Source organism: Streptomyces sp. NPDC001270 (assembly GCF_042896695.1).
Lineage (GTDB): Bacteria > Actinomycetota > Actinomycetes > Streptomycetales > Streptomycetaceae > Streptomyces.
Map to the genome: position 1 here is coordinate 57,350 of NZ_JBIAXM010000026.1, position 56,909 is coordinate 114,258.

The following is a 56,909-nucleotide window of genomic DNA, read 5'->3' on the forward strand; positions in this document are numbered from 1 at the left end:
GCTTGATGATCGGGTAGCCGTGGTCGGAGGTCTCACTGACAGCGGTGTACGCCTCGGCGCTCAGCGCCAGCGCGTAGGGGCCGCCGACGCCGGCGAGCCGCAGCACGGTGACCGCCTTGCTGACGACGTCGGGGTACGCGCGCACGTCGGCCGGCAGCGTCAGGGCGGAGTGGGAGGAACTCTCGCGCAGGCCGGCGATGTCCGCCGCGGCGTAGCCCTCGAACACCGCGCGGTCCTCGGCGAAGGCGAGTTGCCTGGCCGCGTCCTTGACCGGCTGCCAGTCCGCGTCCTTGGCACCGCGTGCGACGTCGTCCACCTGCTGCCGGTCGACGGTGAAGGGCACCCGCAGCTCCACCAGGGGCTGGAACCGGCGGATGCGGGCCGTCACCCCTTCGGCCGGCGCCGCGGCGTCCCGCAGATGGCCGCTGCCCACACCCGCCAGTTCCGTACCGCCCGGCTCGGGCACGTCGACGATCCGACGGGCCGCGACGTGCCGTTTGAAGGTACGGCGTGCCTCTTCCTCCAGGTCGGCCCACGCGGCGGCGGAGATGGGCGCCAGTTCACGGTGCAGATTGTCCATCGTGGGTGCTCGCCTCCTGTCACGGACTCAGATCGCCGATGCCGAGGGAACCGTCCGCGCCCGCCGAGGAGGATGCCACCGGTACGGCCGGGGACGCCTCGGCCTCGGTGCCGGTCCCCGTCCCGGTCCCGGTCTCGTCGGCGCCGTCGGACTGCTCGCTCTCCCCCGCGGCCGGCGGATCGGGGAGGTTGTCGAGGAAGTCGCTGGTGGGAACGTGGAACAGCGATCCGGTCACCGCGGTGGAGAAGTCCAGGATCCGGTCGTGGGTGGCGGGCGGTGCGCCCAGGAACATGCGCTCCAGCATCCGCTCCGTCACGGCCGGGGTGCGGGCGTAGCCGATGAAGTAGGTGCCGAACTCGCCCTCCCCCACAGTCCCGAAGGGCATGTTGTCGCGCACGATCTCGTGCTTCGTCCCGTCCGGGTCCTCGATGGTGGTCAACGCCACGTGGGAGTCGGCCGGTTTGACGGCGTCGTCCAGTTCGACGTCGGACAGCTTCCTGCGTCCGATCGCCAGTTCCTGGGCCTCGACCGGCAGGGCGTTCCACGCCCGCAGATCGTGCAGGTACTTCTGCACGATCACATAGCTGCCGCCGCGGAACCGCGGGTCCTCGTCCTCGATCAGGACAGCCGCCTCGGCCGCGGGGCCCGTCGGGTTCTCCGTGCCGTCCACGAACCCGAGCAGGTCACGCACGTCGAAGTACTTGAACCCGTGCACCTCGTCCCGTGTGGTGACGACACCGCGCAGCCGGTCCATGATCTCGGAGGCCAGCGCGAAGCACAGATCGAGCCGGGTCGCGCGGATGTGGAACAACAGGTCGCCCGGTGTCGACACCGCTCGGTGCCGGGGACCGGCCAGCTCACGGAAGGCGTGGAGTTCGGCCGGCCGCGGACCGGCGAACAGCCGGTCCCACGCGTCCGAGCCGATGCCCACGACCACGCTCAGCCTGCCCTGCTGCGCCGCCCGGAAGCCGACCGCCCGCTGCAGCCCGTTCACGTCCGACAACGTCTCCCGTACGACCGGCTCGCCGCCCTCGTCGACGGTCACGACCAGGAAGATCGCCGCGCTTGTCAGCGGGGAGAGCACCGACTGGGGCACCGGGTCCCGGGAGAGTGCGCACATGGACGCCCCTTTTCCTGACGGTCACGGACGGACGGGTGAGGAGACGGTGATCGCAAGCGGGGACACGGCTCGTGCGTCGGCGGGGGTGACCGTTCCGGGTGACCCACGTCCTGCGGCTTGCCCCGCGGCGGCCCGCGTTCGCACGCCGTCACCCGCCCAACGGGGGGTCTGTGGGTCACTTCCTCCTTCACCGTATGGCGCAACCTCGGCACTCGCCACCGCGCCCCGGGGACACCGCCGTCCCGGCCCGGCCGCCGCGGGGGTCGTCGCGGAGGACGCCGACCGGACAGCGGCACCGGGCCGGCCGGTGCACGGCCCGGGTACGGCACTTCGACCCAGCCGGAGATCAGGTGTCGCGGCGGACCCCGGAGGATTCGGACGTCACCTCGTCCCAGCTCCCGGCACCGCTCACCACGGGCGACCGGGTCAGGCCGACGATGCCTGCCGCCATCAGTCCGATGCCCACGGCTTCGGGCAGCAGGCGCCAGCCCAGCGCGATGGTCTCCCCGAACAGCAGGCCGCCGAGGGTGACACTGATCAGGGCGTCCCCCAGGGTCATGGCCGGCTGCGAGACGGCCAGCGTGCCGGCCCGCAACGTCCACTGGAGCAGCAGGACGCTCAACAGTCCGGTGGCGGCGCCCGCATAGGTGTGCCAGGTGGTGAGGACCGCGCCGGGCCCGTACGGGAAGCGCCCGGTCACCTCTTTGATGAGCGCGGCGGTGACGGCGAAGCAGGCAGCGGTCGCGATGCCGAGCGTGGCGGCCTGCAACGGGCCGCGCACCCGCACGGCGGCCGTCAGCAGGGCGGCGACACAGCAGGCCAGTCCGCCGCCGACCACCAGCCAACGCCAGTCGCCCGCCTGGTCCCCGCCGCGTGAAGGGGACGCGCTGAGCAGGAAGAGTGCCAGCCCGCCGGCGAGCATCACGAAGGGCCGCCAGGTCCTGGCACCGGGCCAGTGCCGGAACACCACCGCGCCAATGAGCAGGGTGAAGAGAAGTTCGCTGGTCAGAAGGGGCTGCACCAGCGCCAGTTGTCCCGCGTCCAGGGCGATGACCTGGAAGACCGCGGAGAGCACCATGGCGCTCGCCCCCGCCCACCAGTACGGCTGGCTCAGGAGTCCCCCGAGCCGGGCCAGCGCCGCTCTGGGTCCGCGGCCTGGGACCGCGGACGGCTGGACCGCGGCCCTGCGCTGCAGGACGGACGTCGCCGCGTTGAACAGCGCGGAGAGCAGGGCCGTGACGACCGTGAGCACGTTCATGCGGAAAGCCTGTCGTTCGCGGGACGGCCCGGCGAGCGGCCACCGCACAGCCGGTGGGCGGGCAGGGGCCGCCGAACGAGAAAAGTGGTAACCGCCGTACACATGGCTAAACCTTCCCGATCCGGCTACGCACGACGGGTGGATACCGGCCGACGCCCGTTTGGCGGCCGGTGCTGCGGATACCTGTTGCTCACCGTGCGATACGAGGTGACCATGCCGCTTACGCGTCCGTGCCCGCGTCCGTGTCTCTCCGATCTCCGCCGGATCCCGCACGCCGCCGGGCGAGGGCGGCGTCGGCCGTGAGCCGCCTGCTGGTGGTCAGCGCGAGCATGGGGGCGGGGCACGACGCGGTGGCCGTCGAGCTGGCCCGGCGGCTGCGCGCGGCCGGGCACGAGACCTTCCACGCGGACGTGCTGGGTCTGCTGCCCGCCGGTGTCGGAGCCGGACTGCGCGGCTTCTACCGCTCCGCGATCCGGCACGCCCCCATGGTGTACGCGGGTATCTACGCCGCCTTCTTCCGCGCCGACAGCGGCCCGCGGCCGGGCAGCGCGCCCCTCGCGGCGCTCGCCGAGGAGCGGCTGAACGCGGAGGTGGCGGGCGGGCGGGCCGACGCGGTCGTCGGGGTCTTCCATCTCGCCGCCCAGCTGACGGGCCGGATGCGGGCCCGTGGGCGGCTCGCGGTGCCCGGCGCGGTGCTGATCACCGACTTCGCCGTCCACCGGCAGTGGCTGCACCGGGGCAACGACCTGCATCTCTGTCTCACCGAGGAGATCGCTCAGGACGTGCGGCGGCGCCTGGGACGGCCCGCCGTCGCGTGCGGTCCGCTGCTGCCGGACGGCTTTCGTCCGCACCCGGCGGGCGAACCGTCGTGGCGGCGTCGGCTGACGGACGGCGACCGGCGGCGGCCCGTGCTGCTGTCCGCGGGTGCGTGGGGGGTGGGAAGCCGGCTCGACGCGACGGCCCGGCTGTTGTCCGGCGCGGGCTATCGGCCCGTCGTCCTGTGCGGGCGGAACGAGCGTCTGCGCCGTGCGCTGTCGAAGGTGCCGGGCACGGCCGCCATGGGCTGGGTGGACGACATGCCGGGCCTGATCGCGGCCTGTTGCGCCGTGGTCGACAACGCCGCGGGGCAGACGGCGCTCGAAGCGCTCGCGGTCGGCGTCCCGGTCATCGGGTACCGGCCGATCCCGGGCCATGGCGTGGAGGGCGTACGGCGGATGGCCGCGCTCGGGCTGACCGAGTACGCGGGCGACTCATGGCAGTTGGTGGCGTCGCTGGACCGCGTCGCGTCGGGGGGCGCGGCAGCCGACCGCCTGCGCCGTGCGGGCCGCGGCCTCTTCCGGGGTGATGTCGTCGAGCCGCTGGAGCGACTGGCCGCCGGACGGGGGACGGAACCGTCCGCGGGCGGCACCCGGCGGTAGGAGCGTGGCCGCCCCCGGTCCCCCCGGGCCCGTACCGGATCACCGGCCCGTCGGGGCGGGGCGGCTGCCGGTGGCGCCCGCCGGCCCGGCGTGGGGGGTGCGTCGCCGGTCCGTCAGGCCGTGCTCGGCCAGCGGTCCGACGGTCAGGCCGGCGGCCCGGCACGCGGCCACCAGGCCGGGCAACGCGGCCAGCGCCGCCCGCCAGCACCCCGGTACCGCGTGCCGGTCGGTGTCGTGCAGCAGCACCGTGCCACCGCCCCTCAGGTCGGTCAGCACGGTCGCGGCCACGGACTCCGCGGTGGCGCGCGCCGTCCAGTCCCGGCCCCAGGCCGTCCACAGGACCGGGCGCAGTCCGGCACGGCGCGCGGCCAGCAGCCGGTCGCCGGTCAGGATGCCGTACGGGGGCCGATACCACGTGGGTGCGGTTCCGGACACCTCCGCCACCGCGTGCGCGGCCCGTGCCACCCGCCGGGCCTCGCGCCGCGGAGCGGGCCGCCAGGGACGGTCGTGCGTCCAGCCGTGGACCCCGAGTTCGTGGCCGCGCCGGACGATGTCGTGGCCCAGCCTCCGGTGGGCGAGCAGGTGTTCGCCCACCACGAAGAACGTGGCGCGGACCGCCAGTTCGTCAAGTACGGCCAAGAAGGCGGGGGTGGAGCGGGGGTCGGGTCCGTCGTCGAAGGTGAGCGCCACGTGGTGCGGGGTGCCGATGCCCGCCAGGGCCGGCAGCAGGGCGCGCCGCGGACCGGCGAGCCAGGTTCCGGCGGGCCCGATGTGGGCGGCCGCGACGAGCGCGGGGACGGCGGCGACCGCCGCGGTGCGCAGCCGGTCTCCGACGGCACGGTGCCGCGGCACGTCGTCTCCTTCCCGTCCGGGTGGCGCTCGCTCCGTTCAGCCGAACCGGGCCGCCAGCCGCCGGTACGTGGTGGGCGCCAGGGCGCGCACCACGGCGGGGACGCGGAGCCAGCCGGGCACGAACACCTCGTGCTGGTCGTGGCGTACGGCCTCGACGACCGCGGCGGCCACCCGTTCGGGCGGGACGGGACGCGGCCGGGTACGTGCGTAGGGCACCCCTCTGCGGGCGAAGAAGGGGGTGTCCACCACGCCCGGAACGACGTAGGTGGATCGCACGCCGGTGCCGTGCAACTCGTACCGCAACGCCTCGGCGAAGGCGCCCAGGCCCGCTTTGGCCGCGGAGTACACCGCTTCCTCCCGTACCCCGACGCACCCCGCGACGGAGCCGATCAGCACCAGCCGGCCCTGCCGGCGCGCCACCATGTGGGGCAGGATCTGCCGGACCAGGTGCACCACCGACGCCAGGTCCACCGTGAGCACCCGGTCCACCTCGTCGGCGGGCATGGAGGTGAACGGACCGGCCCAGCCCACTCCCGCGGCCGCGACGAGCAGATCGATGCCCGGTGCCTGTCCGAGGGCCCGGTGAGCCAGGTGCCGGACGCCGTCGGCGGCGGCCAGATCGCAGGGAATGGCGATGGCGGACGTCTCACGCGCCACCGTGTCCAGCCGGTCACGGTCCCGTCCGGAGACCAGCAGTTCCCACCCCTCCGCGGCCAGTGCGCGTGCGACGGCCGCGCCGATCCCGGATGAGGCGCCCGTCACGAGCGCTACGCCCGTCGTGGGTAAGGTGCCCGGCGCGAGGGTGGTCGGGGCCGGGTACGGATCCGCCGTCGCGCGTCCCAAGCTGACCTCCTTCTGAGTGGTGGGCCTCGGCGTGGCAGCGGAGTCCGCAGCCTCCCGCGAGCGCGCCTTCCGTGCCCCGCCGAGCCTCGCGCATCCGTGTCGTCGATGAAGGCAGCGACGTTCGAGGGGTAGCCGAAGCTCGCGATTTTCAAACCCGCCGGGTGCTCTGCCGGGCCGAGCACGACCGTCTCGCTGCCGGGCCGCCCCGTCTCTGTCCCTGCTCAGCGGCGGCCTGGCCCACGGCACGGGCCGAGCGCTGAGATCACCCGGGGACGGACGGTACGCACGGTACGCGGCCGGTCGCCCGCCGCCAGGGCGACGCGGTCCCCGCGCGCCCGACGGCTCCGGCCCGGCAGCTCGCCCTCGCGCAATGGGTGAGCAGGACCACGAGCTTGCGCTGACGGACCCGGCGGTACACGCCTGCGGCTCGCTCCACCGGGCATCGGCGCGTCACCCCGTCGGCCGTCCCGCGGGCCCGGCACCGACGCGAGCTCCTAGATCTCCGGGCTCAGTTCCTGCTCGGCCCAGACGATCTTGCCGCCGGTCGTGTAGCGGGTGCCTCGTCGGTGGGACAGCTGTGAGACGAGGAACAGGCCCCGGCCGCCCTCGTCGGTGGCCCGGGCGTGCCGCAGCCGTGGGACGGAGTCGTTGGCGTCGGAGACCTCGCAGACCAGCACGTGGTGCCGGATCAGGCGCAGGGTGATGGGGCCCGTACCGTACCGGATCGCGTTGGTCACCAGTTCGCTGACGATCAGTTCGGTGGTGGGCGCCAGGTGGTCCAGCCCCCACTCGGTCAACCGGCCGACGGCCAGTGCCCGGGCGTGGCCGACCACGGCCGGGTCGCGCGACAGCTCCCAGGAGGCGACCTGGTCGGTGCTGAGCGCACGGGTCCGGGCGAGGAGCAGCGTCGCGTCGTCGGACGGCGCCCGGGACGACAGGGTGCCGACCACGGCCGTGGAGAGCTCCTCCAGTGGGAGGCCCGGCTGCGCCAGGACGGCACCGAGGCGGTGCATCCCGACGTCGATGTCCGCATCGCGGCGCTCGATCAGCCCGTCGGTGTAGAAGGCGAGCACACAGCCCTCGGGCAGTTCCAGTTCCACGGCCTCGAAGGAGGCCCGGTCGACGCCGAGCGGCAGGCCGGACGGGAGGTCGGGGAAGGTGACCTCGCCCTGCGGCGAGATGATCGCGGGCGGTGGGTGCCCGGCCCGCGCCATCGTGCAGCGCCGGGTGACCGGGTCGTAGACGGCGTACAGGCAGGTGGCGCCCTCGACCGCGACGGGCCGGCCCAGGGCGTCCAGGTCCTCCTCGGTGAGGCGGGTGATCGTGTCGTCGAGCTGGGCCAGCAGCTCGTCCGGAGGCAGGTCCATGTTCGCGAGGGTGTGCACCGCCGTGCGGAGCCTGCCCATGGTGGCCGCGGCGTTGATGCCGTGCCCGACGACGTCGCCCACGACCAGTGCCACCCGGGCGCCGGACAGCGGGATGACGTCGAACCAGTCGCCTCCGACGCCGTCCTCGGTGTCCGCGGGCAGATAGCGGGACGCCACTTCGACCGCGGGTCCGCCGTTCAGGCGGCGCGGCAGCAGATTGCGTTGCAGCGCGAAGGCAGCGGCGCGCTCACGGACGTACCGGCGGGCGTTGTCCAGCGAGAGCGCGGCGCGGTTGACGAGCTCCTCGGCGAACAGCAGATCGTCCGCTTCGAACGGCGCCGGATCGTCGGTGCGGACGAAGACGGCCACGCCCAGCACCGCCCCGCGCGCGTGGATCGGCACGATCATCAGCGAGTGCATGCCGTGCAGGCGGATCTTCGCCGCCCGCTCCGGGTCCTGGTCGAGCCAGGTGCCGGGAGACGTGTCCAGCACCGGCTCCAGGTGGGACCTGCCGGAGGTCAGGACATCGGTGAAGGGCGAGAAGGCGGGGACGAGGACCGGCTCCCCGCGTGGCCACAGCGACTCCGGGATCCCTTGGTGAATCGACGCCAGGCCCGCCCGGCGGAAGGCCGGTATTCGCCCGCCCATCGCGCCGAGCCGGGCGAGCAGTTCCTCGCCCAGCGGCACCGACTCCACCAGGTCGACGGTGACGTAGTCCGCGAAGCGCGACACGGCGAAGTCGGCGAGTTCCTGGCCGGTGCGCATCACGTCCAGGGTGGTGCCGATCCGCGTGCTGGCCTCACTGAGGGTGACCAGCCGTTCTCGCGCCCGGTAGCGGTCCGTCACGTCCACGATCATGGCGCACAGGCCCACGGTGTCGCCGTCCGCGTCGTCGAGGCGGAAGAACGAGGTCGAGAACTCGTGCTCGCGGCGCGAGTCGTTCGCCACGACGAGCCGGTAGGCGTGGTCGACCCTCGGCATACCGCTCTTCAGGACCTGCCGCATCACCGTCTCGACCGCCTCGGACTCGCCTCCCGGCAGCACCTCCGTGAGGCGCCGGCCCAGCCGCTGCTCGCGGGTGATGCCGTCCTGGACGGCCAGGGCGTCGTTCACCCAGGTGCAGCGCAGTTCGAGGTCACGGACGGCGATGCCGACCGGCGCACGGGACAGGAGCGAATCCAGCCCCAGCCGGTTCACCGGTGACGAGCCGACGGCGGTGATCCGGGTCGCGGAGAGCAGCCAGCGGGTCCTGCCGTCCCGCCCTGCCAGCGGGGCGGCATGCAGGTTCACGTCCAGTCGGTCGCCGTCCCGGTCGCGCAGCCCGACCAGGCCGTACCAGCCTCCCTCGACCCGGCAGCGCTCCGCGAGGGCCCACGCCTTCGCGCTGTCCTCGGTCGCCGCCAGCAGGTCCGCGGCGGTGCGGCCGACCACCTCGGCGGCGGAGAAGCCGGTGAGCCGCTCGGCGGCCTGCGTCCAGCCGACCAGGGTTCCCTTCTCGTCGACCACCGCCACGGCAGCGCCCGTCGTCTGCCCGGCTGGCTGCCCCGCTCCCTGCTCCGCTGCCCGAGTGGCGATCGGCATCATCTCGTCACCGGGCACCGCAGCCGTCCCTTCTGCCGGACGCCGGGACGGCCGGGGCCGAGTGGCCCGTGTCGGCGATGCGATCGAGCCAGTCGGCCAGCAGCGCGCCCTCGGACCGTGTCATGGCGATGGTGCCGTTGTCCCGCAGGGCCTCGCGCAGGGCCACGGCGCGGCTCGCGACGTCCTTCGGCGTCCGGGGGCCGCGGTCTCCCAGGCCCGTGATCGTTCCCAGCAGGCATTCACGAGCGACTGTCGGCAGTTCGAGGTCCCGCTGGGGCGGAGGGGTCGAGATGAGGGACAGCACGACTCCGAGGCCGTTGGTGTGCATGAGCTGGGTCGCGCGTTCCACGCTCACGCGGAGCCAGCCGGCGGCCGCCACCCGGGCGAGGTTGCGCCGCAGGATGGCGATGGTCTCCAGGCCCGCCGGGATGTCCCCCCGGTAGCGTCCCTCGCCGTACATCAGCACGTAGAAGCCCGGCCGGGAGAGGCCGAAGTCCACGTGCTGGTCCCAGCAGCGGCGCAGGTCGGCGATGGTGTCGTCGGTCTCCTCCAGAGTCTGCTTCTCGGCGAGGTACTGCTGGAACCCGTAGGCGGCGAGTGCGTCGAGCAGTCCTTCCTTGTCGCCGAACAGGCGGTAGAGCGTCGGTGGCTGCACCCCGGCGGCAGCACTCACCGCCCGCGTCGAGACCGCCGTACGGCCCTCACGGGTCAGCAGGTCCGCCGCGGCGCGGAGAATCCGCTCCCTCGTTCGCACAGCCCGATTCTGCATCCCGCCATATTACTGCCGTTATCAATCTTTATATCCCATTGATACGATTTAATTACGGAGTGTGCTCGCCGAACGGCGGGCGACGAGCCGTGACGGTCCTCCAGACGGCGCGGAAACCCTCGGGAGACCGGCACGCGGTGACTCCGCGTGACCGGCTTCAGAGGGTGTGCCGCCGCAGCACGTCACACCGTCGCGGCAGCTCGCGCCGCGGGGTGTGCGCCCGCGGCGGGAGCGGTCCCGCGACCGCGGTGAGGGCGGCGGCGACCGGCGCCCCGTCCGCGGCTCACCGCGACACGCCGGACAGCCGGGCACGGGCCCTCAGGGGCGGACGGGGTTTCCGCGCCGCCTGTTGGCGCGTCGGCTCCCGGGGATTCACCGGCCAGCCATTCGAACGCCGTTTCGGCGGTTGACGATCCAACCTCCATCACGGGGGTGCTGGTGTCGATGAACACGAACCGAGCCGATGAACCCGGCTTAGCGGAACCCAAGTTGACGGTCCGAAGACCGAAGCGATCCTGGCCGGCGCCGCTGCGCCGGCCGCTGCCGTTCCGGCGGATCGTGACGATCGAGGCGAAGATGGCCTCCAAATCCGAGTTCTTCGAGGATCCCGGGGTCGAACGGCTGCTGCTCCGGCACGGCTTCCGTATGCACATCACCCGCATGGGATCGCGCGGGATCGCCACCCAGAGCTACGCGGGCTACGACGTCGTCTTCCCCTCCGGGCAGCCCGCCGCGGACCTGATCACCCGGGAACGGGCCCAGGCCGGCCACCCGGCCACCGCCTACGGGCCGTTCTCCAGCCCCATCGTGCTCGCCACCTACCGGGAGTACGCCGAGACCCTGGTGTCCGCCGGTGTCGCCGAGCCGCAGCCGGGCGGCCCGGCGGACGAAGGGCCGCTCTACTACCGGCTCGACATGGACCGGTTCGTCGGCCTCGCGCAGGCCGACGGCGGCAGGGGCAAGCGATGGGACGACATCGGGCTGAACCGGCACGGGCTGAGCAACGGGAACAAGGTGCTGGCCCAGACCTCGGACATCTGCGAGTCCAACTCCGCGGGCCTATCTGGGTCTCGTCGCGTTCGTGGAGAAGGGCAACGAGATACCGAAGACCGAGGCGGAGGCCGACGAACTGGCCCGGCGGATCAAACCCGTGCTCATCGCCCAGGGAATGCCGTCGTTCGAGAAGAACCAGACGTACCTCTCACCCGAGGGCAAGAGCATCGCTCCGATCGCCGTCATCTACGAGCACCAGTTCCTGGCGCATCAGATCCAGCACCAGGCCAAGGAGGGCGCCGTGGACGGCGAGCGCGTGCTGCTCTACCCGTCCACACGCTTCATCACCGAGCCCAAGCTCATCGCGCTGAGCGACGACGGGGACCGGCTCGGCAAGCTCGTGTCCGACGATCCGGAACTCCAGAAGCGGGCCATGGAACTGGGCTTCCGGCTGCGCGACACGGACAGCGGGTTCACGAGCGTCCAGTTGACGCAGTTCCTGGAGAGCCGGGACATTCCGGCTCCGGTCACCTCGGACGACGACACCCGAGCCGTGCTGCCGGAACTCGGCCTGCTGGAGCGCATGATCGAGATCGTCGGCGAGTGCGACACCGGCGATCCGGCGGCCGACGGGTCCGGCGAACCCGACGGTTCCGCGCTGACGGCCGAGGGCCCTCCGTGACATGACCGCCGACCGAGGACCTCGTATGAAAAGACGGCCGCGGGCCGGCATCCTCGCCCTGTGCCTGGCCCTGGTCGCCCTGTGGAGCGCGCTCACGGCCTGCTCGGGCGGCAGGCAGCAGACGACCACGCTGAAGGTGCTGGCCAGTCCGGAACTCGCCGACATGCGGCCGATCCTCGGCGAACTCGAACACGACACCGGCGTACGGCTCGACCTCGACTACCGGGCCGCGAACGACGCCGACGAACTGCTCCTCGGCGGACGCCACGGCTACGACCTGGCCTGGCTCTCCTCCGACCGCTATCTGCGGCTGAAGCTCAAGCAGGCGGGCGGGGCCGGCACCGCCGCACCGTTGAGCACGCCCGTCATGAGCTCGCCCGTGGTCGTCGGCCTGACGCCCGACGTCGCCCGGCGGCTGCGGCAGCAGGTGCCGGGCGGCCGGCTGTCCTGGGCGGACATCGCCGACGCCGCCGCCACCGGCAGGGTGCACTTCGGGATGGTCGACCCACGGGACGCGGGCAGCGGGCTCGTCGCTCTCGTCGGGGTGGCCACCGCCGCCGCGGGCACCGGAGGCGCCCTGCGTTCCGAGGACGTCTCCTGCGACCGGCTGGGCGGCTTCCGTTCCGGGCAGACCCTCACCACCGACACCCCACAGGAGCTGATCGACGCCTTCGTGGCGGACGGGCAGCGGACCGACGCGCTGATCACCTACGAGTCCGAACTCCTCGCCCTGAACAGGTCCGGCCGGCTCGACCGGCCCCTTGAGATCGTCTACCCGGCCGACGGCACCGTCCTGTCGGACCATCCGCTCCTCCTGCTGGACGACGGCCGGCGGGCCGCCTACGACCAGGTGGTGGGCTGGCTGACCGGCGAAAGCCACCAGCAGGAGATCATGCGCCGGACGCTCCGGCGTCCGGTCAGTCCCTCGGTACGCCGCGAGGACGAGCTGAGCACCCCGCTGGGCAACGCCCTGTACTTCCCGGACGACCTCGCCGTCATCGAGAAACTCCTCACCGACTACGGCGACCCGGGGCGGCCGGGCGGCGACCAGGTCGTCTTCCTGCTGGACTTCTCCGGTTCGATGCGGGGCGCCCGGGCGGCGTCGCTGCGTGCCGCGTTCGCCGGTCTCAGCGGGGCGGACGCCACGCCGACGGGCAAGTTCGCCCGCTTCCACGAGGGCGAACGCCTGACCGTGGTGCGTTTCGGGGGCGGCGTCCTGGACGAGCGGACGGTCACCGTGCGGGGACCCACGGACCTCCGTGCCCTCGACGCCTTCCTCGCCCGCGACGACTACGCCGAGGCCACCGCCGTGTGGTCCGCGCTCGACCACGGCTACCGAACGGCCGCGGACGCCCTGTTAGCGGGGATCGTGACCGACGGCGCGGCGGCGAGCACGGCCCGACAAGGCGGCCGTTCCCCGGGCGTGCAGCATGGAGAGGCCCGTGAGCGGCCGGCCCCCGGGGCCGGCCCCGGCCTACGCTCCTTCGCCTCCGCTCCCGGCCTGCGGCTCCCCGGCCTCCGCCAGCGGGGCGGAGTAGCGTGGGAACGTATCCGTCCGCGCCGTACGGCCGGGCCCCGGGCCACGGCCCGACGCCGAAGTCGAAGGGATACCCCGCCATGGATGAGGATCGCGCGAACCGAGTGGTGGCGGCGTTGCGGGCGAGGAACGTGATGGCCCATCTCGTGGAGGCGGGTGTCTACGAGTTCGGAATCAGGGTCGTCCTGGACCAGGACATCGAGGCGCTCTGGGACGTGGACGGTGCGTCGGGGCTGGACGCGGAGATCGTCAGCGACGGTGTGCTCATCGGGTTCGTCCCCCATGTGCCCGGTTCGGAGAACTTCACCGAGCAGCAGATCGTGGACAGCATCGCCACCACGCGGTACTCGACGGAAGGGCTGCACCCGCCCCAGGACGGCCCGCCCCCGCCCGCTCCCCCGGGCCCTGCCCCCGCGGATCCCGGATCGGCCGGTCCGTCGGCCGAAGCGCCCGCCCCCGAAGAACCCCTGCCCGTCACCCCACCGCCCGTCGCCCGGTACCAGCGCCGGGCGCACTGGATCCACCGCGGCAGGCGCTGAACCCGGGCCGTGCGCCCTGCGCCGACGGCCTCAGGCGCCGCGGCGGTGTGGGACGGGTATGGGGTGGCGGGCACGGTACCGCCCTCGGCAGCTTCTGCGGATGCGGCGATTCGCGGACCCTGACCACCTGTCGGAGCGCGTCCGCGACGTGCTGGGGACGGAATGCCGCGTGGTCGCGGTGGACCGGTTGCGCGGGGGGACCACGAAGGGTGTGTATCGCGTCCGCCTCGACGGGACCCGCCCACGTGCTGCGAGCGTCTGCACGAACTGGCCGCCCGGGTCGGCCCTCGCACGGAGTACGGGCTGATCCACGGAGAGCTGGGGCCCGGCCACGTCCTGGTCGACGCCGCCGGGCGCCCCGTCCTGATCGACATCGAGGGCCTGATGTACTTCGACATCGAGTGGGAGCACGTCTTCCTTCAGCTGCGGTTCGGTGAACGCTACGGCGCCCTGGCCCGGCCCGGTCTCGACCGGCACCGGCCCGACCTCTACATGCTGGCGATGCGGCTGTCGCTCGTCGCCGGTCCGCTGCGCCTGCTCGACGGCGACTTCCCCGACCGGGCGTTCCTGCGGGGGATCGTCGAGCACAACAGGGACGAGGCCCTGGCGCTCGTGTCGCCGGACCGCTGAGGATCAGGGACGGCGCGCCAGGAAGACGAATTCCTTTCCCGGCCGGTCGGGCGCGTCGCGCACTTCCTCCACCAGGTAGCCGTGTCCGACCAGGTCCCGCTCGATCTCTTCCCGTTCCCGGAAGCGCAGCGTCGACTCCGACGTCAGCACCTCCCCGTCCTCGGCGAAACCGTACGCCGAACGGAAGGTCACCAACGGAGGGCTCACCTCGGTCACCTGGATCCAGCTCTCGACGGTGCCCACGCCCGGGATCCGCGTCACGTGTCGGGTCGTCTCGCGGGTCCACTCCTGCCAGGCGCGCCGGGCCGGATCGCGGGTCTCGAAGACCAGATGCCCGCCGGGCCACAGCGCCTCGTGGGCTCCCCGCAGCGTCTCGTGCCAGGTCCGCGGATCCACGATGGCCTGGGCGACGTTCGCCGTCATCGTCGCGAGATCGACCCGCAGCGGCGGGAGGTCCGTCGCGTCGCCGTGGATCCAGCGCACCCGCTCGCCGCCCGGCTTGGCCCGGGCCACGTCGAGGGAGGCCAGGGCGGGGTCGACGCCGACGACCTCGATGCCGCGAGCGGCCAGGAGAAGGGCGAACACACCTGTTCCGCAGCCGATGTCCAGCACGCTGCGTGCCCGGAACTCCTCCACCAGCCGGACGTACGCCTGAAGATCGCCGCGGTCGGGGTCGAGCGGGTCGTAGAGCGCGGCGAGCCGTGGGTGTCCGAAGCAGTCGTCGACCATGCGCACGACCGTAGAGGGGCAGGGGCAGGGGCGACCACCCGATTTCGCCGATGTTCCGGTGGCTGCCCCGACTCCCTCATTCCCTTCATTTCATTTCGTACTAATTGGCGATATCTTGGTTTTGTAGTGGCCACACCGTTCCCGGCGACGGTCACACGGCGGTGGGGCTCGCCGTACCCGAACCGCGGCACACAGAGCCGCCGACAGTCCCTGCTCGTGAACTGATCCTGGCCCGTCGTCGGCCCGCGCGAGTAGGAGGCCACGGAATGAAAGGTCCACCGTTTTCCCGTCTCGCCTCGGTGGTGCCACAGCTGGTCGGGCGCCGTGGTGAGGTGCGCGATGACCAGGAGGACACCATGATGCCCATGGGACGTGCCCTGCAGTTGACGATCTTCATCGAGGAATGCGACACCTGGCACCACAAGCCGCTGTCCGCCGAGATCGTGGACCGTGCCCATGAGGCGGGGCTGGCCGGCGCGACGGTCCTCCGCGGGATCGAGGGGTTCGGCGCCTCATCGGTGATGCACGGCTTCCGGCTGCTGTCGATCAAGCAGGACGTTCCGCTGGTGATCGTGATCGTCGACGACGAGAAACGTGTGCGCGAGTTCCTGCCGGTCCTGCGCCGGCTGATCGAGGGTGGCCTGGTGATCGTCGAGAACGTGGACGTGCCGCACCGGGCGTCCCGCAATCCGGTTCAGGCGCATGCCTGACGCCGGCTGTGCCATGGCGGCGGCAGACGGTCACCGCCGTGTCGCGGGAGAACGGGCGCGAGATCACGTGGCCGCGGTCTCCCGGCTCTGGTAGTGGACCACCTCGACCTCCTGCACGGTGATCAGACCGCTGATGGGCAGGTCCTCCAGCTCGGCCATGAACGCTCGGACGCGGTCCGCCTCGTCGATGATGACGATGGCCGTGGGCAGGTCGTCGGCCATGGACAGCAGGCGGGTCGTGTGCACGACCGATGTCGCCCCGAAACCCTCGGCGCCGCGGAAGACCGTCGCCCCCGCCATCCCGAACGCGTGGGCACGGTGCACGATCTCCGTGAACAGGGGCTTGTGGTGCCAGGTGTCGGTGTCGTCGACGACGATGGTCAGGCGCAGTGCCTTTCCTCGGAGTGTCATGATCGCGGTCCTCTCGTCACCCGGATGTGGCGCGAACCGCCCGGCCGCTCCGCGACACCCGATGCGACCGGTGTGGCGGCCGCCGCACGGGCGGGGAGGTCGTGCGGCTGCCAAGAACACCGGTCCCGGGGGCCGGGCGACGTTCCGGATCAGGCCGTTTCGGACATATCCCAACCCTAATCCCTGACCCTAATCCCTGACCCGGCCGGTGCCGGCCGGTGCGCGGACGACGGGACAGCGGACGCCGGTCATCCCCGCGGTCGCGGCTCGGCCGGCCCCGCTGCCCTCCTCCCCCGGGCCGGCCCGGCTCATCACTCCGGCGGGTGCCGACCCCCGCGGAGTGGTGGGCCGGGCCGGGAATGCTGTCCTGTCACCCGAACTGCCCTGGCTGGTAGTCGCCCCCGACCTGTCGGGTGATGACATTCAGCCGGTTGAAGGCGTTGATGACGGCGATCTGCGCGACCAGGGCCGCGAGTTGCTCGTCGTCGTAGTGCTCGGCCGCGTTCGACCATGCCTCGTCGGTGACCTCGCCGCCGTCGGCGAGGCGCGTGCCCTGCTCGGTGAGTTCCAGGGCGGCCCGCTCCGCGTCGGTGAAGACCGCCGCCTCCCGCCAGGTCGCGACCAGGTTGAGCCGTACCGCCGTCTCCCCCGCGAGCGCGGCCTCCTTGGTGTGCATGTCGAGGCAGCCCGCGCAGCCGTTGATCTGGCTGGCACGGATCTTCACCAGCTCCCGGGTCGCCGCCGGTACTCCCGACTCGTCCAGGACCCGGTCCGCGGAGACGAGGTGTCTGCCGAGCTTCGGTGCCAGTGCGGTCCCCTGGAGGTCGATCCGAGATTGCATGACACTCTCCTTCGCCGTCGGTGTGCTTCCACCTCCTTGACGAGGGGGCCGTCCGGTACGTAACACCGGGCCCGGCCGGCGACTGTCGCGGAGGGAGTGCCGACGTGCCCGGCCGGTCAGCGGCGCGGGTGGCACGCGGTCCGGTCGGCCTGTGCGGGAAGGCCCATGGCCGCGAGGCGTTTCGGGTCGCTCACGGACAGGATCTCGACGATCCGGCCTTCGGCGACGGTGCACGCCATCACGCCCAGCAGCTTGCCGTTGCGGCCCCACACCACGATGCCGGGCTCGCCGTCGACCAGGACGGAGCGTGCGGTCACCGCGGCGCGCACCCCGCGCTGGGCCCGCTCGGCCACCTCGGCCGCCCCGGTCCTGACGACCGGGCCACGCGCGGTATGGGAACGCCAGGTCACCTCCGGGTCGAGCGCTCGCAGCAGCCCCTCGAAGTCACCGCCCCGGGCGGCGGCGAGAAACGCGTCGACCACGGCGCGCTGCCGCCGCCGTTCGTCGGCCGGGCGCGGCGTGCCCCGCACCTTCCTGCGGGCCCGGCTGGTGAGCATCTTGGCGGCGTCGGTGGACCTGCCGATGATCCGGCCGATCTCGTCGAACGGCACCGCGAACATGTCGTGCAGGACGAACGCCAGCCGCTCGGTGGGGCGGAGGGTGTCGAGCACCACCAGCAGAGCCAGCCCCACCGATTCGGCCAGCAGCGCGTCCTCCACGGGTGCCGCGTCGTCGTCCTCGGTGAGGACGAACTCGGGCAGCCGGTCCTCGTACGACACCTCGGGCCGGGTCTTGCGGGAGCGCAGGGTGTCGATGCAGATCCGGCCGACGACGGTGGTCAGCCAGCCGGTGAGGTTGCCGATCGCGTCCGCGTCCTGGCGGGCCAGCCGCAGCCATGCCTCCTGTACCGCGTCCTCGGCGTCCGCCCGCGATCCGAGCATCCGGTGGGCCACCGCCACCAGGCGCCCGCGCTGCTGCTCGAAGACTTCGGCCAGAACGTCCTGCGGCCCCGCTCCCGACATGTCGTCGCCTTCCTCGAAGGAATTCCGTCATGGGTCACGACGAGCCCGGAGGGACCGAGGTAACCGTCGGACGTACGGCGGTGAGCCGCGTCCGGTGCGGCGGCCATCACCGTGTTACGGATCCACGCATCGGGCACCCATCCGTGTTACAACCGGGTGACCTGCGTAAATGCTGTGTTCCCAAACCCCGTGAGGGCTTGTTGGCCGGTTCTGGTCCATGCCTAAGCTCCCCTCCATCTTCAGATGGTCGGACCAACCGGCCGACGGCAGGGGGTGTCCAGTGGACGCGTTCGATGCGTTCGTACGCCGGTCGATGAGCGTGAGCACGGAGATCGTGGCGCACATCGAGATGCTGATCAGCAGGGGGTCCCTGGCTCCGGGGACGAAGCTTCCGCCGGAGCGCGAGCTGGCCCAGGCGCTCAAGGTGTCCAGGGGCTCGCTCCGTGAGGCGATGCACGAGCTGGAGGCCAAGCGGGTCGTCGAGCGCAAGCCGGGCCGGGGCACCGTGGTGCTGGAGGCGCCGTCGCACGTCCAGTCGCTGTACGAGGAGATGTCGGAGTCCGACCGCACCCTGCGCGACGTGGCGGAGCTGCGCGAGACGATCGAGCCGAAGTTCGCCCAACTGGCCGCCGAACGCGCGACCAGGGCCACGCTGTACGCCCTTGAGCAGGTGCTGGAGCAGACCGGCCGGGACGTTCCGCCGGACGAGTCGCTCAGGGCCGACATCAGCTTCCACATGCTGCTCGCGCAAGCCTCGCAGAACCCGCTGATGGTGGCGCTGAACTCGTTGGCCAACACCTGGACCTCGTCGGTCCGCGCCTTCTCCCACACGACGGCCGAGGCCCGCAGGTCCTCGCACAACGGCCACGTGCTCATCTTCACCGCGGTCCGGGACGGCGACGGCGCCGCGGCCCGGGACGCGATGCTCGCCCATCTCGCCGACGTCGCGAACCTGACGAGGGACGAATACCCCTCGTTCTGAACACCTCGCGTCCTGACCGGCTCCCCGCACGCAGGCCGGCTCCCTGCCTGATCGACACGCTTGAAAGGTAGGACTCCATGCGTCCTCAGTTCACCCTCCGCCGCCCGCCCCGGGCGGCCACGGTCGGCGCCGCCGTCGCGCTCATCGTCCTCACCGCGTCTGCCTGCGGCAGCGGCGGCTCCGGCTCCGCCACCGGCCAGGGGACCGGCTTCAAGGTCGTCCTGCCCTGGTACGCCGACCCCGAGGGCGGCGGGTTCTTCGCGGCGCGGTCGGAAGGGCTCTACACGAACCGCGGCCTCGACGTCACCCTGCAGTCCGGCGGCCCCCAGGTGTCGGCCACCCAGTTGGTCGCGGCCGGCCGGGCCCAGGTCGGCTTCACCGATGCCGCCGGCCTCGTCCAGGCCCGCGAGCAGGGCATTCCGGTCGTGGCGATCGGGGCGCTGTACCAGGACAACCCGGTGGGCGTGATGGTGCACGCCGACACCGGCATCACCTCGTTCGCCGGAATGCGCGACAGGACCTGGGTGGTGCAGACGGGGCAGCTCGGCCCGGAGTGGGTGCGGAAGACGACCGGTATCGGCTTCAGGACACAGACGTACCAGGGTTCCATCGCCACCTTCCTCAAGGACGACGGCCTGGTGCAGCAGGGATGGCCCACCAACGAGGCGTACCAGGCCCAGCGAGCCGGTGTGAAGGTGAACTTCGTGCCGTTCTCGGCCTCCGGGTTCAACCCGTACAACGACGTCTTCTTCACCTCCGAGTCCTATCTGAAGAGTCACCGCAAGGAGCTGACCGACTTCCTGGCCGCGAGTATGCGGGGCTGGAAGGACTACATGGGCGACGTGGCGGTGGCCAGGAAGGCCAACACCGCGATCCTGAAGGCGAACGGCCAGCAGACCTCGCAGAGCGTCTGGTACGCCTGGGACAAGCAGCGCGCGTACGTGGTCGCCGACGAGGGCAAGCAGCAGCTCGGCGCCATGACCGAACAGCGCTGGGCCACCTTCGTCGACCAGATGCGCCGGCTCGGCCGGCTCAAGAGCACCCCGGACACCAAGGCCCTGTACGACGCCTCACTGCTGCCCGAGGTGTCCGCGCCCGCCTCCCTGCCGGCCGCCCCGTCCGGCTCGTACTGACCTGCCGGGCCGACCCGATGGCACCTCGGAAGGAGTGACGCCATGAGCACGATCCCAGTCGACCGTCCGGTGGTCGACGTCGATCCGCTGGTCTCGTTCGACGGCGCGGACAAGGTGTACAGCAGCGGATTCCGGGCCCTCGCGCCGATCGAACTCCGGCTGCCGCGGGCAGAGATCACGGTCCTGGTCGGACCGTCCGGGTGCGGCAAGACCACCCTGCTGCGGATGGCCGCCGGCCTGACGACTCCGACCCACGGCACGGTGATCCGCCGCACCGAGCGGATGTCGTACGTGTTCCAGGACCCGACGCTGCTGGCCTGGCGGTCGATCAGGGCCAATGTCGAACTGGTCGCGAAGTTGCAGGGGGTTGCCCGGCAGGAGCGGCGGGAGCGGGCGCGGAAAGCCATCGAGCTGGTGGGCCTGGAGGGCTTCGAGAAGTCGTATCCGCGGGAGCTGTCCGGCGGGATGCGGATGCGGACCTCGCTCGCCCGGTCGCTGACGAGCGAACCCGAACTGCTGCTGATGGACGAGCCGTTCGCCGCCCTGGACGAGTTCAACCGGGAGAAGATGGGCACCGAGCTGATCAACCTCTGGCGCAACCGCCGAGTGACGGTCATGTTCGTCACCCACTCGATCGCCGAGGCGGTCAGGCTCGGACATCAGATCGCCGTCCTGGGGACCGGCCCGGGACATCTGGTACGGCTGCTGCGCTCGCCGAGCCCGCCCGCACCGGAGCCGTCCGGAGAACGTGACGACGCGGCGCTGGCACAGTTGCGCGCCGACATCTCGACGATGCTGGGAGGTGGCGGGATTTGACCACGACACAGGTGACCGAGAGTCCTGAGGTGTCGACCCGGGCGCCGGGCGGGACCGTCCGCCGACGCCGCACGCTGCGTCGGAGCGTCGTGCTGCCACCGCTCGGGGCCTTCGTGGCCGGCGTGGCCGGGTGGCAGCTGGTCATCACCCTCTTCGGCATACCCGGCTACATGGTTCCGTCGCCGGCGACCATGGTGCGCACCCTCGCCGACGAGTCCGGCACGCTCGGACAGCCCACCTGGGTGACCCTGCGCGAATCCCTGGCCGGCTTCGCCATCGCCGCCGGAGCGGGTGTGCTGTTCGCCCTGCTGATGGCCCGCTGGCAGCTCATGGAGCGCAGCCTGTATCCGTATCTGATCCTGTTGCAGACCATCCCGATCGTGGCCGTCGCGCCCTTGTTCGTGGTCTGGCTCGGCCCCGGCATGGCGACGAACACACTCGTGGCCGCCATGATCGCGCTGTTTCCTGTGGCCGCCAACACGCTCCAGGGCCTGAAGTCCACCGACCGCAACCTGGTGCAGCTCTACACCATGGCCGGTGCGTCGCCCCGCGTGCGGCTGCTGTGCCTGCGGCTGCCCGGAGCGCTGCCGTCCGTCCTGACCGGTCTGCGGGTGGCGGCCGGCGCCTCGGTGATCGGGGCGATCGTCGGCGAGTTCGTCGCCGGAGTGGGCGGCGGGGCCGGCGGACTGGGCTACGTGATCACGGAGAGCGCCGTGCAGCTGCGCACACCCGAGCTGTTCCTCGCGGTGATCGCCGCCAGCATCGTGTCCCTGCTGCTGTTCGCCGTGGTGGTGCTGGTCGAGCGGCGACTGCTCGGCCAGTGGCACGAGTCGGCGCTGCCGACCGAGGAATGACCGCCGTCGGCGTTCTTGACCTGGAGAGAAGATGACCACCGCACAACAAGGCTTCCTGTGGGCCGAGCAGACCACCGAGGACATCGCGGACCTCGCCGGGGACGGCGCGGTCGCCGTCCAGCCGATCGGCGCCGTGGAGCAGCACGGACCGCATCTGCCGCTGGTGACGGACGCGCTGATCGCCGAGTGCTTCGCCCACGGGGCCGTGCGCGGCCTCGGTGCCGGGGCCGGCGTGTGGGTGCTGCCGACCCTGTCCTACGGCAAGTCCACCGAGCACCTGGGCCGCGCCGGCACGATCGCCCTGTCGACCGCGACCCTTCAGGCGGTGTGCATGGACCTCGGGGCGTCGCTCGCCGCGAGCGGGGTGCACAAGCTGGTGTTCGTCAACGGGCACGGCGGTCAGCCCAGCCTCCTGGACGTGGTCGCCCGCGACATCCGCCACGCGTACGGCCTTCAGGTGTTCTCCGTCATGCCCGCCAGGTTCCCGCTGCCGGACGGGGTCACCGATCCGGACCCGTTCGGGATCCACGGCGGATTCGTCGAGACGTCGCTGATGCTGGCCCTCGCGCCGCATCTGGTGCACCTGGACGAAGCCGTGGCGGACGGGCTGGAACTGGGCGAGCTGTACCGCGCGCGGCGGCATCTGACGTTGGAGGGTGTGGTGCCCACCGCCTGGCTGATCGACGACGTCTCGGCGTCCGGGGTGGTCGGCGACCCGGCCGGCGCCTCGGCCGGGACCGGCGAGCGGCTGGTGGCGGACTGGACCGCCCGGCTCGCCGAGGCGCTCACCGAGGTGCGGGCGTTCTCCTTTCCCCCGGTCCGCCGCCGGGAAGGCGCGGCACGGTGACAGCAGTGGAACCACGCGGCCCGGCAGCGCCACGCGGCACGGCGTCGACGGCACGGCCCCACGGCACGGTGCCGGCCGCGCGCTCCTCCGGCTCGGCGACGGCCGCGGACCCCGACGCCGCCCTGACCGTGCGGAACGCGCTGTTCCTCACCCTGGCCGACGGGCAGGAGCCGTTCGACGGATGGATGAACGTCGGTGCCGACGGCCGGATCACCGGCATCGGCCCCGGAGAACCCCCGGTACGCGGCGCCCGGGTGCTCGATGCCCAGGGACGGATCGTCGCTCCCGGCTTCGTCTCCGCGCACAGTCACCTCCACACCACCGGCCTGCGCGGCCTGGCCGCGGGCGAGACGCTGTATCCGTGGGTGCGCGCCAACAACCAGGTACTGCTCGGGGCCGGCGCCGAGGACCTGTACTGGTTCACCCTGCACGGCTGCCTGGACTTCCTCGGCAACGGGATCACCTCGGCCTTCAACTTCACCCAGAACCGCGTGCTGTGGCTCTACGACGAGCGGACCGGCCGCGACGAGGCGGCCGAGGTGCGCTCCGAGGAGTTCCTGACCCGGCAGTTCGACGCGGCGGCCGACTCGGGCCTGCGGGTGCTGACCGCCGTCCGCCTGGACGACGAGGCGTTCGGCCGGACCGAGGCCGTGGACACCTTCGACCGGATGGCCGCGGCCGTACGGGAGCGGACACCGGCCGACGCGCACCTGGGTGTCTCGGTGTACGGGTCGGTGCAGTGGGCCGGCGCCCCCGGCACGGCGGAGCTGGAGGCCGAGGTGATGGACCGGCACGGGATCATCAACCAGGCGCACTTCGTGGAGAGCGCCGAGAACCTCGCCGCGCAGCAGAGGAAGTACGACTGGTACCGCCGGGCCGGTGTCCTGGGGCCCCGGATGCTCTTCGGGCACTTCGTGCACCCCACCGACGAGATGGTCGACAGTGTGGCGGAGACCGGCTGCGCGGTGGTCTGGCAGCCCACGTCCAACGGGCGCCTCGGGTCGGGCGTGGCCGATGTCGCCCGCTACCGCGCGCGGGGCATCCGGGTCGGCATGGGCCTGGACGACCAGTCCTGCACGGATGTGTCGGACCCGTTCCAGAACATGCGGATCGGCATGTACGCGCTGCGGGCGCGGTACGCGCGGGCGTCCGTGCTGATGCCGCGGGAGGTGCTGCGCATGCACACCCTCGGCTCGGCCGAGGTGCTGGGCGTCGCCGACCGGGTCGGCAGTCTGGAGGCCGGCAAGTTCGCCGACTTCCTCGTCGTCGACCCGGCGCGGCCGGACACCGGTCCGGTGTGGGACGCCCACGCCACTTACGTCCTCGCCTGCGGGCTGCGCAACCTCAAGGAGGTCTACGTCGGCGGCCGGCGCGTCAGTGCCGAGGGGCGTTCCTCGCACCCCCACGCGCAGGCGGTCACCCCGCAGTTGCACGCCCGGATCGCGGCCGCGGCGCACAGCCGCGGCCTGCCGGTCCCGCGCACCGTCCCCGCCGTGGCGGACGGGCACACCCCCCTGAACCTGGAGAGCCGATGACCACCCGCACCCGCCGGCACCTGCCCGCCACCGTGGCGACGACCCTGTGGGGCCGGCTGCCCTGCGCCGAGGACGCACCGGTTCTCTCGGTGGAACCGGGCGAGCAGTTCAGCGTCGACACGGTCAGCCACGAGGGCGTCCTGGAGGACCAGGGCCGCGACCCGGTGGCGTTCTTCGGCGGGTACGGAGTCGCGCCCGGGGACGTCCTGCCGGACGCCGTCGCCATCGCGAAGGACGGGCTGCACACCCCGGCCGACGGGCCGCACATCGTCACCGGCCCCGTGGAGGTGCGGGGCGCGGCCGTCGGCGACTACCTCGCGGTGCGTGTGGACGAGTTGGTGCCGCGCACCAGCTACGGAGTGATCTCCAGCCGGCACGGCAGGGGGCTGCTCCCCGGCCGCTTTCCGGCCGGTGCCGCTCCGGCCAGCGTCTTCTGCGAAGTGCTCGGCACGGGCCCGGACCGCTCCGTCGCCCGCGCCACGCTGCCGCTCACGGCCACCGCCACGGAGCGGGTGGTGGGCTTCCCCCTCGCGCCGTTCCTCGGGGTGATGGGGGTGGCGACGCCCGGCTCCGTCCGGCTGCACTCCACCCCTCCCGGCGAGCACGGCGGCAACCTCGACATCTCCCTCCTGCGCGAGGGCAGCACCCTCTATCTGCCGGTCCAGACACCGGGTGCGGGCTTCTACGTGGGCGATCCGCACTTCGCGCAGGGCAACGGGGAGATCGCGCTGACGGCCCTGGAGGCGCCGCTGCGCGCCTCGTTGACCGTCGATCTGGTGCCCCGCGCGCGGGCCGCGGAGCTGTTCGGCGACGCCCGCGGCCCGGTGGTACGGACCGCGGAGCACCTGGTGCCGACCGGCCTGGACGTCGATCTCGACCAGGCCGTCGCCAAGTGCGCCGACAACGCCCTGGCCCTGCTCAAGGCGTCCTTCGGGATGGACCCCGAGCTGGCCTACGCCTATCTCAGCGCCGCGACCGACTTCGACATCTCCCAGGTCGTCGACGAGGTCAAGGGCGTTCACGCTCGGATCAGACTCTCCGATTTCGGCCTCGTGGAAGGAGCGGCATGGTGACCTCGGACCACCAGGACTGCACGGTGATCGCCCCGGAGGGCACGCCGGCCGGTCTGCTGGACGCGTTCTGGCGCTACGACCGGGCGCTGCTGGCCGACGACCGGCCCACGCTCGACGCGTTGTTCATGCCCGGCCCGCACACGCTGCGCGGGGACGGCCGGGGGCTGCTCGTCGGGCACGAGGCCATCTCCGGGTTCCGGGCCGCCCGGGCCCGTGTGCCCACCCGCCGGGTCGTCGAACTGCACGTACGGCCGCTGGGCGGCGACGCGGCCCTGCTGGTGGCACGCACCCGGGACGGGCAGGCGTACGGGTTGCAGACGCAGGTGTGGCAGCGCACCGTACCGGGCGGCTGGCGGGTGTCGGCCGCACACGTCACCCTGCCCGTGCCGCCCTCCGGCGCCGGGGCACCACCTCCCGCCGCCGAGGCGTCGCCCTCCCCCGCCGGGACGCCGGCCGCCTCCGTCCCCTTCGACCGGTCGATCTGGCGGGCCGTGGGCGATCCGCTGGTCGCCGCGACGTCCCCGGGCCCGCTGGACGGCCTCGGCATCGCGGTCAAGGACCTGTTCGCGGTGGCCGGGCAGCCCATCGGGGCCGGGGTCGCGGCCTGGCTGGCCGAGCAGCGACCGCAGACCGGCACGGCGCCGGCGCCGGCGGCGCTGCTCGACGCGGGCGCGCACATCGTCGGCATCGCCCGCACGGACGAGTTCGCCTACAGCCTGGCGGGGGCCAACGCCCACTACGGGACGCCACCGAACCCGGCCGCGCCCGACCGCGTCAGCGGCGGCTCGACCAGCGGGGCCGCCAGCGCGGTGGCACTGGGACAGGCCGCCGTGGGACTCGGCACCGACACCGCGGGGTCGATCCGCGTGCCCGCCTCCTACCAGGGCCTGGTGGGGCTGCGCAGCACGCACGGCGCGATCGGCACGGACGGCCTGCTGCCGCTCGCCCGGTCCTTCGACGCCGTCGGCTGGCTCACCCGGGACGTGCCCACCTCGATGGCGGTGGCGCGGGTGCTGCTCGGCGGTTCCGGCGGCGGGGCGCCCGCCGAACGCACCGTCCGGCTGCCGACCGTGGAGGCCCTGGCCGCGCCCCAGGTGGCAGAGGCGTTCTCCGCGGCCGTCGAGCGGGCCGCCGCCGCGGGCCTGCTCCCGCCGGTGCAGGACGTCGGCCTGCCGCGTGAACTGCTGGAAGACTGGTTCAAGGCGTTCCGTACGGTGCAGGCCCGGGAGGCGTGGCAGGCCCACGGCGACTGGCTGACCGCCCACCCCGGCGCGTTGGGGCCCGACGTGGCCGGCCGGTTCGCCCAGGCGTCCCAGGTGGGCGAGGACGAGGCGGCATGGGCCCGGGCGGTGGCGGCCGGGGCCGCCGCACGGCTCGCCGAGTGGCTGTCCGGCGCCGTCCTGGCCCTTCCGACCGCGCCCGGCCCCGCGCCGTCGCGGACCGAGGACCCGCGGCGGATCGAGGCCGAACGGGCGGCGATCCTGCGGATGACGTGCCTCGCCGGGCTGGCCGGGGCGCCGGCGGTGTCCCTGCCCCTGCTGCGCTCCGCCGAGGGGCTGCCGGTCGGGCTGTGCCTGCTCGGCGCGCCCGGCACCGACCTCGATCTGCTCGCCCTCGCCGCCGGCCTGGAGACGTCCGGATGAGCACCCACGCCACTCCCGGCGGCACCGGCCCGGCGGCCGTGCCGGGCGGATCCGGTGCGAGCGCCGCGCCGGACGCACCCGAAGCGGCCGGCCGGTACGCGCCGCTGCGGCACCGCAACCGCTGGCAGTTCACCGGCACGCTGGTTGATCTGCACCGGCCGGCGCAGCCGGTCCGGACGGCGACACTGCGGGCCGAACCCTCACCGGTCGTCTTCGATCCGTCGCGCACGGCGCTGATCGCGGTGGATCTGCAGAACGACTTCTGTTCGCCCGGCGGCTGGCTGGCCGGTGTCGGTGTGGACGTGTCGGTCCTTCGGCCCGCGGTCGAACTCAGTGCGCGGGCCGTGGCCGCGGCCCGCGCCGCCGCCGTACCGGTGGTATGGCTGAACTGGGGCAACCGCCGGGACCAGGCGAACATCCCGCCCGGCGTGGCGCACGTCTACGACCCGACGGGCATCGGCGCCGGTATCGGCTCCCGGCGATCCGCAACCGGCTCCCGGGTGCTGACCGAGGACAGTTGGGGCGCCGGCCTGGTGGACGGGCTGGTGGCGGAGCCCGGCGACATCCGTGTGGACAAGTACCGGATGAGCGGCTTCTGGGACACCCCGCTGGACAGCATCCTGCGCAATCTGCGCGTCGACACGCTGGTGTTCGCGGGAGTCAACTCCGACCAGTGCGTCTACGCCACCCTCGTCGACGCCGCCTGCCTCGGCTACGACGTCGTCCTGCTGACCGACGCGTCCGCCACCACCTCGCCCGCGTACTGCCACGACGCCACCGTCTACAACACCCGTCAGTGTTTCGGCTTCACCACGTCGACCCCCGACCTGGTCGAGGCCCTTTCCGTTCCCCAGGAGGACACCCCGTGAGCACCCCGCCCGTCCTGCGCCGTCTCGACGACGTCGTCCCGCGCCTGATCTCCCCCGAGGACACCGTCCGGCTCGCCTGTCTGGCCGGCCCGGCGGACGGCTCGCCGACGAGCGTGTTCTACGAGGTGTGGGAGCCCGGCGGCGCCCAGCCGGACAACTCCCACCCCGGTTCGACGGAGATCTTCGTGGTCCTCGGCGGTCACGGCCTCGCGCACAGCGACGAGCACTCCGTACCGATCGGTCCCGGAGACGTCCTCGTCCTGCCTCCGGGCTCGGTGCACCGCATCGAGAACACCTCGGCCACCGAGCGCCTGTACACCGTCACGGTCATGGCGGAGGACGGCGGCGCGCTGCCGGGCGGCTTCGCCGCTCTGGTGGCGGCGGGGACGCCGGCCGGCTGGGACGGCACGGACCGGTCCGTGCTGCGCCGCGGCTGAGCACCCTGCGCCGCCGGACTCCCGTCGTGCCCGGTCCGCCCGGCACCGGGCTCAGACGCCGAGAACGCCGAGGACGCGGTTGCTGAAACCCGCCAGTTGGGCCCGCAGTCTGTCGCGCGGCACCCCTTCCTTCCCGGCCAGGTGCTCGACGAGGTCGGCGCGGGTGGCGGCGAGCAGCGCGTGGGCGGTGAAGTCGCCGTGGGCGAGGCCGGGGATCTGTTCCAGCACGGATCGCAGGATGCCGTGCCACCACTCGTAGTGTTCCGCCTGGTACGGGCTGCCGGTCCCGCTCTCCTCCAGGGCGAGTGCGAGCGGGCGGTTGTCGAGTTTGAAGCACAGGATCGCGTCGAGCAGGGCGGGTACGCGCTCGGCCGGCGGGGTCGCGGGCCCCAGCGGGGGCGGCCCCGACTCCACCGCCTCCCGCACCGGCGTGAGCCGCGCCTCGTACAGCGCGCGGAGCAGCCCGGTGCGGTCGCCGAACGCACGGAAGAGAGTCCCCTTGCCGACGCCGGCCGACGCCGCGACGTCGGCCATCGTGACGTCTTCGGGACTCCCGGAGCGGGCGAAGAGGGCATCGGCTGCCGCGAGGACGGCCTCACGGTTGCGGGCGGCGTCCTTGCGGGGCTTGCGTTCAGGCACCCGGTTCCTCCATTTGCAAAACGGACCCGTGGTCCGTATCGTCGAATCGGACCCAGGGTCCGGATTCTACGAGAGGACGCACACCCATGTCCGCATCAACCTCCCCGGCGGATCTGTACCGCCACAGCCTTCGGCTGCTGCTGGACAAGGACGTTCCCGCGTGGGTCGGCCTGTGGGCCGACGACGGCGTGATGGAGTTCCCCTTCGCCCCCGCGGGCTGGCCGGCCCGGCTGGAGGGCAAGGAGGCCGTCGCCGCGTACATGCGCCACTACCCCGACCACATCGATCTGCACGACTTCCCCGAGCTGCGGATCCACCGGACCACCGAGCCGGACACCATCGTGGCCGAGATGCGCGGCACCGGCCTCCTGGTGGAGTCCGGCCGCCCGTACGACATGACCTACATCGCGGTCGTCACCGTCCGGGACGGACGCTTCACGTCGTACCGCGACTACTGGAACCCCCTCACCGTCCTCGAACCGGGAGTCGACTTCACCGGGAGCAGCCGATGACGGCCACCGGCACCACCTTGGTCATCGGCGCCACCGGCACCACCGGAGGCCGCACCGCCGCGCGGCTGACGGCGGCCGGTCACCGGGTCAGGGCCGCGAGCCGGCGCGCGAGCCCGGTCCCCGGCGCGGAGCCGGTCCGCTTCGACTGGTACGAGCCCGCCACCCACGCCGCCGCCCTGGACGGAACCGACCGCGTCTACCTCGTACCTCCCCTCGGGGACACCGACCCGGCGGCCGTGATGCTGCCGTTCCTCCGGCGGGCGCGGGCCGCCGGGGTGCGCCGTGCGGTGCTCCTCAGCAGCTCGGCCGTCCCCGCGGGCGGCCCGGCGGCGGGCCTGGTCCACCAGGCCCTGCCGGGACTCTTCGACGAGTGGGCGGTGCTGCGGCCCTCCTGGTTCATGCAGAACTTCACCGGCAGCCACGCCCATGCGCTGAGCATCCGGGCGGACGGCACCATCTGGACCGCCACCGGGGACGGTCGTGTCGGCTTCGTCGACGCCGAGGACATCGCGGCGGTCGCCGCCCATGCCCTGACCGACGAGCGCGTCCCCGGCACCGACCTCGTCCTCACCGGTCCGCAGTCCCTCAGCCACGACGACGTCGCCGCGACCCTCACCGAGGTCACCGGGCGGCCGGTGGTCCACCGCCGGCTGTCCCACGACCAGCTGCGCGACCGTCTGGCAGGGCACGTGCCGACGGACTTCGCCGTCCTGCTGGCGGGTATGGACCTGGCCATCGCCGAAGGTTCCGAGGACCGCGTCACCGACACCGTGCGGCGCGTCACCGGACGTCCCGCACGCACCTTCCGCGCACACCTCGAACAGGAACAGCGCCTGCGGACCGGTTCCGGACCGTCCGGTGGAGCGCCGACCGCCTGAGCGCGCGCCGGCGTCCCCCGTTCCTGACGGCCTGGGTGGAAATCCGTTTCCGGCGGTGCCCGGACGCCTCTACGGTGGCGCGGTGACGACTCAGGTGATCATTCTCAACGGTGGTTCCAGCTCGGGGAAATCCGGAATCGTCCGGTGTCTGCAGGCGGTCCTGACGGGCCCATGGCTGGCCCTCGGGACGGACACCCTGGTCGACGCGATGCCGGCGGCCATGCAGGCGTCCGACAGCGGAATCGGGTTCGCCCCGGACGGAGAGGTGAGCGTCGGGCCGGAGTTCCGCGCCCTGGAAGCGGCGTGGATCGAGGGGGTCGCCGCGATGGCCCGTGCGGGCGCGCGGGTCGTCGTCGACGAGGTCTTCCTCGGCGGCGCCGACTCCCAGCGGCGCTGGCAGCAGGCCCTGGGAGAGCTGCGGGTGCTGTGGGTCGGCGTCCGGTGCGACGGCGGGGTCGCCGCGGGGCGCGAGGTCGCACGCGGCGACCGGATCATCGGGATGGCCCTGTCCCAGGCGGAACCGGTCCACCAGGGCGTGGTCTACGACCTTGAGGTGGACACCACGCACACCGAGTCGATGGAGTGCGCACGGACCATCGCCGCGCACGTGGGGTGACCGGCGGACGAGGCTGCGGTGTTCAGACCTGGGCGAGGCCGCCGTCGACGAAGAGTTCGGCCCCTGTCGTGAACGAGCTTTCGTCGGAGGCGAGGAACACGGCTGCCGCCGCGACCTCTTCGGCGCGTCCGATCCGGCCGAGGGGGATCCTCGGCAGGAAGGCGTCAGCGATGTCCGGTTCGCCCTCCACCGGGGACCCTGCCTCGCGGAGACCGGGGGTCTCGATCGGGCCGGGGCTGATGGCATTGACCCGGATGCCGCGGCCCGCCAGCTCGGCGGCCCAGGTGCGGGCGAGATTGCGGTCGGCGGCCTTGGTGGCGCTGTAGACGCCCATGCCCTCAAGCCCCATCGAGGCGTTGGTGGAGGCCAGGACGATCACCGACGCGCCGTCGGCCAGCAGGGGCAGTGCCTTCTGGACGGTGAAGAGCGCCCCCTTCACATTCACTCCGAAGGTCCTGTCGTACTGCTCCTCGGTGATCTCGCCCAGCCGGGCGGTTTCGGCGGAGCCGGCATTGGCCACGACGACGTCCAGCCGCCCGCTGTGTTCCCTGATCATCCCGAAGAGGTGATCCAGATCGTCGAGATGCGACACATCGCTCTGGACTCCGACGGCCCGTTCACCGACGGCCTCGACGGCCGCGTCCAGTTCGATCTTGCGCCGACCGGTCAGATAGACGGTGGCTCCCTCGGCGGCGAACCGACGGGCGATGGCCAGCCCGATACCGGTCGACCCGCCGGTCACCAGGGTCACTTTCTCATCGAGTTGTCCCATGATGCCCACTTCCTTGCGGTAATCAAGTTCATTACATCTGGGATCTCCTGTTTACTGTGCAGCACCAGCACCCAAAGCGGTATTCCGGGTCGATATCCCCCTTCGGCTCGACGGCCTCGCCACCCGCCGACCAGGGCGGCAGGAAATCCCGGAAACCGATCGGACACCCCCGCGGTCGGGCGATGATCACACCATGACCGAGATCATTCTGATGTCCGACCCGAAGGTCGCGGCCATGCCCGTCCAGGAGTGCGGTGAGCGACTCGTGGACGTACGCCGCCACGGCGCGCTGCTGGTCGACGAACGGACATGGCACGACGCCGCCGGCGCGTTCGCCCAACTACGCCAAGGAGTACTGGACCGACTCGCAAAAGCCGAGGCGGCCCTGCCCGAAGGAACACGGCTGCTGTTCGTGGAGGGGTATCGTCCCCCGTTCCTTCAGCGCCGCTACTTCGACGAATACGCGGCCCGGTTGCGGGCCGATCATCCCGAATGGGCCGACGACCGGATTCGTACAGCGGCGAGCCGCTACGTCTCACCGCCCGAGATCGCGCCGCACAGCGCGGGCGCGGCCGTCGATGTGACGCTCGCCGATGACGACGGCCGGGAACTCGACCTGGGCACCCGCCTGAACGCCACTCCTGAGGAAAGTGCCGGCGCCTGCTACACACAGGCCGGCAACATCAGCCGAGAGGCGCGGATCCACCGGGAGATCCTGGGCACCGCGCTGTCCGCCGCCGGTCTCGTCAACTACCCCACCGAGTGGTGGCATTGGTCCTACGGCGACCGCTACTGGGCCCTGAAGACGGGTTCTCCGGCCGCTCATTACGGGCCGCGGGAACTGGGCTGACCTCGGACCGCCAGGGACCAGCACCCCGGTTTCGCCGCTCAGCCGCTGCCGAACCGTCCAGGCCGCCACCCTCGCAGCCCCGCGCGTCAACCCGTGTGCCGGGGGCGTGGGATCAGGCGGGTTCTGCCGTCTGTCCCGGCGTACTGCGTGGTCGCCCCCGCGCCGAGTCGAGGTTCGTGCGTGATCTGGCCGTGTCGGGGTGGTCGGTGCCCAGGATCCGGGTGCGGTCCGCCAGCACACCGGCGAAGAGTTCCACCGCGCGGTCCGTCTCGCCGGACGATTCGTAGGCCGCGGCCAGATTGCTGCGGGAGACGAGGGTGTCCGGATGGTCCGGTCCGAGGATGCGTTCCCGGGCGCCGAGCGTACGCAGACAGAGCGCGACCGCGCGTTCCGCGTCGCCGGCGGCACGGTAGGCGCCGGCCAGGACGTTCTGTGCCCACAGGGTGCTGGGGTGGTCGTCGCCCAGGGACGCACGACACTGGTCCAGGGTCCGTTCGCACAGCTCCACCGCCCGCCTGAACTGCTGGTCCGCGCGGCAGGCGGAGGCGAGGTTGTGCCAGGCTCGGAGGGTTTCGGGATGGTCCTCGCCCAGCGAGCGGCGGCAGCGTTCCAGCGTGCGCTCGCACAGCGGGAACGCGTGGTCCAGGTCGCCCAGCACCCGGTAGGCGTCCGCGAGGTCGTTGCGCGCGCTCAGCGTCACCTGGTGGTCCTCGCCCAGTACGCGCTCGCGCGCGTCGAGTGCCGCCTGGTACGCCAGGATCGCCTGGCGCGCGTTGCCTGCCACCCGGTAGGCGTGTGCGAGCACGCTCCAGGCGCTGTACGTCTCGATGTGCTCGTCGCCGAGCGCCCGCAGGCAGCGGTCGAGCGTCTCCAGGGCCTGCGCCACGGCCTGCTCCGTGTCGCCCGTCTCCTGGTGCGCGCCGGCCAGTTCGTACCGGGTCCGCAGGGTCTCCGGATGGTCCTCGCCCAGCAGTCGGCGTTTCGCCGCGAGCACGCGGGCGAGCCGTTCGACGGCGCGCCCCGCGGCTCCCTGGCCGAGCAGGAACCGCCCGGCCATGCCGAACAGCCACGCCGACCACACCGTGTCCGTCTCCGGCGGGGCGTGCTCGGCCAACGCGTCGATGTGCGGGAGCAACTCCCGCCAGGCCGGCCAGCAGGCCGGGTCGGCCCACGCCTGCGGCACGGCCCGCACCAGATGTCCCACGGCGATCTGCCTGGCTTCCTCGATCGCCGCGGCGTCGCGATGCGGATCCCGGGGGTCGGCGGTCCGGGCGACGGCCTGCACCAGGCGGTGCACGGACACCGTCCGGGCCGCCGCGTCGAGGCCGACCATGCTGTGCGCGGCGAGCCGGCCGCGGGCGCGCCGCACGGCGGGCGGCGGGCCGAGAGCGTCCAGCAGGGAGAACGGCACGCCGTCGGGGGCGTACCAGGCGAGCACGCGCAGCATCGTGCCGGCGTGCGCGTCGTCGGCGATCCGGTCCAGCGTCACGCGCCAGATGCGGGCCACGGTCCTGCTGCTGTCACCGCCCTCGCCCGAGTCGTCGTACATCTCGGCGGGGTACCCGGCCAGCAGGTCGAGGTACTCGGCCGGGGTCGTGCCGGTCTCCACGCAGTAGGCGGCGGCCTGTTCGACGGCGAGCGGCAGGTGTCCGAGTTCCTCGCAGAGGGCGGCGGCGCCGTCGGGAGTCCCGCCGGAGTCGCCCCGCCGGGTGGCGATACGGGTGAACAGGGCGACGGCGTCGGCGGGTTCGAGGACGTCGAGGGCCAGGGGCTCGGCGACGCCGTGCCATCCGGTGGCGCGGCGGCTGGTGATGACGAAACGCCCTGAGGAGGTGCGGTCCAGCAGCCAGATGACGTCCGCTGGGTCGGACACGCTGTCGAGCACCACCAGCCAGCCGTCGTGCGAGGCCAGCCACTGCACCGCGCGCTCGCACAGGGCCTCCTGCGACAGGAAACCCGCGAGACCCGGTTGCAGCGCGGTGGCGAGGGAGGCGAGGCCCGCGTCCACGTCGGCCCGGGTCTCGGCGCCTATCCACCAGACCGGGTTGAACCGATCGGCCCGCCGGTTCGCCCAGTGTGCGGCCAGCGCTGATTTGCCGATGCCGCCCAGGCCGTGGAGCGCCCGGATGACAACGCCTCGCTCGCGCTCCATCGCCCGGTCCAGCAGGGCGAGTTCGTCGTGACGGCCCACGAAGCCCAGCCGGGCCGGCACGTTGCCGAGGTGGGGCGGGGAGGGGGCCGCGATGGCGGGATCGAGGGGCAGCACCACCTGCTGGTCGACGTGGACGGCAACGGAGTTGTCGCCGGTGACGGCCATCCCGACGTCGCCCGACGCGGCGACCGAACGAAGCCCGGAGGACTCGGCAGCCGCATGACTCCCCGATGCTTCCGCCGCCCCGCTCATACGTCACATGATGACCTCCAGTACGCCCCCGCGTCACCCGTCCCGTGGCTCGGCGCGGTGCGGCACCGTTCGGCACGGCTCCGCGGCCCGACGCCGGACGCCGAACCGGCGTCGCGCCCGTCTGCGGCACACCGGCCTACGCCGCACACCGTCACGTCCGCAGTCGCGGCCGGCCGCCGGACGCACTCCCCTCCGCCACCGCCCGCCTCGGCCGCGGCGTCCGCCGCGGGTCAGCGACGGCTCTTTGCCGTCTGCTGGACGTCGTTGCACAGGTCGAAGATCGCATCGGCCAGATCCGGCAGGTCGGTCAGGTCGATGTTCCTGGGGTTGGCGGCGTAGCCGATCAGGCCCAGGAGGCGGTGCACGATGTCGGCCTCCTGCTGCTGGCGCTGCCAGTGCGCGTCGTGGAGACCGTCGTCGACCAGCGGAGGCGGCGTGTTGCGGAAGCGTGCGTCCTCGTCGACACATTCGCGCAGCGCCTTGGGCCACACCAGCGGCTGCCGGCGCGGCGCCTTCTCGGGTGCCGCCTCGCCGTGGCGGATGGCGTGCATGATCCGCGCCTCGTGCGAGCCGTCCACCCGTTGCTGAAGATCCTCGATGGCGGCGAGTTGGGCGGCCACCCGGCGGATCCGGACAGCGTGGTTGAGGGCCCACTGGCGTTCGGCACGGCGGCTGCGCCGGCCACGGGCGTACTCCACCCGCTCGCTCTGCGTGGGGGGCACCGTGCCGTCGGGACGGGTGTAGGAACGTCCGAGTTGCAGATGGCGCCGTTCCGCCGCCTGACGCCCGCTCAGTTCCTGCCACTCCGCGATGCGCGCCCAGGTGATCCGCTTCGTACGCGCCAGCGTGGTGAGTTTCAGTTCGTCGTGGTCGAGTTTCTCGCGGAGCATGCGGATGCCGAGCAGGGCCGCCAGGATCTCCGGCTCCGTGGCGTCGGGCTGCAACTCGCCCTCGGCCCGCTGGCAGACCCGGTCGTAGTTGCGGGCGATGTCCATCAGCCGGCCCGGCGAGTCACCGTCGGGACGTGGGAGGCGTCGGACGCCCGGCGTCTTCTCGGTGAGCACGGCCCAGGCCCGCGCCCTGTTGCGCTGTTTTCGTTCGTCCATCGGGCCTTCCGCGTTGTCCGTCGTCTTCATGACGACACCTTGCGTCGTCCGGCGGACGACGTTGCGGACTCATGAACCGACGTCGGCACGGTGTCGTCGGCGCCGGGCACGGGCGGCTCGGCGGACTCGGCGGTCGGCTGCGCCCGACGGCGCCCGGGGTTCCTGCGCCGCCAGGCCGCCCGCGCGGCGCCGGCGGCGAGCATCGTGAGCGCGAACAGCACCGACGCCATGTACTGAGCGCCGAGTTCATGGATGAAGGATGTGGACATCGTGTGGTCGGCGCACGTCGGGCGTGCGCGCGATGCCTCCCTACGAGGGTCGCTGGTGCACAGGCAGGTTCCGCCCCGAACGCGTCGCGCGGGGATGCCGGGAACGCGCCCCGAGCGGAACAGCCTGCGACGGCGCCGCTACGGCGCGTCTGTGACGGAAGTCTGCCGGGCGTACGTCCCCCGCATATGCACTCCCGACCGACCCGCCATATTCGCCACCCCCCGCCACCCCTCACCCAACGGATGAAAGGCGACAAAACGGTGCAGGAATTTCGTGAAGGAGTGTCGTCGCCCTGATGCGCCGCTCCCCATACCGTCACTTGCGGATGCGCTCGATGCGCCCAACTGCCCCGCGAACCGGCCCGGTTAGGGGGAGACGGGGTCGGCCCCGGCTGTCCGGTGGGGTGCCCGACGCCCGGCCGGAGGCGGGACGCGCGTGACGGCCGGGCACCCGGACCTGCCCACCGGCTTGTTGGCGGAGCTGCTCCGGGCCGCGTCGCCCCAGGGGCCGGACCGGCCGCGTCTTCGCCCGCTCCCACGAGTCCGACACCGGGCAGGGGTCTTCAGGGCCCGGCGATCCGGACCCGGTCGCTCTCGCCGTCGGAGAGGAACGCCGCCAGTTCCCGGCCCTGTTCGGCGACGGCGGTACGGTCGGTGCGGGACAGGCCGTGCAGCGGGGTGACGGTGACGGTGCCGGCACTGACGTTCCAGGTCGCGGCGACCCGGCCGTCGACCAGCACCACGCGCTCCCCCGCGACCGAGAGACCGCGATGGGCGTCGTCGACGATCCGGCTGCGGTCGTGGTAGCCGAGGATGGCGTTGTCGAAGGCGGGCAGGAACCGGACGGGGGCCGGCGTGCCGGGGTCGGGGCGGGGCGCGTCGGGCAGGTCGAACAGCTCGCGGCCACGTTCGTCGCGGAAGGTGATCAGTTCCCCGCGGACCGCGGCGACGGCGGCCGGCAGGCCGGCCAGCCCGCACCAGGCGCGCAGATCGGCCGAGGCCGCGGGGCCGAAGGCCGCCAGATAGCGCCGTACCAGCGTCTGGCCGACCGGGTCGGAGCCGTCTTCGGCTGCCGGATCGGGCTCGCGGCCCAGCCAGGAGGAGAGCAGGACGTTGCGCACCCCTGCCTTGGCCCGCCACAGTCCGCGCGGCGGCAGCTGCGCCACCGGGACGAGAGCGGCCACCAGCATCTCGCCCAGGGCCCGTGGCGCCGGTCCCGGCCAGCGCTCGGCGAGCGTCCGCACCAGCTCGGCCGTCGAACGGGGCCGGCCGTCGGCCATCACCGCCCGGCCCGCGGCGGCGAGTTCGTCGAGGTCCACCCCGGTGAACTCGCGGCGGTAGGTCCCGAGCACCCGCTGGCGCAGCATCGTCTCGTGACGGGACCGCCAGGCCAGGGCGTCGGCGGCGGTGAGCAGGTGGACGGTGCGCCGCATGAGGTGGATCCGCACCGTGCTCGGCCGGGTCAGCAGGTCGCTGAGGCGGGCGGGGTCGAACGCGCGCAGCCGCGACCAGAGCCCGACGAACGGTTCCTGAGGCTCCTGGGCCTGCAGCCCGCACAGGTGCGCCACGGCGTCGTGGACGGGCAGGTCGGCTCGTTCGAGGAGCAGTTGCCGGGCGAGGGTGGCCCGGTTGAGCGCACGGGAGTCGAGGACGGTCATCGGTTCACCGCGGCCCGTTCGGCGGCCGACCGCCTTCCCGCTCGCGGGGCGTCCGGCGGGGCCGGCAGGTGCCCCGGGCTCCGGTCGCGGTCCGCGCTGCCGGCCTGTCCGGGCATCGCGGGACCCGGGCAGTGGGCGCCGGACCGGACGGCGGCCCGTCCCGGTTCGCGGCTTCTTTCGCGCATTCTCACGGTGACGCTGGTCCTTTTCTCACGGTGACGCTGTTCCCTTCGCTGCCGCGCGAGGCTGCCGCACGAGGGGGTGCGGCGATGCCGCCCGGACCGGGCCGCGACGGCGGCCCGGCCGGGCGGGGCCGGTGTCAGGTCGCCTTCTGTCCGTCGAGCGTCTCGCGCAGGATGTCCGCGTGCCCGGCGTGCTGCGTGGTCTCGGCGATGACGTGCAGCAGAACCCGGCGCACGCTCCACGCCCGCCCCGACTCGTTCCAGGGTGCCTCCGGCAGCGGGTGCGTCGCCGAGAGGTCGGGGACGGCGGCGATGACCTCGTCACTGTGCACGGCGACGCGCTCGTAGCGTTCGACGACGCCGGCGAGCGTCTCTCCGGGCAGCATCCGGAACTCGTCCTGGCGGTCGATCAGCCACTTCGGGATCTCCCGGGCGGTACCGGAAACAATGTCCGCCCAGGTGACGCCGTCGGGCAGCTCGAAGCTCAGCGCCGACGGGCCCTCCAGGACGAAGCGCAGCCAGCCTTCCTCGACGGACGTGGCGTGTTTGATCAGCCCGCCCAGACACAGTTCGCTGACCGTCGGGCGTTCGCCGGCCTGTGCGTCGGTGAGCCCGTGCGTCGTCCTGGTCAGGGCGGCACGCGCCTCGGCGAGTTCGGCGAGCAGATCGGCCCGTTCGCCGTCGAGCGTCGCGGGGGTCGTGGTCGTGGCCTTCACGGTGATCGGGTCCTTCTGTTCGTTCTCGTTGGTCCGACGCCGACCACGATTGCAGGGGTAGCGGTCAGGGTGTGGCCGCTACCCGGGGCAGTATGGGTGCCATGCCGAAAACCTCAGCGCGCCTGCTGTCCCTGCTCTCGCTGCTGCAGGCCCGCCGGGACTGGCCGGGGCGCCTGCTGGCCGAGCGGCTGGACGTCAGTGCGCGCACCGTGCGCCGCGACGTCGACCGGCTGCGGGAACTGGGCTATCCGATCGTGGCCGTCAAAGGTCCCGACGGGGGGTACCGGCTGGGTGCGGGCACCCAGTTGCCGCCGCTGCTGTTCGACGACGACCAGGCCGTCGCCCTCGCCGTCGCGCTGCGGGCCGCCGCCACCACCGGCGCGGGCATCGAGGAGGCCGCGGCACGGGCGCTGACCACCGTCCGGCAGGTCATGCCGGCCCGGTTGCGTCATCGCGTCGACGCCCTTGAGGTGACCGCCGTCGAGCGTGCGGGAGCCCGGCCGAATCCGCAGGCCGATCCCCAGGTGCTGGTGGCGCTCGGCACCGCGGTACGGACCCGCGAGGTGCTGCGCTTCGACTACTCCCCCGTCACCCAGCCGACGGGCGCCGACGCGGGGCCCGGCGCGGCGCCGCCGCGCCGGGTGGAGCCGCACCATCTCGTCACCTGGGGCGGGCGCTGGTACCTGGTCGCGTGGGACCTCGACCGGGACGACTGGCGTACCTTCCGGGTCGACCGGATCGCCCCGCGCACCCCCACGGGACCCCGCTTCAGCCCGCGCGAACTGCCCGGCGGGGACGTGACCGCCTACGTGACTGCGAAGTTCCAGGGCTCCGGCGACGCCGGTCACCTGCCGTGCCGGGGCGAGGTGATACTCGACCTGCCCGCCTCCACGGTGTCCGCGTACGCCCATGACGGGGTCGTCGAGGAACTCGGCCCCGGCCGTTGCCGGCTGCTCCTCGGCGCCTGGTCGTGGCCCTCACTGGCCGCCGCCCTCGGCAAGTTCGACGCCGGTCTCCAGATCGTCGGACCGCCCGAACTGCGCGACGCCTTCGCGCTGCTGGCCCGCCGCTACGCCGACGCCGCGGCCCGGATGCCCGCCGAGCCCACCGCCCCGCCACCGGACCGGTGACCGCGGCCGGACCGGAACGGCGACACGGGCCCGGACGGCCCTGGGCGGCCGTGCCGGACGAGGACGCCGACGCCCGGGTCCGGCGGGACACCGCGCCCCTGGACATGCGATCGCGCGGTGTCGCGGCAGTGCGCGTGCCGGGCCGGCGGGCACGGTCAGCGTTCCACCGTCGGGTCCCAGGCCGGCCGGGTGGCCTTGGCCAGTTCGTCGATGACCGTGTTGCAGAAGGCGGGCAGGTCCCCGGGGGAGCGGCTGGAGATGAGCTGCCCGTCCACGACGACCTCCTCGTCGACGACCTGCGCGCCGGCGTTGCGCAGGTCGGTGCGGATGCTCGGCCAGGAGGTGAGACGCCTGCCGCGCAGCACGTCCGCCTCGACCAGGGTCCAGGGGCCGTGGCAGATCGTGGCGACCGGTTTGCCGCTCTCCATGAACTCCTTGACGAACGCGACCGCGTCGGGGTCCATGCGCAGTTGGTCCGGATTCATGGTGCCGCCGGGGAGAACGAGCGCGTCGTAGTCGGCGACGGCGGCGTCGGCGACCTTCCGGTCGACCGTGAACGTACCGGCGGGGTCGATGTCCATCTGACGCGCGCTGATCTCGCCGTCGTGCAGGGAGATCAGTTCGGTCTCGGCCCCGACGCCGTGCAGTGCACCGCGGGGCTGTTCGAGTTCTACGCGTTCGACCCCGTCGGTGGCGAGAATGGCGACCTTGTGGCCGCGGAGTTCGTCGGTCATGTTCGGCTCCTTGCAGAACGGCATGGCGGTCCGCGAAGGGCGCCCCGCCGCCACCGCTGTCGATCGCGGCAAGGACCCCGACGCGCCGACGACCGCCCGGCACCCGTCTCGGGCACCCTTCACCGCGGCCTCGGGCCCGGCTCTGTGCGGGGTATCCCGCTTCGCTCGAAACATGCGCGAACTGCGGCAGAAAACTGCCGGACCCCCTCGTGGGCCGCCTGACCTGTCCGGGGCCCGGACAGGTCAGGCGGGAGCGGCCGGGTCCGCCGCGGGGGCCGGCTGCCCGCCAGGAGTGAGCAGGGCGAGTTCGTCGCCGAAGCCCACCAGGAGATCCCCGTCGGGGAACGGGGCGAGGGAGCGCACGTCGTACGGGAAGGGCATCGGCGGGCCGGTCTCGCACAGGGCGGCCAGGTCCCAGGTGCGTACGGTGCCCTCGCCGGCGCTGACGGCCAGGGGGCGCCCGGCACGGGTGGTGACCGTGAGCGCGGTGACATGGCGGCGGTGGCCGCGCAGGGCACCGCCGAGCGGGCGGCCGGTGGCGAGGTCCCACACGTGGAGCGCCGGGTCGAAGGAGGCGCGGGTGACGGCGACGGGGCGGCCGTCGACCACCGTCGTCACGACGCCGTCCACGCCGCGCCGGTGGCCGGACAGGGGCGGGCCGAGCGGACGGCGGTCCACCAGGTCCCAGCGGCGTACGGTGCGGTCGCTGTGGCCGGTGACCAGAACCGCGCGCCCGTCGACCAAGGCGCCGGTGACCGCCTGCACCGGCCCGGCCGCCGTGAGCGGCGGACCGTCGGCCTCCCCCGAGGCCAGGTCCCAGATCCGTACGGTCCCGTCCCGTCCGCCCACCAGGACCCGGACCCCGTCCGCCGCCCGGGACGTCCCGAGCGCCCTCGGCCAGGCCGCGGGGCACACCAGCGGCGCGGCGGACTCCCGGCCCGTCGCCGGGTCGCTGATCCGGACGAGCCCGTCCTCGCCCAGGCTGAGGACCAGGGCACGACCGGCCACGACCGTGGTGATCACGGCGTGCACCGTGCCGTCGTGCCGGGTCAGCGTGCGGGCGGTCCGCGGACCGGCGGCGACGTCCCAGACCCGGACGGTCCCGTCGAGCATGCCGCCGACGGCCAGCCGGCGTCCGCCCGGGACGGCCGTGGCGAGTGCCGTCAGCGTCCCGTCGTGGTCGGCCGGCGCGTCCCCGTCCCGGCGGCGCGCGGTCCGCTCCCAGCTGCGGACCAGGCCGTCGAAGGCCCGTGCCACGAGGACCGGCCGTCCGGCGTCGGCCGTCACTGCCACCTGCTCCACCGGCTGGTGGTGGCCGGTGAACGGGTCGCCGAGTTGCCGTCCGGTGGCCGGATCCCACACCCGGACGGTGCGGTCGCGGCCACCGGTGACCACCTGGATGCCCCCGGCGGTCCGCGCCGCCGCCACCGCGTCGACCCAGCCGCCGTGCCCGGCCAGGGCCACACCGTACGGCCGGCCCGTGGTCAGGTCCCACACCCGCGCGGTGCCGTCCTGGCCGGCGGTGACGGCGACTGCGCGCCCGTCGTCCGCGGTCACCGTGGCCACCGCGGTGACGGGGGCGGTGTGCCCGGCGAGCGGGGCGCCGAGCGGCCGGGCGGTCAGCAGATCACGGACCAGCACCTCGCAGTCGTCCCGGCCCGCGGTGACGGCGATCGGCCGGCCCCGCACCACGGCGGTCGCCACTGAGACCACCCAGCCGGTGTGACCGCCCACCGCCTCGGCCCGTTCCCGGCCGGTGGCCAGGTCCCAGGACCGCACCAGGCCGTCCCAGCCGCCGGTGACCACGACCGTACGGCCGTCCACGTCGGCGCTCGCCGCCGCGACGATCCGGCCCCGGCCGACCACCAGGGGCTCACCGGTCCGCTCGCCGGTGCGCGGGTCCCAGGCCCGCACGGTGTCGCCGTGGCGGCCGGCGTCGGGCAGCCCGTCGGGGCCGTGCCGTTCGTGACCGGTGAGGACGAGCGGGGTGCCGGCCGCGTCGAGCACCGTCACCACCCGGGCACGGGAACCGGCGGCGAACCCGGCCATCCGCTCACCGCTCAGGACATCCTCGACCCGGACGCCGCCGTGCCCGTCGGTGTCGACGGCCACGACGCGTCCGTCGAGTTCGCCGAGCACCGGGTGGAGGCCGTCGCGGTCGCGCACACTCAGCAGCCGCTCGTCCGCCTCCCGGCCGGTGGCCCAGGCGACCCGCCACGGTTCCGGCCGCCGCGGCGGGCCGCCCCCCGTCGCGAGGTCCGCGAAGGCGATGGCCAGGTCGGGCAGGCCGAAGCGGGCCGCCTCCAGGGCGAGCAGCCGGGCCCGTGCGCCGGACTCCGCGTGCCGCAGCAGGTGCATCGAGGAGCGGTAGACCGCCGCGATCCGCCGCTCCCTCGCGGTCGCGCCGACGGCGGGCAGCGCGCGCAGCACCTCGTCCGGTGGCGCGCCGGCCAGGAACACCGCATCCGCCCAAGAGGTTTCGGGCACCGTCACCCGTGTCTCCCCTTCCTCAGTGGATCTGTCGAGTGACCGTCAGAGCGGCAGGCGCCGGTGACCGCGACGGGGGCCGCGGCCCGTGTCGGCGTCCAGTGCCAGTAGGGTGCCCTTGCCGGTGCCGACGTAGACGATGCCGTCGGCGAACGCCGGGCTCGTTCCGCTGTCGTCCAGCGCGTGCCGCCACCGGACCGCGCCGTCGGCCAGCGCCACCTTGAGCAGCCGCCGCCCCGCCTTGGCGGTGACGAGCCAGGCCGAACGGCCGCTGATCGTGACCGACGACGCGCCGTAACCGCTGGGCAGCTGCCACACCGGGCGGCCGGAGTCGGCCCGGCAGGCGTAGGCGCCGCCGTGGCTGTCGCCGACGAGGACCAGGCCGCCGGAGACGGCCGGGGTGGCATCGATCACCCCGGCCGCCCGACTGCCCCAGCGGTGCTCGCCGGTGGCCGCGTCGTAGGCGTGGAGTTCGGCCCGTCCGGTGCCGACGTACAGCGTGCCGTCGACGACGCTCGGGGTGCAGCACGTCAGCTGGGTGTCGCGGCCGGCGTGGTGCCACAGCCGCTGTCCGCTTCGCGCGTCGAAGGCACTCAACGCCCCCGTCGCGCCGTGCACATGGACCCGTCCGTCGGCCACCGCGGGGCCGGACGCCGATCCGTCGGGCAGCGGTGATTCCCAGCGCGGCTCGCCCGTCGCGGCGTCCAGCGCCCGCAGCCCGCTCGCGTCGCGCAGCGCACGGGCCGGGTTGTGGACGACGTACACCAGGCCGCCGTCGGGCACCGGCGCGGCCGAACGCCCGACCGTCCGCTGCCAGCGTTCCTGCCCGTCGTCCACGCCGATGGCGTGCAGGACGCCGTCGGCCCCTACGACGAACACCTGCCCGCCCGCGACGGCCGGGCTGCCGGTGAGCCGGCTGCGGGCCGCGAACCGCCAGCGCGGCTCGCCGGTGATCGCGTCCAGTGCGTAGCAGTCGCCGTCGGTGCAGTTGACCAGGACGGTGCCGGCGCTGACGACGGGCTCGGCGCTGACGGGCCCGCCCAGGGCGACGCTCCATGCCTCGAAGCCGGCCGGCGGCCGGCCGTCGGGGAAGACTCCGGTGTGTGCCGCGTCGCCGCGGTACATGGTGGCGGGCGCTGTGGTGGCGGGCGCGGCGGCGGTGGGCGCTGTGGCGGGTGTGTCCTCGGACGGCGGCACGGCGGGCCGGCGAACAGCCGGTGCCGGGGTGCCGGCGTGGGCCTCGTCCTCCGGGCGCGGATCGACGAGGTCCGCCAGCCGGACCAGTGACCGCAGTTCCTCCAGCAGGGCCGCGTCGTCGTGGGTGAGCGGATCCGTTTCGGGCGGCCGCACATGGCACAGGTGCTCGCCGTCCACCCGCCACGCAAGCCAGGCCCGGTCGTCCGCGAACTCCCGTACGGCGGGTGTCAGCAGCCGTTCGGCGGCCGCCGGGTCCGCGGTCTCCACGACGTGGACCTGGTCGTAGGCCGGGTCGCCGATCTCGTGGAGGTGGCGGTCGGGTCGGTCGCGGACCACTTGTTTCAGCAACGGGACCATGGTGTCGACGGCCAGCCCGTGCTTGGAGACGGCGGTCAGCGGCAGCGCCACGGACAGTTCCACCAGGAGCACGGTCTGCACGCCGTACCGCGGCTGCCGCGACCAGCCGCGCGCGGGCGCGCTGTTCACACAGTCGAAGACGGTGACCTTGCGCCCCTCCAGCGGCCCGCTGACCGCGAACCTGGCCGCCCACTCGCCCGTGGCCGCGCCGATGACCGCGTCCCGCCGGCGTTCCAGCAGCGCGGGCTGCTCGTCGTCGTACGTCCAGCCCTGCCGCTGCGCCCACTGCCGTCTGCTCTCGGCCTGTCGGCGCAAGTCCGTCCGCCCCGCCATACCCACCCCTGTCCGCCCCGTGAACCCTGCCTCGTCGGCATGCCGCTGTGTATGCGGAATGCCACTGTGTATCACGAGGGATGTTCATGTTCCGGTTCCCGGGTCCGGTCTCCTGCACGGTGGGGCAGGGTCCGGTCCTGGGCGGGGTCGCTCAACACCGCTTCGTCCAGGACCGGCTCAACACCCCTTCGTTCAGGACCGGTTGACGATCCGGCGGCAGACGGGTCCAGGACGGCCGTTCCGGCGCGGCGGCGCGCTGTGGCTGTCCGTTCCGGCGCGGCGGCGCGCTACGGCTGTCCGTCCCGGTCGGCGGGACCGGCCCCCAGGTAGAAGTCCTTGCGCGCGGCCACGAACTCCTCGACGGTCTCGGCGGGTACGCCCGTGACGCGTGCGACGTCGTCGGAGGCCCGGTCGTAGCGGTTCTCCCGGTGCAGCCGGGCCATGGTGGCGATGTGCTGCTCGGTGTGCGGCGGCAGGCCCGCCTCGGCCAGCACCTGTGCCCGCCACCGGTCGAGCGGCACGTCCACGTAGGAGACCGGACGGCCCAGCGCCCGGGAGAACTCCTCCGCCATCTGCGTCATGTCGAGGGTGCGCGGCCCGGTCAGCTCGTAGACGTGCCCGACGTGCGGGGCCGGGTCACGCAGTACGGTGGCGACCACCCGCGCCACGTCGTCCGTCGCGATCGGTGAGGTGCGGCCGGTGCCGAAGGGCAGCTCGATCGTGCCGCGCTCCCGGATCGAGCGTGCCGCGAGCGTCGTGAACAGCGGATTGTCGAGGAACGCCGTCGGCCTGATATGCACCACCGGCAGTCCCGACCAGTTCAGCACCTGTTCCGCCAGCCAGTGCAGCCGCTGCTGGTCCGACTCGCCGGTGCTGGTCGCGGTCATCTGGGACACCGTCATCTGCGACATGTCGACCAGGCAGTCCAGGCGGCCGTATTCACGCGCGACGGTGGCCACCACGGTCGCCGCGAGGAGGTGGTCCGGCGACACGGGCATCGCGAAGTACATCCGCGCGGCGCCGTCCAGCGCCGGCGCTACCGTCTCGGGCCGGGTCAGATCGCCGACGACCACCTCCGCGCCGAGCGCGCGCAGCGGCGTCGCGCGGTCGTCGTCGTGGCGGACCAGCACGCGTACCGGCACGTCGAGCGCGCGGAGCTGTTCGAGTGCTCTGCGGCCCACGTCACCGGCGTGGGCGATGAGAACGAGACTGTCCGCAGCCATCGGCCGGTCTCCTTCCGGCCCCGGGGGCTTCCGGCCGGGGCGCCGAGCGGTGGTGGGGGCTCCGTTCCCAATCTAGGACGCCGGTCCGGGACGGGCAGGTCGGCCGCGGTGTCCTCGCGGGACGCAGCACCCCGCCCGGGCCGGTGACGTCGGCGAAGTCCGGCCGTCGCACCGGCCGGGAAGCCGCCGGGGCGCCTCACCCGGATGGCGGACGCCCCTCCCGGGACAGCCGGGGCGCGGGCGGCCACCCGGTTGCCGCCTCCGGCGGCTGCGCCTTGAGTGGAGCCAGCGCGCTCGGGGCGACAGGCCCAGCAGGCACGCGTACCAGCAGCAGGCATACGTACCAGCCGGGACCGGCCCGAACCGGAGGCATCATGTCCGACATCCGCCCGCCCATCACTCCGTACCTCGAACCCGCCGCGCGCGCTCTGGCCGAGGCCACCGACCCGCACCCCCGTCTCTACGAGGTGCCGCCGGAGAAGGGACGGGACCTCCTCCAGGGGCTGCAGAGCGGCGAGGGCGTCAGGCGTCCGGAGGTCGACGAGGAGTGGGTGACCGTCGACGCGGGCAGGTGGGGACGGGTACGCACCCGGATCATCCGGCCCAGGGAGGCCACCGGCCCGCTGCCCGTGGTCTTCTTCGTCCATGGCGCCGGCTGGGTGTTCGGCGACGACCAGACGCACGACCGCCTCTTCCGGGAACTCACCGTCGGGGCCGGGGCGGCGGGCGTCTTCCCCGTCTACGACCGCGCCCCCGAGGCGAAGTACCCCACCCAGGTCGAGCAGAACTACGCGGTCGGCCAGTGGCTCGCCAAGCACGGGTCCGAACACAGCCTCGACGCGGACCGGGTGGCGGTGGCCGGCGACTCCGTCGGAGGCTGCATGTCGGCGGTCTTCACGCTGATGAACAAGGAGCGCGGCGGCCTCGACATCAAGGCGCAGGTCCTGCTCTACCCGGTCACCGACGCCGATTTCGACACCCCGTCCTACCGGCAGTTCGCGGAGGGCTACTACCTCACGCGCGACGGCATGATCTGGTTCTGGGACCAGTACTCCGCGCCCGGCCAGCGGACCGAGCCGCACGCGGCGCCGCTCCGGGCCGGGCTCGACCAGCTCAGGGGCCTGCCCACCACCCTCGTCATCACCGACGAGGCGGACGTCCTGCGGGACGAGGGCGAGAAGTTCGCGAGCCGGCTGCGCGAGGCGGGCGTGGACGTCACAGCGGTCCGGGTGGGCGGCATGGTCCACGACTTCATGATGCTGGACAGTCTGCGGGACACCCATGCCGCGCGGGTGACCCGCCACCTGGCCGTGCGCACCCTCCGCGAGGCCCTGCACGGCAGTTGACGGGGCGGAGGGCGGCCGACGAGCGGCCGGGCAGCCGGGCGCGCAGCGCGCGTCGGCACCCGGCCACGCCGACGGGACGAACCCACGGCCCCGGCCGGTCCTCGGGACGGAACGGCGGGCCCTCCGAAGGACGGAGGGAACGGCGGCCCCTCCCGAGGACGGAGGTGACGGCGGCCCTCCCCAGGGCGAAGGAGGCAGCGGCCTGGGCCCGCGCAAGAGACTGCGGGCTCAGGCCGTCAGCCGGTCCAGCACCGAGCGCATCGCCCGGCGGACGGCCTCGCGTGACTCCTCGGTCACGTCGACGGTCTCGAAACCGTGCCGGCCGTGCGGCACGTCGACGACCTCGACGTCCGCGCCGTGGCGCCCGCCCGCGGTCAGGAACTCCTCGACGGTGGCGGCGATCTCGGGCGCCTCCCGGCCCGCCCGGACGAGCACGACGGGCGGCGCGCCCGCGTGCGCCACCGCGTCCGCCGGCCGGAACCGGCGGCCGGTCAGTCCCCAGTTCGGCAGCGGCGCCAGGACCGGATAGCAGGCCGCCAGACAGCGCAGCCATGCCGGGGGCGTGCGCAGCCAGTCCGCCATGAGCAGTCCGCCGCCGGAGAAGAACCACAGCGCGACCCGGTCCGCGGCCACCCGCGGATCGGCCCGTACCCGCTCCACCGCGGCGGCCACGTCCGCGGCGGCGCGCTCGTAGTCGGCGACGTCGTGCAGCCGGTGGTCGAGGGTCACACCCACCGCGCCTTGCCCCGCGGCGTAGCGGGCGTAGCCGACGAGGACCGGCCAGTCCCTGGGCGTGGGCCGGGCCCCGGCGGGCAGCGGGCCGCCGTGCACGAAGACCACCGCCGGCCGTGGACCGGGAGCGTTGGGCAGGTACAGGTCGACGTTCTGCGAGCGCTCACGCGGGAGTTCGGGCACCTCCAGCAGGAACGGCCGCAGATGCGCGGGCTGTTGTGCGGCGTGGGCGGGCGTCAGCCGGTGCCCCTCGCCCGCCGCGGCCCGGAGCAGCACGTCGGCCAGCTCGGCGGGGCGGGACAGCATCGGCCAGTGTCCCGTGGCCAGTTCGAAGAAGGTCACCCGGGGGTCCGCGAGCGCGGCCAGGGCGGGGTCACCGAAGTCCACCAGTCTCTGGACCAGTTCGATGCCGGCGCCGTTCCCGGTGCACAGCACCCCGGTGGTGGGCACCGCGGCCGCCGCGCCGGTCAGCCGCAGCGGCTGAAGCAGGGTGCCCGGCGGCTGCGGCACGGCTCGGGCGGTGAGCCGTGCCAGCGCGGCGTCGGGGATCCCGGCGGTGCTGCCCCAGCGCTGCCACTCGGCGGGGGACGCGGGCGCCGGCACCGCGTCGGCCTCGTCCGCCGTGCCGCCGGCCAGCCGCGCCCGCAGTTCCCGGTCGGGTACCGCGGCCAGGGCCGGAACGCCGTCCTGCGGCGGCGCCGCGTCCACGCACACGATCCGGGCGACGCGCTCCGCTCGCAGGTCGGCGGCGCCCAGCGCCGGATGGACGCCGTAGTCGTGGCCGACCAGCACGATCTCCTGGCCGGCCGCGGGGTCCACCGCGTCGATCGCAGCGACCACGTCCGCGACATGTGTGTCCAGGCCGACACGGGAGCCCGCCCCGCCGCCCGCGGTCTGCGGCCCGGTGAGGGTGAGCGGGTGCGCCTCGGCGCCCGCCGCGGCCAGTCGCGCGGCTGTCTCCGCCCACACATGTGCGCCGGTGAACACACCTGGCACCAGGATGAATACGGTCATGGACCTCTCCTCGGCATGCGATCGTCACGGACCGGCCCCTTAGCCGGGCCCGCGCTCGCCGGTACCTTAGGAACTCCCCCGGAGGGAGATTCAACTGTCATGTCGTACGACGGCCTGTGGAGCATCGGCGAACTGGCCGGGCACGCGGGCGTCACCGTCAAGACCGTCCGCTTCTATTCCGACCGCGGCCTGCTGCCGGAGACCGCCCGCAGCGCCGGCGGGCACCGCCGTTACGGCCCGGGCGCGCTGGAGCGGCTGCGGCTGATCCGCGCCCTGCGCACCCTCGATCTGCCGCTCCCCCAGATCCGCCGCATCCTCGACGAGGAGTGCGCGCGCAACGGTACGGATGAGGTGGACGGGATCGGCGGGACGCACGGGGCCGGTGGGGGAGACGGCGGGGGCGGCGCGCTGGAGAGCGCTGTCGCCGGGCGGCTGCGCGACCTCGGCTCCCAGCTCACGGCCCTGCGCTGGCGGGAGGCGGCGCTGCGGCTGGTGCAGGAGTCGCCGCCCGGGCTGCGGGCCGAGCGGCTGCGGCTGGTCGGCGCGCTGGCCGTGCCGCCGAGCACGGCCCCCATGGTGCGGTTCTGGCGTGCCTGGCTGCCGCCGCGGATGCCGGCCCCGTCGGTCTCGGCATTCCTGGACGTGGCCGTCCCGCCGCCGCCCGAGGACCCCGCGCCGGAGCAGGTCCTCGCCTTCGCCCGGCTGAACGCCCTGACGACAGGTCCCTGCACCGGCACCGGGCCGTTCCGGCCCGACGCGCACACGTCCGCGAGCGTCGGCGCGCTGGCCGGGCTCTACGCCGGACTCGCCGAGGCGTACGAGCTGGCGGGCGCGCAGCTGCGCCGGGGCCGGCCGCCGCGTCCCGGCGAGGCACTGGACGGTTTCGTGGCCGCGTACACGGGTCCCTACGGCCGCCGGGACACCCCTGACTTCCGTCGGCTGCTGGCGGGCCGGCTCGCGGCCGATCCGAGGATCGACCGGTACTGGGAACTGACGGCCGTGGTGCTCACCCCGCCGGGCCACCGGCCGGAGCCGACTCCCGGGTCCGCGCACGACTGGCTGCTCGCGGCGCTGACCGCGCAGAACGCGACGCGGCTCTGACTCCCGCCGCCCCACCCCGGGCGCCCCTCGGCGGGCGTCCGGCGGCACCCGCGCACGGCAATCTCCGAACGAGATGACTGTCATCCAAATTCATCGCCGTGGACAGGGAAGCAAAGAGCACCGCCACGCGCTGGCGAAGCTGTGGGCATCAACGAAGCTGCTCGCCCCCAGACCCCGGCTCGCCCCGAGGAAGGCATTGTGTCCACTCCACCCGATCTGAGCACTCTCCGTCGCCCGCCCACCGGCACTCCGGGCACCCCCGGCGCTCCCGCCGCCTCCGGCGTGCCCGGCTGGCTGGTCGCCCTGCTCGCCGTCTCGACCGGCATGACCGTCGCCAACCTCTACTACGCCCAGCCCCTGCTCTCGTCGCTGCGCGGCGTGTTCGGCGTCAGTACGGACACCGCGGGCCTGCTGATCACCCTCACCCAGATCGGCTATGTCATCGGCATGCTGTTCCTGGTCCCGCTCGGCGACCGGCTGGAGAAGCGCAACCTGATCACCGTGCTGCTCGTGGTGACCACCGCCGCCCTCGTGGCCGCGGGCCTCGCGACCGGCTTCCCCATGCTGCTGGTCGCCTCGCTGGTCAGCGGCGCCACGTCCGTCGTCGCCCAGATCCTGGTCCCGTTCGCCGCGAGCATGGCCCCCGACCACATGCGCGGCCGGGTCGTGGGCCGGGTGATGAGCGGTCTGCTCACCGGCATCCTGCTCTCCCGGACGCTGAGCAGCCTGGTCTCCGGTGTGGCCGGCTGGCGCGTCGTCTACCTCGGTTCCGCGGTCCTGATGGCGGTACTGGCGGTGGCGCTGCGCGTGGCGCTGCCCCCGCAGGCGCCGACCATCTCCGTGCCCTACCGTCAGGTGCTGCGCTCCACCGCCTCCCTGGTGCGCGCCCACCCCGCGCTGCGGCGCCGCGGCCTGTACCAGGCGGCGATGTTCGGTGCGTTCAGCGCCTTCTGGACCACTGTGTCCTTCGTCCTCACCAGTGCGCCCTTCGACTACTCCGACGTCGGCGTCGGCATCTTCGCGCTGGTCGGCGCGGCCGGCGCGGGCATAGCCCCGCTCGCGGGGCGCTGGGCGGACCGCGGGCTGGCCCGGCCGCTGACCGGCGGCGCGTTCCTCCTCGCCGCGGGGGCCTTCGCCATCGCGGGGTTCGGACAGCACAGCATCTGGTTCATCGCCCTGGCGGCCGTGCTCCTGGACATGGCCGTGCAGAGCACGATGATCCTCGGCCAGCACACCATCTACCAGCTCGACCCGCACGCCCGGGCCCGCCTCAACTCGGTCTTCATCGCCACCTTCTTCCTCGGTGGCGCCCTCGGGTCCCAGCTCGGCTCGATCGCCTACCACGCCGACGGATGGGGCGTGGTGAGCGCGTTCGGCGCGGCGCTGCCGCTCCTGGCGCTCCTGTACTGGTTCACCGAACGCCGCGCCGCCAAGCGGTCGCCGCAGCCCGCGTGAGGCGTCCGGGGCCGCGGCAGCCGGCGCCCGCCGCGGCTCCGGACGGCAGCCGGTACCCGGCTCGCCGGCGGACCCGGTGCCACGGCACGGCGGACCCGGTACCCGCCGACGGTCGAGTCCCCCGCGGACGCGCCGCCCGGGACGGTCAGCTGCCGGCCGGCCTCGGCGCCACCACGCAGGCGGACTTGCCCGATTCCAGTGCCCCGTTGACGGCGGTCACGCAGAACTCGTAGTTCCACACCCCCGGGTACAGGTACGCGATCCCGTGGCTCGTCCCCTGGACGATCCATTCGTCGGCCGTGGACTGGCCGCCGTCGTTGATGTTGCGGACCCAGACCCGGTATCCGGCCGCCTGGGCGGAGCCGGTCCAGTTCAGCTGGACGGTCGTCGCGTCGGTGGACGTCACCTTGAGGCCGGTCGGCGCCGACGGGGTGCCCGCGCCGACGACGACGGGCCGGCCGGTGGCGGGGAAGCCACCGCCGGCCGCGTTCCAGGTGGCCACGGCGACCACGTAGCGGTGGCCGGGCTTCAGGCCGTCCACGTGGACGGCCTTGTCACGGGTCCCGACGCCGCTGACGAACGCGCCCGGGGTGTCGAGGTCGTAGGTGAGGGCCTCGTAGCGGTCGATGGTGTCGGTGTAGGGGCCGGTCGGGGTGCCCCAGGCGATGTCGACGCCGGTCGCGGTGGAACGGATGACGACGCCGACGGGACCGGCCGCGGTCTTCGGGTGGGCCGTGGCGCTGACGGTGTCCGACCAGGCCGGCTCGGCCCCGTCCCCGTTGTCGCTGCGGACCTGGTACTCCCAGGTCTGGCCCTCGGTTATCCAGGTGGCGTCGTAGCGGTTGGCGGAGACGCGCAGTTCGTCACCCCAGTCGGCGGCGCCGGCCAGGCGGGAGCGGACGTGGTAGCCGAAGGCACCGTAGACCGGCTCCCAGGTGACGACGATGCCGCTGTCCGCCGAGGTCGCCCTGACGCCGGCCGGGGTCGAGGTCGGGCGGGCCGGGCCGGTTCCGGGGACGGCGGGGACGCCGGTGCCCAAGTGGTACTCGTCGTGCAGGGTGGTCTCGAAGGCGTGGGCGATCTGGTACTCGCCCAGGGAGTTGGGGTGCAGCCCGTCGTAGGCGGCGGGGCAGCCGGCGGGTGCGCAGTCGTAGGCGCCGTGCCAGTCGACGAGTCTCACCGGGGAGGTGGCCGTGTCCCACTCCGGGACGGCTTTGGCGAGCAGCCCGTTGTAGGTGTTGGTGTTGGCGATCAGGTCGTCGCGGCCCCCGATCTTCGTCCGCTGCGGGACATTCGCCAGGGCGAACTTGAGGTCGGGCTTGGCGGCGCGGGCCTCGTCGACCAGTGACTTCATGCTGGCCAGGGTGCCCGGGGCGTCGCTGACGAACCAGCCCATGTCGTTGAAGCCCAGGCCGACGAGCAGCAGATCCGGCCGGTACTTCTCGACCTGTGCCCTGATCAGGCTCATGTCCTGGGCGGCCTGTCGGCCCCAGACCGCGAAGTGGTCGCTGTCGAAGTCCGCCGCGTCCTTGGCGTAGCCGCCCGACGTCCTGGGCGGGGCCGGGGCGGGCTCCGGCTCGCCCTGGAGCCGGGCCGGCGTGGGGGCGGCCGGGGCGTCGGGGGTCATCGTGCCGTCGTAGGGGCCGACGAAGTCGACCGCCAGGTGCTGCTCGCGGAACCACTGCCACAGGCGGTAGCGCCAGGTGTAGTCGCCTTCGTGCCCCTGGGTCATGGAGTCGCCGACGACCATCACCTTGAGGTTGCCGCCGGTCGGGTTGTGGCCGACGATCTCGTCGACGAGCCCGCCGCCGGGGAAGTCCATCATGACGATCCCGGTGCGTTCCATCGAGGTCCGGCCGCCGAAGTTGTCGGCCCGGCCCGAGTAGAACTCGGGGCATCGGTCGTCGGTGCCGTGCAGGCACTGGATGAGGAACTCGTTGACGCCGGTGGCGGTCGGAGTGCCGCCCGCGACGGTGTAGGGGTGCGCGCCGGCCGAAGTGCCGCTGGTGTAGTTCATGTACAGCGCGTCGGGCTGGTAGGGGTACTCCTTCTCACCGGCGCGGGTCGTGTCCCACACCCCGTTGGTACGGCGCAGATGGGCGCGGACCTTCTCCCACTTGTCGTCGATGTCGGAGATGGACCCCACCTCGTACGCGTCCTGGACGTACTCGTCGTAGGATCCGCCCGCCGGATAGAGCTGCCCCAGGCCGTAGCCGCCGTAGATGCCACCGCCGGTGCCGCGGAGGCCGAGCAGGACGATCTTGCCGCGCACCTCGCCGAGGGTGGGGGTGCCCGCCTGGTCGCGGCCGGTCACCGAGGGAGCCCAGAACAGGTCCTTCCAGGCGGTCGCGGGCTTCGACCGGTCGCCGTCTCCGGTGTAGGCGACGCCCTGGAGATAGGAGTCGAAGATCTTCTTGCGCCACTCGTCGGTGGCGCAGCCGTCGGCGTCCTCGCAGGAGAGGGACTCGCCGGTGCACTCGGCCTTCAGGTTCAGCAGGACCGTCTCGCCCGGGTTGGCGTCGAGGAAGTCCCGGATTCTCGTCAGTACGTCCGTGAAGTTGGCCCACTGGTAGTAGACGCCGTGATGGATCGTGAACTGGAGCCCGGAGTCGTCCTTGTTGACCCTGACCCGGATGTCGAGGGAGCGGATCCCCGCGTTCAGCTGGGTGGTCAGGGTCTCGGCGCTGAAGCCGTGGAACTCCTGCGTCTTGGTGATGCTGGTGGTGACGGCCTCGCAGTTGCCCTCGCCCGCCGGGTCGTCGGCCTGCCCGCACAGGGCGAGGCTGTCGTGGGTCCCGGGGACCGAGAGCCAGGCGAGGCTGGTGGCGTCCGGGACGCCGGACATCCAGGTGCGGTTGGCCGGGGAGGCACTCTCGATGGAGTTGTAGTAGTCGTTCGCCCGGGCGGTGCCGCCGGCGACGACGAGCAGGGCCGCCGCCAGGGCGAGGGCCAGGACGGCGCCGAGCAGGGTGCGTCTGGCCTGGGGTGTGGGTGGAGCCATGACCGACATCGTTGTCCTTCACTCGCTGGGGGCGGGAGAACGTTGCTGTCCGGGGTGTGTGACCCCGCTGTGCGTCCCGCGGTTGCGCGAGAGCGGTCACAGCCGCGTATCGGCGGGGCGGCCGGCCACGGATCCGCGGGCTCGGACCACACGTCGCGCAGGTGGCCGGAGCCGGACCCTCCGGCGGTCGGGGGAGCCGCCCTGCCCGCGGCCGGCCGCCGGCCGCGCCGCCGGTACGCTCCACCTGGTGACGGGGCGGGCCAGGGGAAAGGGAACGGGCGGCGGCATGACGGATACGGGGGAAGGGGCCGGGCAGAGCGCCGGGCGGGGGACGGGACTGCTGTGGGCGCCGCTGGCGCACCGGTCCTTCCGCAGCCTGGCGGCCGGCCGGCTGCTGGTGTACTTCGCCAATGCGATGGCCCCGGTCGCCCTGGCCTTCGCCGTGCTGGACACGACCGGCTCGACGACCGACCTGGGTCTGGTGGTCGGTGCGCGTTCGCTGGCCAACGTGGCGCTGCTGCTGGTCGGCGGGGTGGTCGCCGACCGGGTGCGGCGCACGCTGGTGCTACAGGGCTCGGCACTCGCCGCGGCCGGGGTGCAGGCGGCCATCGCCGCGAGCGTGCTGGTGTCGGCGACGTCGATCCCGTTGCTGATGCTGCTCAGCGTCCTCAACGGCGCCCTGGCCGCCCTGTCGTTGCCGGCGTCCGTGGCGCTGACCCCGCAGACGGTGCCGCCGGAGCTGATCCGCCCGGCCAACGCCGTACTGCGGATGGGCACCAATCTGGGTGCGATCGCGGGCGCGTCCCTGGCGGGCGTGGTGGCGGCCGTCCTCGGGCCCGGCTGGGGCCTGGCGTGCAACGCGGTGGCGTTCTGCGGTGCGGCGGTGTGCTTCCTGGGCGTGCGGGTGCCCCGGGCGGCCGGGAAGTCCGCACCGGGCGAGCGGGTCCGTCCGCTGCGGGAGCTGCGCGAGGGCTGGCGGGAGTTCACCGCCCGCCGCTGGGTGTGGCTCGTGGTCCTCCAGTTCATGGTGGTCAACGCGGTCGTCGCGGGCGGCGTGCAGGTACTCGGCCCGGACATCGCCGACGACACGTTCGGCCGCGGCCTGTGGGGCGCGGTCCTGGCCGCCCAGATGGCCGGAGCCCTGGCCGGCGGGGTCCTCGCGGCCCGCTCCCGGGTCCGCCGCGCGCTGCTGCTGGGCGTGGCGCTGACGGCGGTGGAGGCGGTGCCGCTGGTGGTCCTGGCCCAGGCGCCCTACGCCCTGCTGGTGGGCATCGCCATGTTCGCGGGCGGGCTGGCCCTGGAACAGTTCGCGGTCGCCTGGGACGTCTCGCTCCAGGAGAACGTCCCGCACGACCGGCTGGCCCGCGTGTACGCCTACGACGCGCTGGGCTCCTTCGTGGCGCTCCCGCTCGGCGAGATGGCCGCGGGCCCGCTGGCCCGGCGCCTGGGCACCGGGCCCACGCTTATCGGCGGGGCCGCCCTGGTGGCCGTCGTCACGGCGGCGGCCCTGTGCAGCCGTCAGATCCGCACCCTGACGACGGGTCGTGCCCCGGCGGCTGCCGGCGGACCGCGAGCGGCCGGGACAGCCGGCATACCCGGGGCTCCGGAAGCGGGCGAGACGCCGCGGATGGCCGAGGCGACGTCGCGGTGACGGCCGTACCGGCCGGGACGTCACCGGTGCGGGTCGCCTTCGCACGCGGGCGTCCGGTGGCGTGGCAGGCGGTGTTCGCCCTCGGGGAGCGCCGTCACGGGGTTCCGGGTCCCCGGCCCGGAACGCCCCGGTGAGCGAACCGGGCGTTGCAACGGGGCGAACGTCACCTGTCGGCACCTGTCGGCACATTAGGGTTGATCCGTGACGGCAGGAAACTCCCTGGCAACCAGGCAACGGTCCCTCGGCGACCCGGACATCCGCTACCCGCTGTGGCCCCCGCGGACCCACGGCTGCCCCCGTACCAGCACGAGCCGCGTCTCCTACCCCGTCGAGGTCGACTACGACTACGAACGGGTGCCGGCCGCCCTCTTCTCCCCCAACCGCACCGCGCGTCGCGCCGAAGGGCTTGACCGGTGGGCGCCCCTGCTCCCGCCGCTCTCCGCGCCGGGCCTGGGCGAGGGCGGCACCCCGCTGA

The 56,909-nt window shown here is 73.3% G+C and carries 49 protein-coding genes and 1 pseudogene (2 of these 50 running past the window's edge); 26 read left to right on the top strand and 24 right to left on the bottom strand.

All coding sequences use genetic code 11. The features are described 5' to 3' along the window. From ACFY2B_RS33480 to ACFY2B_RS33490, 3 genes are all read right to left on the bottom strand, one after another. Positions 1-580: the 5' portion of a family 1 encapsulin nanocompartment shell protein gene (locus ACFY2B_RS33480; protein WP_390766828.1), read on the bottom strand. Its footprint begins 227 nt before the window's first position; the window shows 580 of its 807 coding nt (coding positions 1-580); the start codon lies at positions 578-580; the stop codon falls past the left edge of the window. Between the two features lie 19 nt (positions 581-599). Beyond that, the gene (locus tag ACFY2B_RS33485; protein ID WP_390766829.1) at positions 600-1,700 is read right to left on the bottom strand and encodes a Dyp-type peroxidase; all 1,101 of its coding nucleotides are present in this window, start codon (positions 1,698-1,700) and stop codon (positions 600-602) included. Between the two features lie 346 nt (positions 1,701-2,046). Continuing rightward, positions 2,047-2,958: a DMT family transporter gene (locus tag ACFY2B_RS33490; RefSeq protein WP_390766830.1), complete on the bottom strand. Its 912-nt coding sequence runs from the start codon at positions 2,956-2,958 to the stop codon at positions 2,047-2,049. 329 nt (positions 2,959-3,287) lie between these two features. On the opposite strand from ACFY2B_RS33490, the gene ACFY2B_RS33495 reads away from it, so the two are divergent. Further along, entirely contained in the window at positions 3,288-4,376 is a 1,089-nt protein-coding gene (locus ACFY2B_RS33495) for a galactosyldiacylglycerol synthase (RefSeq protein ID WP_390766883.1), read from the top strand. A 39-nt stretch (positions 4,377-4,415) separates the two neighbouring features. On the opposite strand, the gene ACFY2B_RS33500 is transcribed toward ACFY2B_RS33495, so the two are convergent. The 4 genes from ACFY2B_RS33500 to ACFY2B_RS33515 all read right to left on the bottom strand — a co-directional run bounded on the left by ACFY2B_RS33500 (position 4,416) and on the right by ACFY2B_RS33515 (position 9,773). Continuing rightward, complete coding sequence (locus ACFY2B_RS33500) at positions 4,416-5,228, bottom strand: polysaccharide deacetylase family protein (RefSeq protein WP_390766831.1); 813 nt, start codon at positions 5,226-5,228, stop codon at positions 4,416-4,418. Between the two features lie 36 nt (positions 5,229-5,264). Continuing rightward, complete coding sequence (locus tag ACFY2B_RS33505) at positions 5,265-6,071, bottom strand: SDR family NAD(P)-dependent oxidoreductase (protein WP_390766832.1); 807 nt, start codon at positions 6,069-6,071, stop codon at positions 5,265-5,267. Between the two features lie 494 nt (positions 6,072-6,565). After that, positions 6,566-9,022: a SpoIIE family protein phosphatase gene (locus ACFY2B_RS33510; RefSeq protein ID WP_390766884.1), complete on the bottom strand. Its 2,457-nt coding sequence runs from the start codon at positions 9,020-9,022 to the stop codon at positions 6,566-6,568. Positions 9,023-9,026: 4 nt separating this feature from the next. Further along, complete coding sequence (locus ACFY2B_RS33515; protein WP_390766833.1) at positions 9,027-9,773, bottom strand: TetR/AcrR family transcriptional regulator; 747 nt, start codon at positions 9,771-9,773, stop codon at positions 9,027-9,029. 1,096 nt (positions 9,774-10,869) lie between these two features. On the opposite strand from ACFY2B_RS33515, the gene ACFY2B_RS33520 reads away from it, so the two are divergent. The 4 genes and pseudogenes from ACFY2B_RS33520 to ACFY2B_RS33535 form a co-directional block, all read left to right on the top strand. Beyond that, the gene (locus ACFY2B_RS33520) at positions 10,870-11,463 is read left to right on the top strand and encodes a hypothetical protein (protein ID WP_390766834.1); all 594 of its coding nucleotides are present in this window, start codon (positions 10,870-10,872) and stop codon (positions 11,461-11,463) included. Between the two features lie 25 nt (positions 11,464-11,488). Then, the gene (locus ACFY2B_RS33525) at positions 11,489-13,135 is read left to right on the top strand and encodes a hypothetical protein (protein WP_390766835.1); all 1,647 of its coding nucleotides are present in this window, start codon (positions 11,489-11,491) and stop codon (positions 13,133-13,135) included. Next, positions 13,135-13,539 (top strand): hypothetical protein, encoded by a 405-nt coding sequence (locus tag ACFY2B_RS33530; protein ID WP_390766836.1) that lies wholly within the window; start codon positions 13,135-13,137, stop codon positions 13,537-13,539. Before ACFY2B_RS33525 ends, ACFY2B_RS33530 begins: the two co-directional genes overlap by 1 nt. Positions 13,540-13,791: 252 nt before the next feature. Beyond that, positions 13,792-14,169: pseudogene (locus tag ACFY2B_RS33535) on the top strand (aminoglycoside phosphotransferase family protein); the annotation flags it as partial. 3 nt (positions 14,170-14,172) lie between these two features. On the opposite strand, the gene ACFY2B_RS33540 reads toward ACFY2B_RS33535, so the two are convergent. Beyond that, positions 14,173-14,898 (bottom strand): class I SAM-dependent methyltransferase, encoded by a 726-nt coding sequence (locus ACFY2B_RS33540; protein WP_390766837.1) that lies wholly within the window; start codon positions 14,896-14,898, stop codon positions 14,173-14,175. A 356-nt stretch (positions 14,899-15,254) separates the two neighbouring features. Between ACFY2B_RS33540 and ACFY2B_RS33545 the strand changes: the two genes are divergently transcribed. After that, on the top strand, positions 15,255-15,608 hold the full coding sequence (locus tag ACFY2B_RS33545) for a DUF190 domain-containing protein (RefSeq protein WP_390766838.1): 354 nt from the start codon (positions 15,255-15,257) through the stop codon (positions 15,606-15,608). Positions 15,609-15,671: 63 nt separating this feature from the next. Here the strand turns inward: ACFY2B_RS33545 and ACFY2B_RS33550 are convergent, their stop codons facing one another. The 3 genes from ACFY2B_RS33550 to ACFY2B_RS33560 form a co-directional block, all read right to left on the bottom strand. Continuing rightward, positions 15,672-16,022, bottom strand: a complete 351-nt coding sequence (locus ACFY2B_RS33550) for a DUF190 domain-containing protein (protein WP_390766885.1) — start codon at positions 16,020-16,022, stop codon at positions 15,672-15,674. A 367-nt stretch (positions 16,023-16,389) separates the two neighbouring features. After that, complete coding sequence (locus ACFY2B_RS33555; RefSeq protein ID WP_390766839.1) at positions 16,390-16,860, bottom strand: carboxymuconolactone decarboxylase family protein; 471 nt, start codon at positions 16,858-16,860, stop codon at positions 16,390-16,392. A 116-nt stretch (positions 16,861-16,976) separates the two neighbouring features. After that, positions 16,977-17,882, bottom strand: coding sequence for a sigma-70 family RNA polymerase sigma factor (locus tag ACFY2B_RS33560; RefSeq protein WP_390766840.1), 906 nt, complete (start codon positions 17,880-17,882; stop codon positions 16,977-16,979). 280 nt (positions 17,883-18,162) lie between these two features. Between ACFY2B_RS33560 and ACFY2B_RS33565 the strand changes: the two genes are divergently transcribed. The 10 genes from ACFY2B_RS33565 (at position 18,163) to ACFY2B_RS33610 (ending at position 28,071) form a co-directional block, all read left to right on the top strand. Then, a complete protein-coding gene (locus tag ACFY2B_RS33565; protein ID WP_390766841.1) occupies positions 18,163-18,864 on the top strand; it encodes a FadR/GntR family transcriptional regulator in 702 nt (233 codons plus the stop codon). 77 nt (positions 18,865-18,941) lie between these two features. Next, a complete protein-coding gene (locus ACFY2B_RS33570; protein ID WP_390766842.1) occupies positions 18,942-19,997 on the top strand; it encodes an ABC transporter substrate-binding protein in 1,056 nt (351 codons plus the stop codon). A 42-nt stretch (positions 19,998-20,039) separates the two neighbouring features. Continuing rightward, the gene (locus ACFY2B_RS33575) at positions 20,040-20,813 is read left to right on the top strand and encodes an ABC transporter ATP-binding protein (RefSeq protein WP_390766843.1); all 774 of its coding nucleotides are present in this window, start codon (positions 20,040-20,042) and stop codon (positions 20,811-20,813) included. Further along, entirely contained in the window at positions 20,810-21,667 is an 858-nt protein-coding gene (locus ACFY2B_RS33580) for an ABC transporter permease (protein ID WP_390766844.1), read from the top strand. The genes ACFY2B_RS33575 and ACFY2B_RS33580 overlap by 4 nt, the downstream gene beginning before the upstream one ends. A 31-nt stretch (positions 21,668-21,698) precedes the next feature. Then, positions 21,699-22,514, top strand: coding sequence for a creatininase family protein (locus tag ACFY2B_RS33585; protein ID WP_390766845.1), 816 nt, complete (start codon positions 21,699-21,701; stop codon positions 22,512-22,514). Then, the gene (locus tag ACFY2B_RS33590; protein ID WP_390766846.1) at positions 22,511-24,049 is read left to right on the top strand and encodes an amidohydrolase family protein; all 1,539 of its coding nucleotides are present in this window, start codon (positions 22,511-22,513) and stop codon (positions 24,047-24,049) included. The genes ACFY2B_RS33585 and ACFY2B_RS33590 overlap by 4 nt, the downstream gene beginning before the upstream one ends. Then, the gene (locus ACFY2B_RS33595; RefSeq protein WP_390766847.1) at positions 24,046-25,122 is read left to right on the top strand and encodes an acetamidase/formamidase family protein; all 1,077 of its coding nucleotides are present in this window, start codon (positions 24,046-24,048) and stop codon (positions 25,120-25,122) included. Before ACFY2B_RS33590 ends, ACFY2B_RS33595 begins: the two co-directional genes overlap by 4 nt. Next, the gene (locus ACFY2B_RS33600) at positions 25,116-26,765 is read left to right on the top strand and encodes an amidase (protein ID WP_390766848.1); all 1,650 of its coding nucleotides are present in this window, start codon (positions 25,116-25,118) and stop codon (positions 26,763-26,765) included. The genes ACFY2B_RS33595 and ACFY2B_RS33600 overlap by 7 nt, the downstream gene beginning before the upstream one ends. Next, positions 26,762-27,634 carry a cysteine hydrolase family protein gene (locus ACFY2B_RS33605; RefSeq protein ID WP_390766849.1) on the top strand — a complete coding sequence of 291 codons (873 nt, stop codon included), beginning with the start codon at positions 26,762-26,764 and terminating at the stop codon, positions 27,632-27,634. Before ACFY2B_RS33600 ends, ACFY2B_RS33605 begins: the two co-directional genes overlap by 4 nt. Next, the gene (locus tag ACFY2B_RS33610) at positions 27,631-28,071 is read left to right on the top strand and encodes a cupin domain-containing protein (RefSeq protein ID WP_390766850.1); all 441 of its coding nucleotides are present in this window, start codon (positions 27,631-27,633) and stop codon (positions 28,069-28,071) included. Before ACFY2B_RS33605 ends, ACFY2B_RS33610 begins: the two co-directional genes overlap by 4 nt. Before the next feature lie 51 nt (positions 28,072-28,122). Here the strand turns inward: ACFY2B_RS33610 and ACFY2B_RS33615 are convergent, their stop codons facing one another. Then, positions 28,123-28,710 (bottom strand): TetR/AcrR family transcriptional regulator, encoded by a 588-nt coding sequence (locus tag ACFY2B_RS33615; protein WP_390766851.1) that lies wholly within the window; start codon positions 28,708-28,710, stop codon positions 28,123-28,125. A gap of 86 nt (positions 28,711-28,796) precedes the next feature. Between ACFY2B_RS33615 and ACFY2B_RS33620 the strand changes: the two genes are divergently transcribed. The 3 genes from ACFY2B_RS33620 to cpt all read left to right on the top strand — a co-directional run bounded on the left by ACFY2B_RS33620 (position 28,797) and on the right by cpt (position 30,716). Further along, entirely contained in the window at positions 28,797-29,222 is a 426-nt protein-coding gene (locus ACFY2B_RS33620; RefSeq protein ID WP_390766852.1) for a nuclear transport factor 2 family protein, read from the top strand. Continuing rightward, on the top strand, positions 29,219-30,100 hold the full coding sequence (locus ACFY2B_RS33625; protein ID WP_390766853.1) for an NAD(P)H-binding protein: 882 nt from the start codon (positions 29,219-29,221) through the stop codon (positions 30,098-30,100). Before ACFY2B_RS33620 ends, ACFY2B_RS33625 begins: the two co-directional genes overlap by 4 nt. A gap of 82 nt (positions 30,101-30,182) precedes the next feature. Then, the gene (cpt, locus tag ACFY2B_RS33630) at positions 30,183-30,716 is read left to right on the top strand and encodes a chloramphenicol phosphotransferase CPT (protein ID WP_390766854.1); all 534 of its coding nucleotides are present in this window, start codon (positions 30,183-30,185) and stop codon (positions 30,714-30,716) included. A 22-nt stretch (positions 30,717-30,738) separates the two neighbouring features. Here the strand turns inward: cpt and ACFY2B_RS33635 are convergent, their stop codons facing one another. Further along, a complete protein-coding gene (locus ACFY2B_RS33635; RefSeq protein WP_390766855.1) occupies positions 30,739-31,488 on the bottom strand; it encodes a glucose 1-dehydrogenase in 750 nt (249 codons plus the stop codon). A gap of 193 nt (positions 31,489-31,681) precedes the next feature. Between ACFY2B_RS33635 and ACFY2B_RS33640 the strand changes: the two genes are divergently transcribed. Further along, a complete protein-coding gene (locus ACFY2B_RS33640; RefSeq protein WP_390766856.1) occupies positions 31,682-32,338 on the top strand; it encodes a M15 family metallopeptidase in 657 nt (218 codons plus the stop codon). A 112-nt stretch (positions 32,339-32,450) separates the two neighbouring features. Here the strand turns inward: ACFY2B_RS33640 and fxsT are convergent, their stop codons facing one another. The 5 genes from fxsT to ACFY2B_RS33665 all read right to left on the bottom strand — a co-directional run bounded on the left by fxsT (position 32,451) and on the right by ACFY2B_RS33665 (position 38,673). Continuing rightward, positions 32,451-34,742 (bottom strand): FxSxx-COOH system tetratricopeptide repeat protein, encoded by a 2,292-nt coding sequence (gene fxsT, locus ACFY2B_RS33645; RefSeq protein WP_390766857.1) that lies wholly within the window; start codon positions 34,740-34,742, stop codon positions 32,451-32,453. A gap of 230 nt (positions 34,743-34,972) precedes the next feature. Then, a complete protein-coding gene (locus tag ACFY2B_RS33650; protein WP_390766858.1) occupies positions 34,973-35,878 on the bottom strand; it encodes a hypothetical protein in 906 nt (301 codons plus the stop codon). Beyond that, entirely contained in the window at positions 35,875-36,117 is a 243-nt protein-coding gene (locus tag ACFY2B_RS33655) for a hypothetical protein (RefSeq protein ID WP_390766859.1), read from the bottom strand. The genes ACFY2B_RS33650 and ACFY2B_RS33655 overlap by 4 nt, the downstream gene beginning before the upstream one ends. Before the next feature lie 563 nt (positions 36,118-36,680). Beyond that, the gene (locus ACFY2B_RS33660; RefSeq protein ID WP_390766860.1) at positions 36,681-37,775 is read right to left on the bottom strand and encodes a winged helix DNA-binding domain-containing protein; all 1,095 of its coding nucleotides are present in this window, start codon (positions 37,773-37,775) and stop codon (positions 36,681-36,683) included. A 319-nt stretch (positions 37,776-38,094) separates the two neighbouring features. Beyond that, positions 38,095-38,673 carry a DinB family protein gene (locus ACFY2B_RS33665; RefSeq protein ID WP_390766861.1) on the bottom strand — a complete coding sequence of 193 codons (579 nt, stop codon included), beginning with the start codon at positions 38,671-38,673 and terminating at the stop codon, positions 38,095-38,097. A 101-nt stretch (positions 38,674-38,774) separates the two neighbouring features. Here ACFY2B_RS33665 and ACFY2B_RS33670 point away from each other — a divergent pair, with 101 nt between their 5' ends. Further along, on the top strand, positions 38,775-39,803 hold the full coding sequence (locus tag ACFY2B_RS33670) for a helix-turn-helix transcriptional regulator (RefSeq protein ID WP_390766862.1): 1,029 nt from the start codon (positions 38,775-38,777) through the stop codon (positions 39,801-39,803). Between the two features lie 155 nt (positions 39,804-39,958). Here the strand turns inward: ACFY2B_RS33670 and ACFY2B_RS33675 are convergent, their stop codons facing one another. The 4 genes from ACFY2B_RS33675 to ACFY2B_RS33690 form a co-directional block, all read right to left on the bottom strand. Beyond that, positions 39,959-40,537, bottom strand: coding sequence for a type 1 glutamine amidotransferase domain-containing protein (locus tag ACFY2B_RS33675; protein ID WP_390766863.1), 579 nt, complete (start codon positions 40,535-40,537; stop codon positions 39,959-39,961). A 243-nt stretch (positions 40,538-40,780) separates the two neighbouring features. Then, positions 40,781-43,030 carry a WD40 repeat domain-containing protein gene (locus ACFY2B_RS33680; protein WP_390766864.1) on the bottom strand — a complete coding sequence of 750 codons (2,250 nt, stop codon included), beginning with the start codon at positions 43,028-43,030 and terminating at the stop codon, positions 40,781-40,783. Between the two features lie 39 nt (positions 43,031-43,069). Then, positions 43,070-44,911: a PQQ-binding-like beta-propeller repeat protein gene (locus ACFY2B_RS33685; RefSeq protein ID WP_390766865.1), complete on the bottom strand. Its 1,842-nt coding sequence runs from the start codon at positions 44,909-44,911 to the stop codon at positions 43,070-43,072. A 287-nt stretch (positions 44,912-45,198) separates the two neighbouring features. Next, entirely contained in the window at positions 45,199-46,134 is a 936-nt protein-coding gene (locus tag ACFY2B_RS33690; RefSeq protein WP_390766866.1) for an NAD(P)H-binding protein, read from the bottom strand. Positions 46,135-46,508: 374 nt separating this feature from the next. Here ACFY2B_RS33690 and ACFY2B_RS33695 point away from each other — a divergent pair, with 374 nt between their 5' ends. After that, positions 46,509-47,480 carry an alpha/beta hydrolase gene (locus ACFY2B_RS33695; protein WP_390766867.1) on the top strand — a complete coding sequence of 324 codons (972 nt, stop codon included), beginning with the start codon at positions 46,509-46,511 and terminating at the stop codon, positions 47,478-47,480. A 228-nt stretch (positions 47,481-47,708) separates the two neighbouring features. On the opposite strand, the gene ACFY2B_RS33700 is transcribed toward ACFY2B_RS33695, so the two are convergent. Next, a complete protein-coding gene (locus tag ACFY2B_RS33700) occupies positions 47,709-49,226 on the bottom strand; it encodes an alpha/beta fold hydrolase (protein ID WP_390766868.1) in 1,518 nt (505 codons plus the stop codon). A 99-nt stretch (positions 49,227-49,325) separates the two neighbouring features. Here ACFY2B_RS33700 and ACFY2B_RS33705 point away from each other — a divergent pair, with 99 nt between their 5' ends. Continuing rightward, on the top strand, positions 49,326-50,327 hold the full coding sequence (locus ACFY2B_RS33705; protein WP_390766869.1) for a MerR family transcriptional regulator: 1,002 nt from the start codon (positions 49,326-49,328) through the stop codon (positions 50,325-50,327). 198 nt (positions 50,328-50,525) lie between these two features. Beyond that, the gene (locus tag ACFY2B_RS33710; RefSeq protein WP_390766870.1) at positions 50,526-51,782 is read left to right on the top strand and encodes an MFS transporter; all 1,257 of its coding nucleotides are present in this window, start codon (positions 50,526-50,528) and stop codon (positions 51,780-51,782) included. Between the two features lie 145 nt (positions 51,783-51,927). Here ACFY2B_RS33710 and ACFY2B_RS33715 read toward each other — a convergent pair whose 3' ends face one another. Then, the gene (locus ACFY2B_RS33715) at positions 51,928-54,783 is read right to left on the bottom strand and encodes a phosphatidylinositol-specific phospholipase C domain-containing protein (protein WP_390766871.1); all 2,856 of its coding nucleotides are present in this window, start codon (positions 54,781-54,783) and stop codon (positions 51,928-51,930) included. A 286-nt stretch (positions 54,784-55,069) separates the two neighbouring features. Between ACFY2B_RS33715 and ACFY2B_RS33720 the strand changes: the two genes are divergently transcribed. Both ACFY2B_RS33720 and ACFY2B_RS33725 read left to right on the top strand, forming a co-directional pair. Next, on the top strand, positions 55,070-56,434 hold the full coding sequence (locus tag ACFY2B_RS33720) for an MFS transporter (RefSeq protein ID WP_390766872.1): 1,365 nt from the start codon (positions 55,070-55,072) through the stop codon (positions 56,432-56,434). Between the two features lie 201 nt (positions 56,435-56,635). Further along, on the top strand, positions 56,636-56,909 hold the start of the coding sequence (locus ACFY2B_RS33725; RefSeq protein ID WP_390766873.1) for a pyridoxal-phosphate dependent enzyme. The gene runs 941 nt beyond the window's last position; the window shows 274 of its 1,215 coding nt (coding positions 1-274); the start codon lies at positions 56,636-56,638; its stop codon lies beyond the right edge, outside the window.

Coding starts and splice junctions, on each gene's coding strand:
- ACFY2B_RS33485 (WP_390766829.1), bottom strand. CDS start 1,700: ATGTGCGCACTCTCCCGGGACCCGGTGCCCCAGTCGGTGCTCTCCCCG.
- ACFY2B_RS33490 (WP_390766830.1), bottom strand. CDS start 2,958: ATGAACGTGCTCACGGTCGTCACGGCCCTGCTCTCCGCGCTGTTCAAC.
- ACFY2B_RS33495 (WP_390766883.1), top strand. CDS start 3,288: ATGGGGGCGGGGCACGACGCGGTGGCCGTCGAGCTGGCCCGGCGGCTG.
- ACFY2B_RS33510 (WP_390766884.1), bottom strand. CDS start 9,022: ATGATGCCGATCGCCACTCGGGCAGCGGAGCAGGGAGCGGGGCAGCCA.
- ACFY2B_RS33525 (WP_390766835.1), top strand. CDS start 11,489: ATGAAAAGACGGCCGCGGGCCGGCATCCTCGCCCTGTGCCTGGCCCTG.
- ACFY2B_RS33530 (WP_390766836.1), top strand. CDS start 13,135: ATGGCCCATCTCGTGGAGGCGGGTGTCTACGAGTTCGGAATCAGGGTC.
- ACFY2B_RS33540 (WP_390766837.1), bottom strand. CDS start 14,898: ATGGTCGACGACTGCTTCGGACACCCACGGCTCGCCGCGCTCTACGAC.
- ACFY2B_RS33545 (WP_390766838.1), top strand. CDS start 15,255: ATGATGCCCATGGGACGTGCCCTGCAGTTGACGATCTTCATCGAGGAA.
- ACFY2B_RS33555 (WP_390766839.1), bottom strand. CDS start 16,860: ATGCAATCTCGGATCGACCTCCAGGGGACCGCACTGGCACCGAAGCTC.
- ACFY2B_RS33560 (WP_390766840.1), bottom strand. CDS start 17,882: ATGTCGGGAGCGGGGCCGCAGGACGTTCTGGCCGAAGTCTTCGAGCAG.
- ACFY2B_RS33570 (WP_390766842.1), top strand. CDS start 18,942: ATGCGTCCTCAGTTCACCCTCCGCCGCCCGCCCCGGGCGGCCACGGTC.
- ACFY2B_RS33575 (WP_390766843.1), top strand. CDS start 20,040: ATGAGCACGATCCCAGTCGACCGTCCGGTGGTCGACGTCGATCCGCTG.
- ACFY2B_RS33585 (WP_390766845.1), top strand. CDS start 21,699: ATGACCACCGCACAACAAGGCTTCCTGTGGGCCGAGCAGACCACCGAG.
- ACFY2B_RS33595 (WP_390766847.1), top strand. CDS start 24,046: ATGACCACCCGCACCCGCCGGCACCTGCCCGCCACCGTGGCGACGACC.
- ACFY2B_RS33600 (WP_390766848.1), top strand. CDS start 25,116: ATGGTGACCTCGGACCACCAGGACTGCACGGTGATCGCCCCGGAGGGC.
- ACFY2B_RS33605 (WP_390766849.1), top strand. CDS start 26,762: ATGAGCACCCACGCCACTCCCGGCGGCACCGGCCCGGCGGCCGTGCCG.
- ACFY2B_RS33620 (WP_390766852.1), top strand. CDS start 28,797: ATGTCCGCATCAACCTCCCCGGCGGATCTGTACCGCCACAGCCTTCGG.
- ACFY2B_RS33625 (WP_390766853.1), top strand. CDS start 29,219: ATGACGGCCACCGGCACCACCTTGGTCATCGGCGCCACCGGCACCACC.
- ACFY2B_RS33635 (WP_390766855.1), bottom strand. CDS start 31,488: ATGGGACAACTCGATGAGAAAGTGACCCTGGTGACCGGCGGGTCGACC.
- ACFY2B_RS33640 (WP_390766856.1), top strand. CDS start 31,682: ATGACCGAGATCATTCTGATGTCCGACCCGAAGGTCGCGGCCATGCCC.
- fxsT (WP_390766857.1), bottom strand. CDS start 34,742: ATGAGCGGGGCGGCGGAAGCATCGGGGAGTCATGCGGCTGCCGAGTCC.
- ACFY2B_RS33650 (WP_390766858.1), bottom strand. CDS start 35,878: ATGAAGACGACGGACAACGCGGAAGGCCCGATGGACGAACGAAAACAG.
- ACFY2B_RS33655 (WP_390766859.1), bottom strand. CDS start 36,117: ATGTCCACATCCTTCATCCATGAACTCGGCGCTCAGTACATGGCGTCG.
- ACFY2B_RS33660 (WP_390766860.1), bottom strand. CDS start 37,775: ATGACCGTCCTCGACTCCCGTGCGCTCAACCGGGCCACCCTCGCCCGG.
- ACFY2B_RS33670 (WP_390766862.1), top strand. CDS start 38,775: ATGCCGAAAACCTCAGCGCGCCTGCTGTCCCTGCTCTCGCTGCTGCAG.
- ACFY2B_RS33675 (WP_390766863.1), bottom strand. CDS start 40,537: ATGACCGACGAACTCCGCGGCCACAAGGTCGCCATTCTCGCCACCGAC.
- ACFY2B_RS33685 (WP_390766865.1), bottom strand. CDS start 44,911: ATGGCGGGGCGGACGGACTTGCGCCGACAGGCCGAGAGCAGACGGCAG.
- ACFY2B_RS33690 (WP_390766866.1), bottom strand. CDS start 46,134: ATGGCTGCGGACAGTCTCGTTCTCATCGCCCACGCCGGTGACGTGGGC.
- ACFY2B_RS33695 (WP_390766867.1), top strand. CDS start 46,509: ATGTCCGACATCCGCCCGCCCATCACTCCGTACCTCGAACCCGCCGCG.
- ACFY2B_RS33700 (WP_390766868.1), bottom strand. CDS start 49,226: ATGACCGTATTCATCCTGGTGCCAGGTGTGTTCACCGGCGCACATGTG.
- ACFY2B_RS33705 (WP_390766869.1), top strand. CDS start 49,326: ATGTCGTACGACGGCCTGTGGAGCATCGGCGAACTGGCCGGGCACGCG.
- ACFY2B_RS33715 (WP_390766871.1), bottom strand. CDS start 54,783: ATGGCTCCACCCACACCCCAGGCCAGACGCACCCTGCTCGGCGCCGTC.
- ACFY2B_RS33720 (WP_390766872.1), top strand. CDS start 55,070: ATGACGGATACGGGGGAAGGGGCCGGGCAGAGCGCCGGGCGGGGGACG.